Genomic DNA, 54735 nt, shown 5'->3' on the forward strand with positions numbered 1-54735 from the left:
CAACGTGACCGTCCAGGACGTCCACATCCCCGAGGACGACACCCAGGAGTCCGACCCGCGCGTCGTCTGACCCGTTCCCCCCGCACCGACGCCCCGGTGCCGTTCGGCCCGGGGCGTCGGTGCGGGGGGAACGGGTCAGACGACGCGCGGGTCGGACTCCTGGGTGTCGTCCTCGGGGATGTGGACGTCCTGGACGGTCACGTTGATCTCGGCGACCTCCATGCCGGCGATGTGCTGGATGGCGTCGGCGACGGCGGAGCGCACGTCCTCGGCGACCTTCTGCAGCGGCGCGGGGTACTCGGCGACGATGGTGATATCGGCGGCGACCTGGCGCTCGCCGACCTCGACCTTGACGCCCTGGCCGCGGTCGTCGTTGCCGATCGCACTGCGAATGGCGCCGATCGCTCGGGCCGCTCCTCCGCCGAGGGCGTGGACGCCCGGGACCTCGCGCGCGGCGATGCCGGCGACCTTGGCGATGACGCCGTCCTCGATCACGGTGCGTCCGGATCCGGTGCTGGTCTGACGGGTGGTGGTCGCGGTGGTCTCGGCCATGGTCTCCTCTTTTCGCTCGGGGCCCGATCGCTCGATCAGGCGGGGTATGCAGGTAGGACGCTCCGTCGACGCCGAACGTCACGGTCGGATCCGGCCCGCCCAGGCAACTGCCAGAGAGGCGGGCCGGGCCGGGCCGGTCCTCTCAGGAACGCGGTCGACGCCCGTCGATTCGCCCTCGGCCCGGTGCTGTGGTGGCATGGAGCCGTGACCGACGCGACCGCCCCGCAGGCGCCCCTCCCCGATCGGACGGCCGCGCGCATGCGCCCGCGCGCCCTGCTCGTCCTGGCCCTGATCGGCGCGGTCGGCGGGACCCTGTCGGGCGCGTTCGGCGTCGGCGGCGGGATCGTGATGGTGCCGATGCTGATCGCGTGGGCCGGGATGGACCAGCGCCGCGCCTCCGCCACCTCGCTGCTCGCGATCGCTCCGACCTCGGTCGCCGGAGCGTTCGGCTACGCCCTCGCCGGTCAGGTCGCCTGGGTCCCGGCGGCGGTGATCGCGGCTGCGGCGATGCTCGGGGCGGTGGCCGGATCCTGGCTGCTCGCGCGGCTGCCGCTCGGCGTGCTGCGCTGGATGTTCGTGGCGCTGCTCGTGGCCGCGGCGGTGCGGATGGCCGTGTTCGGCTCGAACGACACCGGCGACGTCGCCGAGGGCTGGGGCGTGTGGCCCGGATTCGCGGGGCTCGGCATCGGGATGGGCGTCGCCTCCGGCCTCTTCGGCATCGGCGGCGGAGCGATCGCCGTGCCGGTCCTGGTCGGCGCCTTCGGGCTCGCGGACCTCCTGGCCAAGGGCACCTCGCTCGCCGCGATGATCCCGACGGCGGTCACCGGCTCGATCGCGAACGCCCGGCGCGGCCTGCTCGACGTGCGGGCGGGCCTCGTGGTCGGGCTCACCGCCACGGCGTTCTCCTTCGCCGGAGTGGCGCTCTCCTTCCTCCTGCCGGCGCGCGTGTCCGGGATCCTCTTCGCGGTCCTCCTCCTGCTCGCGGCGGTGCAGCTCGCCCTTCGCGGGCGGCGCCGCTGAGCCCTGAACGACGCGGACCCCCGCCGTCAACGCCCTGTCCGATCCGTCGCAGACGCTCGTAGCGTCGTCGCGATCGGGCGCGGGCCCGGAGGGGCGGTTGCACGATGGACCAGCAGCAGCAGCGCGATCAGCAGCACCGGCAGCAGCGGCGAGGGGGCGGCGCGAGCCTGCACCGGGACGTCGCACCCGGGGTGCACCGGCTCGAGCACGCCTGGACGAACCTCTACCTGATCGAGGAGGCGGGCCGGTTGACCGTCGTCGACGCCGGTCTCCCGAGGACGTGGCCGTACCTGGTCCGCGCGCTGGAGGTGCTCGGCCGCTCGCTCGGCGACATCGACGCCCTCGTGCTGACCCACGCGCACGTCGACCACCTCGGCGTCGCCCGCAGCCTCGTCCGGCGGGGCGTCCCCGTGCACCTGCACGCGGCCGACCAGCCGCTCGCCGCGCAGCCCTACTCCTACCGCCGCCAGCGCACCCCGTTCGCGTACCCGCTGCTGCACCCCTCCGCGATCCCGGTGCTCGGCGCGATGGCCCGTGCCGGGGCGCTCGCGGTGCCGCCCGTGCACGGGACCCTGCCGCTGACCGCCGGAGCGGTGCTCGACGTGCCCGGATCGCCCCGCGTGCTCGCGACTCCGGGGCACACCGACGGGCACGTCTCGCTGCACCTGCCCGAGCGCGACGCGGTGATCGGCGGAGACGCCCTGGTCACGCTCGACCCCTACTCCGCGCGCACCGGCCCGCACCTGATCGCGCGCGCCGCCACCGCCGACACGGCGCAGTCCCTCGACTCGCTGCGGGTCCTCGCCGGGACCGGGGCGCGGACACTCCTGCCCGGCCACGGCGCGCCCTGGCGCCTGGGCGTCGCGGCGGCGGCCGAGCTCGCGGCGCGGACGCCGATCGCCTAGGGCAGGCTCCGCAGGCCGCTCAGAGGCCGGTGGCCTGCCTCCCCGGCCGACCCGGTCCCGCAGCCGTGACACCATCGGAGGTGATGTCGATCCCCGGTCCCGCATGAGCGCGGTCAGCTACCAGGCCGCGTCGATCCCCCTCCGCCTGGCCAGCGCCGGCATGGTCGTCGCCCTCCCCGTCCTCGCCGTCGAGCGTCTCGGCGACGTCGCGCTCGGCGGTGCCCTGACCGGAGCGGCGCTCTTCCCCGCCGTGATCGCCGCGCCGCTGGTCGGCACGGTGCTCGACCGGGTCCGCCGCCCCCGCCGGCTCCTGGTCGGCGCCGCGCTCACGACCGCCGTCGCCTTCGCGGTCGCCGCCTTCCTCGGCGAGGTGCCGACGCCGCTCATCGTGGTGCTGCTGCTCCTCGCGGGGCTCGCGACGCCCGTCTACATGGGCGGCATGTCGAGCTTCGTCACGAGCGCCATCCCGGAGCCGCGCCGCGCCTACGCGCAGGACTCGCTCTCGTACACGGTCGCCTCGATCAGCGGGCCGGCGATCGTGGGCCTCGCGGTCGGAGTCGGGGGAGCGCGGACCGCGATGCTCGCCATGGCGGTCCTCGCCCTCATCGGCGTCGTCGGGTCGCTCGGCCTCGCCATGGAGGCCCGTCCGGCGCCGACCGTCGGCGTGCTGCGGACGATCGTCGCGGGCGTCACCCACCTCGTGCGGCACCGTCCGATCGCGGTGGTCACCTCGGCGGGCACCCTCAGCCAGGTCGCGGGCGGAGCGGCGGGAGTCGCGGCGATCAGCCTCTCTGTGGAGCGGCTGGGCAGCACCGACGCCGCCGCGTGGATCCTGACCGCCTTCGCCGTGGGCGGCCTGCTCGGCGCCCTCGCCGTGGCGGCCCGCCGCTGGACCCGCCGTCCGCCGGCGTGGACCATGGGCGCCGCCTACATCGCGACCGGCGCCGTCCTCCTGGTCGCCGTTCCCGACCTGGGCGTCGTCGTGGCGATCGCCGCCTTCGCGGTCGCGGGCGTCTTCACGGCCCCCTCGAACGCGGCGATGCTGCTGCTGCGCGACGAGGAGAGCCCCGCCGCCGTCCGCTCGCAGGTGTTCACGATCGGCGCGGGGCTGCGCTCCGCCGCCGCGGCCGTCGGCGCCGTGCTGGCGGGAGCGGCGGCCGGCCTCGGAGCCTCCTGGCTCGTCGCGGGGATCGCCGTGGTCTGGATCGGCTCCGGCCTGCTGCTGCGGCTGTTCCCCGCGCGCGACCGCGACTGACCCGGGACGCGCGCGGAGCGCTCGGCGGGACCGGCACCGCCGCGCGCGGAGATCGCGATCAGGCCGCGACGCCCGCCAGCGTGCCCGTGCTCGGCCCGTTCGGGTCGGTGATCATGCAGTTGATCGTCCGGTCGCCCGTGCCCCAGCTCTCGGCGGTCGGGTAGTAGTAGCTGAAGTCGTACGCCGAGTCCTGGTAGCCGATCCCGGTGAACGACTCGAACGCCGTGACGCAGTCGGTCTCGGCCTGCTCCGTCGCGACGGACTCGCCCGGGTACTCGTCGGCGTCTGCCATCGTCAGGTTCTGGAACACCTCGTAGACGTGCGGGTCGGTGCAGGGCACGGTCGGCACGTCGGTGACCTCGGTCGCCTCCTCGCTGAGCTCGCCGTTCAGGCAGTCGCCCACGCGCAGCTGGAAGACGTCGGTCGTCCCGCCCTCGGTGATCTCCCCGGTCTCGTCGTCGCGGGTCTCGCCTCCCATCAGGCCGTTCAGGCCCGAGCAGCCGGTCAGGCCGAGGGCGAGGGCCGCGCCGGCGGCCAGGACGAGGGCGGTTCTGCGGCGGTTCATGGCGACTCCCGGGATCAGCGGTACGGAGGTGTTCCTGTGACGACTCCCAGGCTAGAGGTGCAGGGCATCCGTCCCGAGGGGGATGCACCCGATCCGGATCTCCACTTTCCGGAGTAGCGGACGCTCAGCCCCGTCCGGTCGAATGGGGTCATGGCTCAGAAGACGGTCGCAGACCAGCTCATCGCTCAGCTCATCGACGCCGGCGTCTCCCGCATCTACGGGATCGTCGGGGACTCGCTGAATCCGATCGTCGACGCGGTGCGCCGCAGCGGCGGCTCCGAGAAGGGAGGCATCGACTGGATCCACGTGCGCAACGAGGAGGCGGCCGCCTTCGCCGCCGGCGCGGAGGCGCAGCTCACCGGGCGCCTCGCCGTCTGCGCCGGCAGCTGCGGCCCCGGCAACCTGCACCTCATCAACGGCCTCTACGACGCGCACCGCTCCTCCGCCCCGGTGCTCGCCATCGCGAGCCACATCCCCAGCAACGAGATCGGCTCGTCCTACTTCCAGGAGACGCACCCGGACAGGCTCTTCGTCGAGTGCTCGAACTACCGCGAGCTGATCTCGACCGCCGCCCAGGCCCCGCGGGTCGTCAACGCCGCGATGCGCAGCGCGGTCGCCCTCCGCGGAGTCGCCGTGGTCACCCTCCCCGGCGACATCGCCGAGCTGGAGGCGGTGGACGGCTTCCCCGCGTTCGTGCTGCCGTCGACGCCCGTCCTGGTCCCCGCCGACGCCGACGTCCGCGCCCTCGCGGCCGCGATCGACCAAGCGCGGACCGTCGCGATCTTCGCGGGCGCCGGAGTGCAGAACGCGCACGACGAGGTCGTCGCCTTCGCCGAGCTGGTGGGCGCGCCCGTCGGGCACAGCCTGCGCGGCAAGGAGTGGATCCAGTACGACAACCCCTACGACGTCGGCATGACGGGCCTCCTCGGCTACGGAGCGGCGCACGCCGGCATGCACGACGCCGACCTGCTCCTCCTCCTCGGCACCGACTTCCCCTACGAGCAGTTCCTCCCTGACGCCTCGAAGGTGGTGATCGCTCAGGTCGACAGCGACGCCTCGAAGCTCGGTCGCCGCGTCAGCGTCGAGCACCCCGTCCACGGCGACGTGGCGGCGACCCTCACCGCGCTGACCCCGCTCGTGCAGCGGAAGGACCACCGCTTCCTCGAGAAGACGCTGAAGAAGCACGAGAAGCTGGTCACCGGAGTCGTCGGGAAGTACACCGAGGTCGGCACGCGCAGCCCGATCCACCCCGAGCTCGTCGCGTCCACGCTCGACGGCCTGCTCTCCGAGGACGCGATCGTCACCGCCGACACCGGCATGGGCAACGTCTGGCAGGCCCGCTACATCACCCCCAACGGGAAGCGGCGCCTGCTCGGCTCGTACATGCACGGCTCGATGGCGAACGCGCTGCCGCAGGCGGTCGGCGCGCAGCTCTCGCACCCGGGGCGCCAGGTCGTCTCGCTGAGCGGCGACGGCGGGCTCTCGATGCTGATGGGCGAGCTGGTCACGGTCGCCGCCTACCGGCTGCCCGTGACGATCGTCGTGTTCAACAACTCCACGCTCGGGCTGGTGAAGGTCGAGATGCTGGTCGACGGCTTCCCGGACTTCGCCGTCGACGTGCCGATGGTCGACTACGCGAAGGTGGCGGAGGCGATCGGCATCCGCGGGATCCGCGTCGAGGACCCGCGCGACGTGGAGGAGGCCCTCCGCTCGGCGCTCGCCGACGGCGGCCCGGTCCTCGTCGACGTGGTGACGGATCCGCTCGCCCTCTCGCTCCCGCCCACGATCACGGGCGCGCAGGTGAAGGGCTTCGCGCTGGCGGTCTCGAAGATCGTGATGAACGGAGGAGCGGGCGAGGCCGTCGCGCTGGCCCGCACCAACATCAAGCACGCTCTCCGATGATCGACGCCCGAGCGCTCGCGAGCGGCACCTGGTTCGTCCGGGGCTCCTCGCTGCCGCTCTGGCGCTCGCGGTCGGGGGTGGCGATCACGTACGCGCCGCTCCCGACCGGCGGGATCGGCGACGTCGTCAGCTGGCGCGGCCGCACGCGCTCGCACTACGTGGTCGGGATCGACACCCCCGACCCGCACGATCCGTCCGGCTTCCGCTGGCGCGGCGTCGAGCCGCTGACCCTCCTCGCCCGCAGCCGCTGGTCGTTCGTGGCCGCCGACGAGGAGGCGGGCTGGGCGCTCACCCGCTTCGCCCGGACGCCGTTCACGCCCGCCGGCGTCGACGTGTACGTCCGAGAGCCGCACCCGGCCCGCGGCGTCCTTGCGGCGGCGCTCGCCGCCTGCGCCGCCGACCCGCGCACGTCCGCGCTGCGCCCGCGCCTCTTCGAGGTCGCGCCCTGACTCCTGTGCGCGCGCCCTCCCGTGAGGCGTCACGAACGGCCGTCATCCCGCTCGGATGACGACCGTTCGCGACCCCTCGGCGGTCGTCGATACGGGGACCGTTCGGCGAGTGCTCGTCGCAGGCGCTCGACGGAGCGCTCGGGGTGCGGGACGAACTCGGCGCCGACGATGCGGACGACGCGGACCCCGATCGAGGCGAGGTCGTCGTAGCGGCCGAGGTCGCGCGCGAAGCGCCGGTTGCTGGTGCGGTGATCGTCGCCCTCGTACTCCCACGCGACCCGCTCCGCGGGGTACCAGCCGTCCGGCCGCCCGACGAAGACCCCGTCGGAGTCGAACAGCGGCTCCTGCAGCACCGGCTCCGGAAGGCCCGCCCGCACCGAGGCGAGCCGGAACCGCGACTCCTGCCGCGACTCCGCCCCGTCGCGCACCAGAGCGAGCGCGGCGCGGAGTCGCACCGAGCCCCGACCGCGGAAGGCCGACACGCGCTCCCGCAGGTCGGGCAGCGGCACCCAGGGCCGTTGATCCGCCGGATCGCCGACGACCGGCGTGCGCACCAGCGCGTCGCCCACCGCGACGAGGTCGTCCGGCTCGAGGAGCGCGGAGAGATGGCAGAAGAGCGAGGCCGGATCGGTGAGGGGGAGTCCGCGGCGGAGGACGCGGCGGACGTCGGGATCGGCGAGGGCGTGGCCGACGACGTTCCGGTGCCGGGGAGCGCGTCCCGGCCGGCGGACGCTGACGTGCACCGGCTCGTCCGCAGCGGCGGGCGGGAGGTCGAGCGGCCAGAGCCGCGCCGCCGTCACGTGGCTCAGGAGCGCCTCCGGACCGACCAGCGCGAGGAGCGCCTCCGCGCGCAGGCGCAGGTCGGGGTCGGGGTCGGCGGTGCGGACGCCGTGGAAGGGCCGGTGGAGGTCGGAGCTGCGGAGCCGCCCGCGGCTCAGACCGCTCGCGCGAGCGTCAGCGACGGTGAAGGCGCGGCCGCGGAGTCCGATCGGAAGCGGCGAGGGATCGTGCATCCGGCCACTGTCCCGCCTCCCGATCCTCGTGAACCGGTTCTCCACAGGTCGGATTCTGCGCCCACCCCGCTCGACCGCGTCCATGCGTCACGAACGGCCGTCATCCCGCTCGGATGACGACCATCCGCGACCCTTCAGCGAGCTGGCGCGCGCAGGTGCGGGCGCGTCACTCGCCGAGCGTGATCGCCTGCGCCTCGACGAGCTCGGGCTCGGGCTCGTGGGCGTCGGCGCGGGCCAGGGTGCGGCGTCCGAGCAGCACGATCAGCGCGGCGACGGCGACGGCTCCGGCCGCGGCGTACATCGGGAAGGCCGGCGAGATCGCGGCGGCCAGGGCGGAGGCGGCGGGCGGGGCGATCGCGCCGCCGAGGAAGCGGACGCCGGAGTAGGCGGACGACGCGACGGAGCGGGGCAGGTCGGTCGCCTCCATCACGCACTCGGTGAGCACCGTGTTGACGACTCCGAGCAGCAGGCCGCCGACGATGATGCAGACGATCAGGCCGACGCGCGACGAGATCACGAGGCCGCCGGCGATCAGGTCGAGCGCGAGCAGCAGCAGCACCGAGCGCAGCACGACGGTGCGCGGGAGGCGCCGGGTGAGCAGCGGAGCGACGAACACGGAGGTGACCGCCACGCCCAGGCCCCAGCCGAAGAACGTGAAGCCGAGGCCCATCTCGTCCAGGCCGAGCGGGTAGGGCGTGTAGGCGAGCAGCACGAAGAAGCCGATGTTGTAGAACAGGGCGGCGCCCGCCAGCGTGCGGATGGCCGGGACCTTGAGGGCCGCGAAGGGCGCCGAGAGCGGAGTCGGAGCGGGCTTGGGGCCGTCCTCCCGCAGGAGCGTCGCGATGGCGATGAAGCCGACGGCCATCAGCACGGCGGTCCCGAAGAACGGGCCGCGCCACGAGACGCTGCCGAGGAGCCCGCCGAGCAGCGGGCCGATGGCGATGCCGATGCCCAGCGCGGCCTCGTAGAGCACGATCGCCGCGGAGGAGCCTCCGCTCGCCGCGCCGACGATGGTCGACAGGGCGGTCGAGATGAACAGCGCGTTGCCGAAGCCCCAGCCCGCGCGGAAGCCGATGACGCCCTCGACGCTGCCCGCCGTGCCGGCGAGCGCGGCGAACACCACGATCAGCACCAGGCCGATCATGAGGGTCTTCTTGGCGCCGATGCGGCTGGAGAGCCAGCTGGTGAAGAACATCACGACGCCGGTGATGACGAGGTAGCTCGTGAAGAGCAGCGAGGTCTCGGTCGGAGTCGCCTGCAGGCTCTCGGCGATGGCCGGGAGGATCGGGTCGACCAGGCCGATCCCCATGAAGGCGATCACCGCGGCGAAGGCGACGGCCCAGACGGCCAGCGGCTGCTTCAGGATCGAGCCCTGGGCGGGCGAGTGGGGGGAGGTGGTCACGGCGTGGAGCCTTTCTCGGGGGAGGAGGGGACGGGGGTGCCGGCGATCCGGGCGACGCGGGCCTCGACGAGGGTCGCGGCGCGCTCGAGGGCGAGGCGGTCGTCCTCGTCGAGGTCCTCGAACAGCGGGGCCAGGGCGGCCTCGAGGCGGAGCCGGTGCTCGGCGAGGGCGTCGAAGCCGGCGGGAGTGCCCTCGATCAGCCAGGCGCGGCCGTCGCCGGCGTCGTGGACGCGGCGGATCCAGCCGGCCTCGTCGAGCCGGGCGATGATCCCGGTCATCGTCGGCTGGGTGACGCGGGCCCGCTCGGCGAGCTCGCCGAGGCGGGAGGGGGAGGCGGTGCGCAGCTCGGCGAGCGTCGACCAGACGGCTCCGGACTGCGCGCCGAGCCCGGTCGCGCCGCTCGCCCGGCCCGCGAACCGCGTGAGGGCGGTGGCGGCGGAGGCGAGACGCACGGGGGCGCTGGGATCGGGCACGAGAAACAATATAGCATGCCTATGTAGTGCGGTGGAGGGCGCTCCGAGTCCACCCTCCATCGGGCGCACTCACTGACGTTCTCCTCCGCTTCTGTGACAGGATCATCCGTATTCGCGCGTCCACTCCCGCGATCACCGACGGAAAGAGAAGTCATGTCCCCGAGCGAGCACGACGTCGTCGTGATCGGAGCCGGTGCCACCGGACTCACCGCGGCGCTCCGGCTGCAGCAGCACGGACTCGACGTCGTCGTCGTCGAGGCGCGCGAGCGCGTGGGCGGGCGGCTCGAGACCCGCGTGGTCGACGGGCAGCTCCTCGAGCTCGGCGGCCAGTGGGTCTCGCCGGACCAGACGGCGCTCCTCGAGACCCTCGACGAGCTCGGCCTCGGCACCTACTCCCGCTACCGCGAGGGCGAGAGCGTCTACATCGGCGCCGACGGCTCCGCTCGCCGCTTCACCGGCGACATCTTCCCGGGGAGCGAGCGCACCGAGTCCGAGATCTCCCGCCTGATCGAGGTGCTCGACCGCCTCGTCGCCGAGACGGACCCGGCGGCGCCGTGGACGCATCCGCTCGCCCGCGACTACGACCGCGTCACCTTCGCCGCCTGGCTGGAGCAGCAGAGCGACGACGAGGAGGCGCGGGCCAACATCGCCCTCTTCCTCGCCGACGCCATGCTCACCAAGCCGGCGCACGCCTTCTCCCTCCTCCAGGCGCTCCTCATGGCCGCGAGCGCGGGGAGCTTCAGCAACCTGGTCGACGCCGACTTCATCCTCGACAAGCGCGTGATCGGCGGCCTCCAGCAGGTCCCGGAGCGGCTCGCCGAGCGCCTCGGCGCCGAGCGCGTCCTGCTCGGGCACCCGGTCCGCTTTGTCCGCCACGGTGACGACGGGGTCGAGGTGCGCGCCGACGGCGTCGTCCTCCGCGCCCGCCGCGCGATCGTCGCCGTGCCGCCGAACCTCGTCGGCCGCATCTCGTTCGACCCGCCGCTCCCGCGACTGCGGCAGCAGGCCCTGCAGCACCAGTCGCTCGGCCTCGTGATCAAGGTGCACGCCACCTACGCCACGCCCTTCTGGCGCGCCGACGGCCTCTCCGGCACCGCGTTCAGCCCGCACTCGCTCGTGCACGAGGCCTACGACAACTCGAACCACGGGGAGGAGCGCGGCACCCTGGTCGGCTTCGTCTCGGACGAGAAGGCCGACCGCCTGCTCGCGCTCGACGAGGCGGTGCGGAAGGCCGCGATCCTCGACTCGCTCGCCGCCTACTTCGGCCCGGCCGCGCTCGATCCGGTCGTCTACTACGAGAGCGACTGGGCGTCCGAGGAGTGGACGCAGGGCGCGTACGCCGCGAGCTTCGACCTGGGCGGGCTGACCCGGTACGGCGCGCTGCAGCTGGAGCCGGTGGGTCCGCTCCGCTTCGGCACGAGCGACCTCGCCGCCGAGGGCTACCAGCACGTCGACGGCGCCATCCGCGTCGGCAGGCGCCTGGCACAGGAGATCATCGACGAGGACGGCGCGACCGCACCGGCCCCCCAGCGCGAAGGAGCACAGCCCGCATGAGCACCCACTACGCCGTGATCGACCCGGCCACGGGAGAGACCCTCCGCGAGTACCCGACCCTCGGCGACGCCGAGCTGACCGCGGCGATCGGCTCGGCGCAGGACGCGTACTCCTCGTGGTCGCGGACCGTGCCCGTCGCGACCCGCGCGGCGCTGATCGCCCGCGTGGCAGAGCTGCACGTCGAGCGCGCCGACGAGCTCGCGGCGATCATCGTCCGCGAGATGGGCAAGCCGCTCGACCAGGCGCAGGGCGAGGTCGGCTTCGCCGCCGACATCTACCGCTACTACGCCGAGAACGGCGAGGCCTTCCTCGCCGACGAGCCGATCGAGCTCGCCGAGGGCACCGGCTCCGCGCTGATCCGCCGCGCCGGGCTGGGCGTGCTGCTGGGCATCATGCCGTGGAACTTCCCCTACTACCAGGTGGCCCGCTTCGCCGGCCCGAACGTGGTCGCGGGCAACACGATCCTGCTCAAGCACGCACCGCAGTGCCCGGAGTCGGCCGCCGCCATCGCCGACATCTTCCATACCGCGGCCGAGGAGCTGGGCGCGCCCGCCGGCGTCTACGTGAACCTCTACGCCACGAACGAGCAGGCCGCGACCGTCATCGCCGACCCTCGGGTCCAGGGCGTCTCCGTCACCGGTTCCGAGCGGGCCGGCGCGGCCGTCGCGGAGCTCGCGGGCCGATACCTGAAGAAGGTCGTGCTCGAGCTCGGCGGCTCCGACCCGTTCGTGCTCCTGTCGACCGACGACCTCGACAAGGCGGTCGAGGACGCGGTCGCCGCGCGCCTGGACAACAACGGCCAGTCCTGCAACGCCGCGAAGCGCTTCATCGTGATCGACGAGCTGTACGACGCGTTCGCCGAGAAGTTCACGGAGGCGTTCACCCGCGCCCAGCCGGCCGATCCGTTCGCGGAGGGCACCCTCCTCGGCCCGCTCTCCTCCTCCGCCGCGACGGAGCGCCTCGAGGCGCAGCTGGCGGCCGCGCGCGAGCAGGGGGCCACCGTCCGCGCCAGCGGCGAGGTGACCGGCAACTTCTTCCCGCCCGCCGTGCTCGAGGGCGTCACGCCCGCGATGGACGCCTACCGCGAGGAGTTCTTCGGCCCCGTCGCCGCGCTCTACCGCGTCCGCGACGAGGACGAGGCGATCGCCCTCGCGAACGACACCCCCTACGGCCTCGGCTCCTACCTCTACACGACCGACCAGGAGCAGGCCCTGCGCCTGGCGGACCGGATCGACGCGGGCATGGTCTGGATCAACCTCGTCCTCGGCGACGCGGCCGAGCTGCCCTTCGGCGGCGTGAAGCGCTCGGGCACCGGCCGCGAGATGGGCCGCCCCGCCCTCGAGGAGTTCGTGAACAAGAAGCTCATCCGCATCGCGTGAGACGGGTGCGGGCCGGGCCCCGGAGTCGATCCGGAGCTCGGCCCGCAGCCGCTCGGCGTGCGCCCGCTCACTTCTTCGTCAGCGACGACTCCTTGTGCGCGGCCTTCGCGTCGGTCTTGTCGCTCTGCACGATCCAGTAGGGCTCGTCGTCCGAGGCGTTGAACTTCTGCCCCTCGAACTGGAACTCCTTCGTCTTCTTCTCGACCAGCTCGCCGTGGGTCTCGCCCTGCGAGGTGTTCCAGCTGATCTTGTCGCCCTTCTTCACGAGGCGGCTCCTCTCTCTCGGTCGCGCCGGAGCGCGGTGGTCCCCTCGCGCGGAAGCGCGATGGTGGTGGTGACGTCGACGATCGCCGGAGCGGCGGGCGCCGACGAGAAGCCGAACCGCACGGGCGGCGAGAGCGGGCGCAGCGGGCCGAGGTCCTCCTCCGCCAGCACCGCGTGGACGCCCTCGACGCGGCGGATCGCCCGCACGCCGTAGTACTCGCGGCGTCCGTGCCCTGCCGACCCGGCCGTGCTCACTCCGCGGACGAGCAGCGAGGCGACCGGTGAGATCGCGGTCAGCCATGCCGGGTGCTCGGCGAGCGGCCGCGGCACGATCCGCAGCAGCCGGCCGAGCGGAGTGAGACCGCCGAGCTCCAGGCGCACCGCGAGCGGTCCGGCCGCGACGGACAGGCCGCCCGCGATCCTCCGCCACGACACCGACGCGATCCGCACCTCGTCGAACGCGTACGTCGACCCGATGAAGTCCGCGACCTCGCGGGTCGGTGCGATCAGGAGGCGGTGGCCGTCGCCGTCCTCGACCATCGCGTCGGCGAACGGGCCGAAGGGGGTGTCCTCCCAGAGGCCCAGCACGATCCTCGTGCCCGAGGACGTGCCGAACCCCGCGATGCGCCCGCCGAAGCGGAGGAGCCGCGGGGTCCGGCCGGTCATCAGGAGGCCGAGCGCAGCAGCGTGAACGAGCCGTCGCGGACGATCAGCGTGGTGACCTCGCCCTCGACGACCTGCTCCGGGTCGCTGGAGGCGGCCAGCGTCCACTCGGCGCCGGGCGCCTCGGGAACGGTGAACTCGACGCCGTTCTCCGCCGCGTTCAGCAGCAGGGCGAAGCTCGCGCTGCCCTCGTGCTCGAACACGAAGGTGATCGAGCGGGCGTCGGGGTTGTCCCAGTCCTCGTCGGCGAAGCCCTGCGCGTCGGAGCGGAGGATGTCGACCGTGTCGGGGCCGCCGTCGCCGGGGGCGCGGCGGAACCACTTCGGGCGCAGCGCCGGCTCCGCGGCGCGGAGGGCGATCAGCTCGCGGGTGAAGGCGAGCAGCTCGCGGTCCGCGTTCTCCCAGTCGAACCACGAGATCTCGTCGTCCTGGCAGTAGGCGTTGTTGTTGCCGCCCTGCGTGCGGGCGATCTCGTCGCCGCCCAGGATCATCGGCACGCCGGCCGAGAGCAGCAGCGTCGCGAGGAAGTTGCGGCGCATGCGGTCGCGGCGCTCGTTGACCGCCTCGTTCTCGGTCGGGCCCTCGGCGCCGTTGTTGGAGGAGCGGTTGTCGCTCTCGCCGTCGTTGTTGTCCTCGCCGTTGGCCGCGTTGTGCTTGCGCGAGTAGGCGGTGAGGTCGGCGAGGGTGAAGCCGTCGTGCGCGGTGACGAAGTTGATGCTGGAGACCGGCGAGCGGCGGTCGGCCTCGTACACGTCGGGGGAGCCGAGGACGCGCTGCGCGGTCGTGCCGAGCACCGAGTCGGCGCCGTTCCAGAAGTCGCGCACGTCGTCGCGGAACTTCCCGTTCCACTCCGACCAGTCCGCGGGGAAGCCGCCGACCTGGTAGCCGGCGGTGTCCCACGGCTCGGCGATCATCTTGACGGGCGCGAGCACCGGGTCCTGCGCGATCAGGTCGAGGAAGGCGCTGTGCACCTCGGCCTCACCGGTCTGGCGGGTGAGGGTGGTGGCGAGGTCGAAGCGGAAGCCGTCGATGTGCATCTCGGTCACCCAGTAGCGCAGCGAGTCCATGATCAGGCCGAGCGCGGCCGGGTGCGCGACGTTGAGGCTGTTGCCGGTGCCGGTGGTGTCGAAGTAGTTCGCGCGGTCCTCCTCCACCAGGCGGTAGTAGGAGCCGTTGTCGATGCCCTTGAACGAGAGGGTGGGGCCCTTGTCGTTGCCCTCGGCGGTGTGGTTGTAGACCACGTCGAGGATGACCTCGAGGCCGGCCTCGTGGAACGCCTTGACCATGGCCTTGAACTCGTCGACCTGCGAGCCGTCGTCGCCGGCGTGGGAGTACTCGTTGTGCGGCGCGAAGAAGCCGAGGGAGTTGTAGCCCCAGTAGTTGCGCAGGCCCTTCTCCTCGAGGTGCGAGTCCTGCACGAACTGGTGCACGGGGAGCAGCTCGACCGAGGTCACGCCCAGGTCGGTGAAGTGCTTGATCGCGGCGGGGTGCGCGAGGCCGCGGTAGGTGCCGCGGATGTCCTCGGGCACGTCGGGGTGCAGCTTCGTGAAGCCCTTCACGTGCACCTCGTAGACGACGGTCTCCTCGAGCGGGATGCGCGGCGCGGTGTCGCCGCTCCAGTCGAAGGAGTCGGGGTCGGTGACGACGCAGCGGGGGACCGCGTGCGCGGAGTCGGCGTCGTTGCGGGTGTCGGCGTCCTCGTAGAACTGGCCGAAGACGTCCTCGGACCAGGTGTACGAGCCCTCGATCGCGGTGGCGTGCGGGTCGAGGAGGAGCTTGGCGGCGTTGTGGCGGAGGCCGTTGGCGGGGTCCCAGGGGCCGTCGACGCGCAGTCCGTAGCGGGTGCCGATGCCCATCTCGGGGACGAGGCCGTGGAAGACGTGGCCGGTCCGCTCGGTGAGGGCGACGCGGGTCTCTGCTCCGGACTCGTCGAAGAGGCAGACCTCGACGCTGTCCGCGGTCTCGGAGTAGACGGCGACGTCGGCGCCGGCGTCGCCGCGGAGGGAGACGCCGAGGGGATACGGGAAGGAACGGGGGGATGCGGGCATGCGTCCATCCTGACCGGGCGGCTCCGGGAGCTTCGCGCCCTTGTCGCCGCGCCCGCCTCCCGCTAATCTTCCAGGCTCTCCCTTCGACACGGCGCCCTCCGCGGGCATATAGTCAGCTGGCTTACTAAATCGTCGGAGGAGAGCGTCGTGCGCAACCGCAAGTGGATCGGGCTGGTCGTCATCAGCCTCGGAGTGGCGACGATCATCGTCGACTCGACCATCGTCAACGTCGCCATCCCGTCGATCGTCGCCGATCTCGGGATCACCTCGACCCAGGTGCAGTGGGTGCAGGAGTCGTACACGCTCGTGTTCGCCGCGCTCCTGCTGGTCTTCGGCACCCTCGCCGACCGCTGGGGCCGGCGCCGCATGCTGATCGTCGGCGTCTCGCTCTTCGCGCTCTCCTCCGTCGCGGCGGCCCTCGCTCCGACCGGCGACCTGCTGATCCTCTCCCGGGTCGTGCAGGGCGTCGGAGGAGCGATGGTGCTGCCGACGACCCTCTCGCTGATCAACGCCACCTTCCGCGGGCGCGAGCGCGCCATCGCCTTCGCCGTCTGGGGCTCGACCATCGGCGGCATGACCGCGGTCGGTCCGCTGCTCGGCGGCTGGCTCACCACCGACTTCTCCTGGCGCTGGGCGTTCGGCATCAACATCCCGCTCGGCGTGATCATCGTGGTCGGAGCGCTGCTGTTCGTCGACGAGTCGCGGCAGCCCGACGGGCGGCGAGTCGACCTCGTCGGCGCCGCGCTCTCGATCATCGCCTCCGCCTCCCTGGTGTTCGCCCTCATCGAGGGGCGCACCCTCGGCTGGTGGGGTGTCGACGAGCGCCTGAGCGTCGGCGGATGGAGCTGGCCGCTCGGTCTCTCGCCGGTTCCGATCGCGTTCGCCGTCGCGGTGCTCGCCGGGGTCGCCTTCGTCCTCTGGGCGCGGGCCCGCGAGCGCGCCGGGCGCTCCGCGATGCTCGCGATCGGGCTCTTCCGCCTCGCCTCGTTCCGCAACGGCAACCTCGCCGCGATGATCGTCTCGCTCGGCGAGTTCGGGATCATCCTGGCGCTGCCGATCTGGCTCCAGAGCGTCCTCGGCTACACGGCCGTGCAGACCGGCCTGGTGCTCCTCGCGCTCGCGCTCGGCTCCTTCGTCGCCTCGGGCTTCGCCGGCGCCTTCGGCAACAGGGTCGCGCCGGTGCTGATCGTGCGGGTGGGCCTCGCGGCCGAGATCGTCGGAGTCGCGGGCATCGGCCTGGTCGTCTCCGACTCCACCCCGTGGTGGGCCCTCGTCCCGTTCCTCGCCGTCTACGGCTTCGGCGTCGGCCTCGCGACGGCGCAGCTGACCGGGGTCGTGCTCCGGGACGTTCCCGTCGAGCTCAGCGGGCAGGGCTCGGGCACGCAGTCGACCGCGCGGCAGATCGGCTCGGCGCTGGGCATCGCCGTGCTCGGGACGATCCTCTACACCTCGACCGCGGGGGTCCTCACGACCTCGCTCGAGCAGCAGGGCCTCCCCGCGGAGCAGGTGGCGACCACCGTCGACGCGGTGGTCGACTCCTCCGGCGCCGCGATCGCCGGGCTGGCCGCCTCACCGGACACCGCCGACGCGGCCCGGGCGGCGGGCGAGGCGTTCTCGGACGGCACCCGCTACGCGGCCTTCGCCGCCGCCGGGTTCCTCGCCGTCGGCTTCCTGGCCACGCTCTCGCTCGGCCGACCGGCCGAGGAGGAGGAGCCGGAGGTCAGCTCAGCGGAGCCGAGTCGTCGGCGGTGAAGACGATCTTGCCGATCGTGCGGTCGGCTCCGGTCGCTCGGCGCGACAGCACGTCGACGACGTAGCCCAGCGGTTGCACGGCGCCCGGCCGGGGCCGCAGCTCGCCGGAGGCGGCGAGCGAGACCGCGCGCCCGATCCGCTCCGCCGTCGCCACCACGATCATGTTGCGCACCCGCGGGCGGTCGCGGCGGACGAGGCCCGACGCCTGCGAGACCAGCGCCGGACCGCTCGGCACCAGCGTCGCGATGCGCCCGCCCTCGGCCAGGAGGATCGCCGCGTCGTCGACCGGCAGGTGGCCGGAGACGTCGACGACCACGTCGAAGCGGCCGCCCAGCACCCCGAGGTCGAGCGCGCGGTAGTCGTGCGGCTCGGCGCCGAGCGAGCGGAGGAGGTCGGCGGAGGCGGCCGAGCCGGTGGCCGCGACCGTGCAGCCCGCCCGCACCAGCAGCTGGATCGTCGGATCGCCGATGGCTCCCGAGCCGCCGCTCACGAGGACGCGCTCGCCGGAGCGCACGTGCAGTGCGTCGACCAGGCCCACCGCGGTGCCGCCAGACATGGCGAGCGTGACGGCCTCGACGAAGCCGAGGGAGTCGGGCATCGGGACGAGCGAGCGGCTGCGGGCGATGGACGCGTCGGCGAAGGCGTCGCCGTCGCGGGTCATCCCCACCACGCGGTCGCCGATCGCGACCGAGTGCGACCCCGGGCCGAGCGCCTCGACGGTGCCGGCGATGTCGAGGCCGAACCCGTAGGGACGGGAGCGGCCGACGGCCATGATCCGCGCGGAGCCGGACAGGATCTTCTCGTCGGTCGCGTTGATGCTCGCCGCGCGCGTGCGCACCAGGACCTCGCCGCGACCCGGCATGGGCACCGGCGCTTCCCGCCACGAGAGCAGATCGGGCCCGCCGAACCTGTCGTACCCGAGTCGTCGCATGTCGCTCCCGTCGTCCGTGCCAGCCCCCCGAGCCTAGGGCGTGGCCGCTGAGCGGAGGCGTCGCGGGAGCCCGGCGGAACCCCCTCCGGTGCCCGCGGGCCCGGTGCTACCGTGGCGGCCATGAGCGCAGACGACAGCCCCGAGTTCGCAGGCTTCGAGGCCACCCCCTCCACCGATGCGGAGAAGGCCGACGACGTCCGTCCCGCCGACGCCGAGGTCGAGGAGAACACGACGGCCGACGAGAGCCGCGACCCGGACCACGGCTACGACCCGATGAGCGAGAGCGGCTCCGAGAACGCCCCCGAGGACGAGGTCGGCCCCCGCGAGGACGAGGAGGGCCTGCTTCCCCCCGGCAGCACCGCCGAGGGAGCCGGCACCGCGCTCGGCGCCGACGCCGTCGAGGGCGGCGAGCCCCTGGGCGAGAACGCGAGCGCCGGCACCCCCGGCCAGCTCGCCGACGAGCGCTGGCGCACCAACGGCATCAACCCGCTGGGTTGAGCCTCCTTCCGCGGCGGGCGGGGACCGCCGCGGGAACGAACACCGCCTGAGGCGAACCGTCGAAACGCGTTCCAGCGTTTCGGCGTAGCCGGTCGCGACACGCTCCACCTGCCAGGCCGTCTGCGGGAGCCGACCGCGCCGCGGCGGGCGGGGACCGCCGCGGGAGTGAACACCGCCTGAGGCGAACCGACGAAACGCGTTCCAGCGTTTCGGCGTAGCCGGACGCGACACGCTCCACCTGCCCGGCCTTTCCTGGGAGCCGACCGCGCCGCGGCGGGCGGGGACCGCCGCGCAACAAACACAGCTGGCGTTCCGGTTGTTCGGAGGAGGAGCAGGGGTGGGCGCCGTAGCGTTCCGGGAGCGCGGCACGCCACTCGCGCGGACGGGGAGTCCCATGTCGTTGTTCCTGAACCGCACTCGTGAGGTCCGATGGACCGAGGACGAGAGGCGGGCGCTGGCCGAGGCGGTGGCGGAGGACCGGGCCGACGCCTGGCGCGGAGTGGGTGCGCTCGATCGCACCGTCGTCGTCTCGACCGAGGATCCCGGCGTCCGCGGCGGCGCGCGCTGGCCCACCGATCACCGTGCGTTCCTGCGCGTCGACCGCGGCACCTCCGTGGTGCTCGCTACCGACGGGCTGAGCGATCCCTTCGACCGGCTCGCGCATCCCGGCACCGGTCTCGGCCTCGAGCTGTGCCTCGAGACGTCCGCCGTCCGCGGCGTCCCCACCGCCGAGCTCTGGAACCACTGGCACTTCCGCCTGCTGTACGAGGCCGCCCGACGGGCCGCCCTGCAGGGGGTGTGCTGCCGCAGCTCCCTCGACACGGCGCGGCTCGCGAACGTCGCGGCGCCGCCCGCCTGGACCGACGAGCAGGGCACCGTCGGTGTCCTCCTGGGCCTGCGCAGCCCCGGCCTGCCCGAGCGGCTCGACCTGGCGACCGGTCACGCCGACCTGGTCACCCTCACGCCACTGCGGCCGCAGGAGCACGCCCGGGCGTCGGTCGACGCGGGCGCCCGTGCCGAGATCGCCGAGCGCCTCGGGGCCCTGCCGCACGAGGAGCTCGTGCACACGGCCCGGCCGCTCGTGGTCTGAGGAGCGTCGCGGGTCAGGAGCCCTCGGCCGGCTCCGGCACCACGGTCATCTCGCCGGTGTTGTTCGCGCTCGCGATGAACTGCTCGATCCACAGGCGGTTCAGCGACGGCCGCTTGCTGCCGTGGAACCGGAAGTGCAGCGGAGTCGTCGGGTGCACCCAGACGGAGCTGCGGCCGTAGCCGGACGACTCCGGCTCGCTCCAGGAGAGGCTGAACGACTCGTTCCGCCGCATCTTGGTGAACATCGCGACCTTGAGGTGCGCGAGGAGCCGGTCCTCGAAGTCGATCTCGAGTGATTGCGGTCCGTAGATCAGTCGTCCCATTGTCTCCGCCGTGAAGTCGTGCCGACGCGCCGGAGTCCCGGACGGCGTCGCGGGCTCCGTGAGCTCGGGAGCCGCCACGGAGAGGATACCGATCCTGCGACCCGGAGGGGTGACACGGGTTTCGCCTCCGCCGGCCGGGGGCGGGATCACCCCGTCAACGACGGACGCCCCGCCGACCGGATCCGGGGATCCTGGTCGACGGGGCGTCGAAAGTCGGAGATTACTCGCCGACGCCGCGGATGTTCGCGGCCTGCGGGCCCTTGCGGCCCTGCTCGACGTCGTACTCGACGTGCTGGTTCTCGACGAGCTCGCGGTAGCCCTGCTTCGCGATGGCGGAGAAGTGCGCGAACACGTCGGCGCCTCCGTCGTCGGGAGCGATGAAGCCGAAGCCCTTTTCGGAGTTGAACCACTTAACGGTGCCAGTAGGCATTTCTTTTCCTTATGTGTTAATGACGCCGACCGGGGCCGGCGTCGTCAGAGTCCGCACGAGTGTGCGGTACCCGCTCGACTCGGCCTCCGCGGGTGAAACACGCGTCTGCCGGAGTCGTCCGGGTCGTCTAGGGGCTGAGCTCGCGCCTCCGGGGGAGGGCGGCTCTGCGGGGGAGAACGTCCCGCGGACCGGGCGAGCCGGTGGAGCGGGGGTCGAACGAGGAACGGCGCGGCTTCCGCGGCGTCCTGTGAAAGGCGGTACCCGCGTGCGAGGCGGGCGTTCGAACCGGACGACCGAGGACGATGCTCTCGGTCGGTGCGGTCTCTATCAGGGGCTGAGTCTCTTCGTCGTCGTGCGACTTCTCAGCCGTGGAATTCGGGCGATCGCCCAGGAGATGTCTCGACTCTACGGGATCACGGCCCCCGAGCGCGACCGCCCGCGTCATACGGCGCGCCGATCCGCGTGCGCGAGGCGGCCGGAACCGCTGTCCGGGCGGGTCGCGTTGTGCCACGATACGACTCGGATCGCGCCGTTCCCCGCCGCCGAACTCCGCCACAGCCTCCCCGCCACAGCCTCCCCGCCACCGTCGCCCCGGAACGAGCCCGGAGCCCGTCCTCCCGAGGTCACCGTGCCCCTGCCTCCCCGGCCCGCCGACGCCGCGGTGCTGCTGCGCGAGCAGCGCGAGGTCGGCGTGCTCTGCGCCCGGCGGGCGGGCGGGGTGCTGACCGCCGCCTCCGCGCTGCACCTGCTCGCCCTGACGCCCGCGCAGCTGATCACGGTGCTGCCGAGCCTGGCGCTGCTGGTCGTCTCGGCGCTCGTGCAGCTCGCGCCCGGCCGATCGGTCGCGACCGGGACGAGGGCCGTGATCCTGGGATCCGCGCTGGACGTCGCGGCACTCGCCGCCTTCCTCTCGCCGGGCGTCGACGCCTCCCTCCGCGCCGTTCTGGGCGGGATCACGATGCTCGCCTCGATGGCGCTGCCGTGCGCGCTGCTCGCCGTCGGCTCCTGGCGGGGTCTGCCGTGGGCCGCGGTCCTCGCGCTGCTCCCGGTCCTCGCCCTCGGCGCGGCGGCGACGGGCGCGTCCGGGCGCGCTCCCTTCGTCCTGATCTCGGTCGTCGTCTGCTGGGCGCTACTGCTGACCGCCGCGCGGTGGCTCGCGGGCAGCGTCGCGCGTGCGCACGTCGGCACCGCCCGCCTCCGGACCGCCCACGACGCCGAGCGCCGCTCGAGCGAGAGCGAGTCCCGGCACCGCGCCGACGCGCGGCTGATGCACGACACGATCCTGGCGACGCTGACGCTGGTGGCGCACCGGGGGGAGGGCGTGCCCGCTCCCGTGCTGCGCGACCGGGCCGCCGCCGACCTGGCCCTCCTGCGCGGTCTGGAGACGGTGGAGGAGCCGGACCCGGACGGGGCGGCCGGGGTGCCGGAGGCGCTCCTCGCGCTCGGTCGGCGGTCGGCGGCGGTGGGCGTGGAGGTGCGCTGGCACGGCGGTGCGCAGCCGCGGATCCGACCGGAGGTGCTCGACGCCGTGGTGCGCGCGACCGGGGAGTGCCTCGAGAACGTGCGGCGCCACTCCGGAGCGGCCCTGGCCCACGTGAGCGTGGCGGAGGAGGCGGGCACGCTCCGCGTCGTCGTCTCGGACGAGGGGCGCGGTTTCGACCCGGCCGCGGTGGCGGCCGGACGCCTCGGCCTCGCGGAGTCGGTCGTCGGCCGGATCGAGGCGGTGGGCGGCACGGTCCGGGTCTTCTCGGCGCCCGGGTCCGGCGCGACCGTGCTGCTGAGCGTGCCGCTGTGAGCGGGTCGCGGCAGGAGGAGGGGACGCTCCTCGAGCTGGTCCGGGCGGCGGACAGGAGCCCGGGCGCGCTGTGGAGCATCCGCGAGCGCCTCACCCGGCCGAACCGCCTGAGCGGGAGCTACCTCGGGCTGGGCTTCCTCACGATGGCGGTGCTGCTCGACATCCGCGGAGTGATCTCGTACCTCTGGTCCCTCGACGCGCGGTCCGCGACCTGGCTGAGCGGACTCTCCTGGCTGCTGGTCGTCGCCGCGAGCGCGGTGGGGGTCTCGATCGCCCTCCGCCGCCACGGCGAGCTGCCGCGCCGGGCCTTCGCGGGCGTCCTCGCTGTGGACGTGGCCGCGCTGCTGCTCGAGTTCGCCGACCACGCCCTGCCGACACCGGCTCCGATGTACTACCCGTCGGTCTGCGTGGGAGTGGGCGCGGGCGTGATCGCGCTGATCACCTTCCAGCCGCTCTCGCGCTCGTTCCTCGCTCTGGTGATCCTGGTCGGGCTCACGGCGCTCGGCCTCGTCGGCCAGGCGCTCCTCGGCGACGGAGGCGCCGCCCTCGCGGTGAGCAACGTCCTCCTCGCCGTCGCGCCCGCGGCCGTGTGCGTCGTCGTGCTCACCTCGCTCGACCAGTACGTGCGGCGCGCGCTCGACCGCAGCCTGGCCGACGGCACCGTCCACGCCGCGGATGACGAGTTCTCGCAGGTGGACGCCCGCATCGAGGAGCTCCTCGAGCGGGTCCGGATGCCGGTGCCGCTGGACGAGGAGCTGGGCGAGCGGGCGCGGGTGCTCGGAGACGAGCTCCGCGAGGCGCTCGCCCGCAGCCACGACCGCACCTGGCTGAGGATCGCGGTGGAGGAGTCGGCGCTGCTGTCCTCCGCTGTCGCGCTCGACGATCCGAGCGGGGCCGCGGCGCTGCTGGCCCCGCTCGACCGCTCGCGGCTGCTCTCGGTGCTCTGGCTGCTCACCGCCCCCGCGGGGAGGACTCCGCTCGCCGTCCGCCTGGAGCCGGGCCAGGGCGGCGGGGTGGAGCTCGCCCTGGTCGCCGCGGGCATCCGCACCCGCGACCTCGACCGCTCGGTCTGGGGCATCCTCAGCGAGCTCGGCGAGCACCGCACGACGACCGACCACGGCGCGACGAGGATCCTCGTCGCCCACCGGCCCCGGAGGAGGACGGCGACATGAGCGACGAGCCCGCGATCACGCTGGCCATCCTCGACGACCACCCGATCCTGCTGGCGGCGCTGGCGGAGTGGATCCGCCGCTCGGGCACGGACATCCGCGTGGCGGCGACGGTCGGCACCTGGACGGACCTGCTCGCGCATCCGGCCTTCCCGACCGACGTGGTGCTGCTCGACATCGACCTCGGCGACGAGCTCGACCTCGCCATGAAGATCCGCATCATCGCGGCCGCCGGCGCCGCCACGATCATCATCAGCACGCACTCCGAGCCGGGGACGATCAGCCGGGCGCTCGAGGCCGGGGCGCACGGCTACGTGGTCAAGAGCGAGCGGACCGAGACGATCCTCGCGGCGATCCGGGCGGCGGCGCGCGACGAGCGCTTCCTGACGGCGCAGACGCGGGAGCTGCTCGGGGCCGACCGCCCGGGCACCCTGACGCACCGCGAGCGGGAGATCGTCCGCCTCTTCGTCGACGGGATGCCGCTGAAGCAGGTCGCCACGCTCCTCGGCATCACCCAGGACGCCGCACGGAGCTCGCTGCGCAGCGCCCGGGGCAAGTACCGGGCGGAGGGGCTGGCCGTCGGCACGAAGATCTCGCTCCGCCGGCAGGCGCTGCGCGACGGGATCGTCGAGCGCTAGGCCCGCGCTCGACGGTCCCGGGGGCCTAGACCGTCTCGGCGCGCTTCTGCCGCGCGGGCTCGGCGGGGTCGGAGGGCCCGTTCCAGATCGAGACGATGCCCCAGACGACGGCCGCGATCGGCACGGCCAGCACGGCGCCGACGATGCCGGCGAGGACGGTGCCCACGGTCAGGGCGATCAGGACGATCAGCGGGTGCAGCTTCAGCGAGCGCGCCATCACGACCGGCTGGAGGAAGTTGCCCTCGAGCTGGTTGACCCCGATGACGACCAGGATCACGATCAGCGCGGCGACCGGGCCGTTGGCCACCAGCGCGACGAGAGCGGCGAGGATGCCGGCGGCCGTGGCTCCGACGATCGGGATGAACGCGGTGAGGAAGACGATGACGGCCAGCGGGATCGCCAGCGGCACCTGGATGATCGCCAGTGCGACTCCGATGCCGATCGCGTCGACCGCCGCGACGGTCGCCGTTCCGCGGACGTAGCCGCCCAGCACGTCGACTGTCTTGTGCCCGACGCGCTTGGCGCGCTCGTAGCCCGAGCCGGTGAAGGGGCGCAGGAGGAACTCCCAGATCTTCGGGCCGTCCTTCATGAAGAAGAAGAGCACCACGATCATCAGCACGAGGCCGGTGATGAAGTTCGCCGCCGCGGAGACGCCCGCGAGCGCGCCGTTGCCGAACGAGCTGGAGGTGAGGAAGTCGACGACCGACTGGCGGGCGGACTCGATCTGCTCGTCGGTGATCTGGAACGGCAGGTGCTGCACGTAGTCCTGCAGCGAGGTGATGCCGTCGGAGGCGCTGCTGACCAGCTCGTCCCACTGGTTGCGGACCGCGACCGTGATCAGCCAGCCGACCGCGCCGAGGACCGCGAGCAGCCCGATCAGCGCCAGCCAGGTCGCGAGGATCGACGGCACGCCCTTGCGCCGCATCCACGCCAGGACCGGGTGGATCGCCGCGGCGAGGATGAGCGCGATCATCACGGGGATGAGCACCAGCGTGAGCTGCGTCATCGCGAAGACGAGCACCGAGGCCAGCAGGAGGACGATGACCACCTGGAGGCAGCGGGTGGCGAACCGGCCGAGGCCGTCGCTCCAGACCCGCCGCTGCGGATCGGGTGCGCTCGGCTGCGGCGCGGCGACGCTGGTCGAGGAGTCGTTGCGGTCGAAGAAGCCCATGGAGGGACGGTATCGGCTCGGACCGACCTGCCGTCCCTCCTTGACACCCCGGCCGCGCCGCGAAGATCCGGGGGTCAGAGACCGGCGGGCTTCTCCGGCGTGCGCAGCCAGGTGTCGAAGAAGTCCGCCAGGTCGGAGCCGGAGACGTTCTCGGCCAGGGCCTGGAAGTCGGCGGTCGTCGCGTTCGAGTAGCGGTTCTCGGAGGCCCAGCGCTTCAGCAGCACGCCGAACGCGTCCGCGCCGATCCGGTCGCGGAGGGCGACGAGCGTCAGGCCGCCGCGGGCGTAGACGGGCGCGTCGAAGAGGCCTGCGGCTCCGGGGTCGGCGACGGCGGTCGACCAGAACGGGTCGTCGGCGGGAGCGGCTGCGACCCGGGCGGCGGACTCGGTGACGCTCGCGCCGCCGGTGTGCTCCTCCCAGAGCCACTCGGCGTAGGTCGCGAAGCCCTCGTTCAGCCAGATGTCGGACCAGGTCTCCGGAGTGACGCTGTCGCCGTACCACTGGTGCGCGGTCTCGTGCGCGACGGTCGACTCGTCCGCGCCGCCGGAGTAGAACGAGCGGCCCTGGGTCTCGAGGGCGTAGCCGATCCGCTCGTCGTCGACCACGGCTCCGGCCGAGCGGAACGGGTACGGGCCGAAGACGGAGGAGAAGTAGTCGATGATCGCGCCCTGCTTCGCGAGCGCCGCCTCGGTGCGGGCGCGGGTGTCGCCGGTGATGTCCCGGTCGATCGCGTCGATGGTCGTCACGCCGCCCTGGGTGGAGCGGACCAGGTCGTAGTCGCCGATGTTCACCATGGCGAGGTAGCTCGCCATCGGGCTGGTCTCGACCCAGCGGGAGGTCGTCCACCCCTTCGACGTGGTGGGGGAGCCGACCGGCAGGCCGTTCGCGACCACCGTCCGGCCCTCCGGGACCGTGATGCTGAAGGTGTAGCGCGCCTTGTCGGCGGGCGAGTCGTTGACGGGGTACCAGGTCGAGGCGCCGTCCGGCTCGCTGGCGACCAGGGCGCCGTCGTCCGTCGACCACCAGCCGAAGGGGGCCCCGGTGCCGTCGACGGGGTTCCCGGTGGTCCCGGCGTAGTCGATGCTCACCAGTGCGGGCAGGCCCTTCCGGAGGGTCCGGGCGGGCGTGACGGTCAGCTCGTCCCCCGACTGCGAGAACCGGGCGCCCCCGGCGTTGACGGTGACCTTCGAGACGGTGAGGCCGGTCAGGTCGAAGGAGAGCGAGCGCAGGTCCTTCTGGGGCGCGAGGGTGACCACGGCCCTGCCGCCGAGGGCCCGGGTCGCCGGATCGTACTTCAGGACGAGGCTGTAGGTGAGGGCGTCGAAGCCGCTGCTGCCGAGGCCGGGGAAGTAGGGATCGCCGGCGCTGGTGCCCCCGTCGACGGCGCCCGCGCGGGCGGCGGGGGAGGCGATGGCGGCGGGTGCGAGGAGGAGGGAGGAGGCCACAAGCGCGCTGAGCGCGGCTGACGCACGGAATGTCATGTCCGCACGCTAGCGGGCGGGCGTTTCGTGCGCGTGTCGGCACCGTGCCGAGGAGAAGCCCCGTCGATCGACGGACGGGCGATCACGCTCCTGCCGGGGCGAGTCAGCTGCGGAATCCGTCGCGGCCACGGAGCATCGCACGGTGGAATTACCCATTCGAGCCGCCGGAGCCCCGCGGATCGTTGCGTCGGCGACGGATTCCGCACTACAGTCGCCGTGTTCATGCAGGTGCATGGGGTGCGGTACCCGAAGCCGCACTGCACCGCCCTGCTCGGAGCAGACGCCTCCGCCGGGAGGGATGACGATCCTCTCTCCCGGCGGGAGGCGGACCGGGCGGATCCGCCCGGCCGCCGCCGGCGCTACGCCGGGACGCGCACCGTCAGCCCGCCGGGCTCGATCCAGGTGCGGAACGCCGAGGTCGAGCCGAACGGGTCGCCGTCGAGCTCGATCTCCTGCGCGTGCTCGAGGCGGACCGTGAGGTCGCGGCCCTTCACGTACCGCAGGGCCGACACCTCCTTGGTCAGGCCCATCAGCTTCTTGCCGACGACGCCGCTGCGGCGGAGCACGCCGTTCTCCCACACCACCTTGAAGATGATCTGCACCCAGCCGAAGAAGCCCTCGGGGCGCAGCAGGACGATGTCGAACTCGCCGTCGTCGACGGCCGCGTCCGGCAGCAGGAGGATGTTCGCCGGCAGGGCGCCGCAGTTGCCCACGATGATCGTGTGCGCGCGCACCTTGCGGGTCCTCGAGCCGTCGAGGCGGTAGCGGAACTCGAGCTGGTTCTTGTCGAGCAGGGCCTTCCGCAGCGCGTCCACGTAGGCGAGCCAGCCGGCCCGCTTCTTGAGGTCGTCGTCGGTGTTGGCGAGCATCTTCGCGTCGATCCCGAGGCCCGCCATCACGACGTAGGCGTGGCGGTCGCGGCCCGTGGAGGTCTCGATGTCGATCATCCCGAGGTCGATCGCCCGGTCCTGTCCGGAGAACGCGACGGTCAGGGAGTTGTCGATGTCGTCGAGCGTGAGGTTCAGGTTGCGGGCGAGCAGGTTGCCGGTGCCGGAGGGCAGCAGCGCGAGCGAGGCGTCGGAGCCGCGGAGGGCCTCCGCCACGACGCGGACCGTCCCGTCGCCGCCGGCCGCGATCACGACGTCGGCGCCCGCGGCGAGGGCCTCCTTCGTCTGACCGGCTCCGGGGTCCTCGACGGAGGTCTCGTACCAGAGCGTCTCCTCCCAGCCGGCGGCCTCCTCGGCGCGCTTCACAGCGGCCTTCACGGACTCCAGGTCGACCTTGACGGGGTTGTAGACGAGGGCGGCGCGGCGGCGCTCAGGCATCGTCGCGGCTCTCGTCGAGCTCGTCGCCGTTCTCGTCGACACGGCCCGGACGCACGGCGGCGTCCTCGCGGATGTCGATGCGGGTGTCGCCGGCCTCGGTGGTGGAGACCTCGATGCGCGGGGCCGCGTCGGCCTCCGTCGCCTTCGGGGCGCTGGTCAGCTGGTCGTAGCGGTCGTCCGCGCTCTGGTCGGTCATGCCTGGACGGTAGCAGCGGGCGATCCGCGCCCGCGCGGGCTTGCGTCAGCGGCTGCGTGCCGCCTGAAGACCCCAGAGCACGAGCGGGATCTGGAGCGGGAGGCGCAGCAGCGTGATCACCCGGGTCCGAGGCCGACGGGCGTCCCGCGCCATCTGCACGTTGCCGGGGAGGACGGCGGCCATCAGGGCGGCGGAGGCGAGACCGCCGGCCGCGCGGGTCCGCGGGTGCAGCGTCGCGGCCGCGCAGACCAGCTCCGCCGCTCCCGAGACGAGGACCCAGCCGCGCGCCGAGCCGGGCATCCCGCGCGGGACCACCGCGTCGAAGGTCCGCGGGTGCACCAGGTGGACGACTCCCGAGACCGCCATCGCCGACACGAGCACGAGCGGGCCCGCGCCCAGGCCGCTCATCGGCCCTCCGCCCCGCGCTCGAGCGGAGCGACGTGGTCGAGGATCCGGCGCCACTCACGCACCAGCGCCAGCCGGCCGGCTCCGTCGACGGTCACTGTGCGCGCCCGCGCGAGGCGGCCGCGGTACCAGCGGCCGTCCTCGGCGCTCGCCACCGGGTCCGCGTCGCCGTGGACCAGGAGCGTCTCGGCGGTCACCCGGTCGAGGTCGTCGGCCCAGGAGCCGTCGCGGAGGGCCGCGAGGTCGGTCGCGGCGCCGCTCGGGCCCTGCCGCCAGCCCTCGGCGAGCATCCGCTCCAGCCGGTTGCGCAGTCCGCCGTGGGTGGCGAGCACCGGGTCGTCGGAGTCGATCCCGAGCGCGTCCAGGCCCGGCTGCGTCTGCGGGAGGGCGGCGGCGATCGCGTCGGCGTCCTCCCCGCGGAGGGTCTCGCGCCGCTCCCACGCGCTCGTGGGGTGCACGATCGCGCCGGCCTGCGGGGGCGTGGGGGTGCCGACCAGCGCGAGGCGGTCCACGAGGTCGGGGTGCCGGGCCGCGAGCGAGAGCGCGAACGCGCCGCCGGAGCCCCAGCCGACCACGCCGACGCTGCCGAAGCGGGCGCCCTCGACCATGCGGGCGGTGCGCTCGGAGCGGCGCAGGTACTCGGCGAGGTCGTCCGCGCGGTCCTCGACGCGGCCGTGAGCGGCGTCGACCGGGTCCGAGGCGCCGTAGCCGGGGCGGTCGAGGATCAGCAGGTGCAGACCCCACGGACCGGTGACGGTCGGGTCGGGGTCGAAGCCGCCCGCTCCGGGAGTGGGGTGGCAGAACACCACCAGCCGGTCGGCGACGGGATCGCCCGCCGCCGAGACGCCCATCCCGCGGCCGGACCGCAGCTCGAAACGGTGGTTCGCCATGTCGCCTCCCGGGTGCGCCGAGGGTCGGCGCGTCGCCCCCAGTCAAGCGGAGACGGCGGCCCGCGCGCTGGGCCTTGTGCCGGAGCGGGAGCAGTCGGACGCGTCCGGAGCGGGCGTGCTCGCGGTCGCCTTCGTCGCCGAGCGCGGCGACCTCCCGCCCCTCGTCGTCGAGTCGATGGACGGGCTCCTCGCGCTCGTCTCGGGACTGCGCCGGTAACCCCTGCCCCCCGCGGAGGTAGACCCCCGTGGCAGGCGGCCGGCCGCCGCCCAGCGTGCTGGGAGCGGGCCGGCACCGGCTCCGCTCCGTGCTGCCGCGGATGATCGAGCAGGGGCGGGGCAGCGTGATCACCACCTCCTCCGTCGCCGGGCTCGACGGCGCCCCGGGCCTCAGCCCCTCCGTCGCCTCGAAGCGCGGGGTCGCCGGGCTCACCAGGAGCGCGGCCCTCGAGGTCGCGGGCACCGGCGTCCGGGTCGACTCGGTCCACCCGTCGCCCGTGAACACCCGGATGATGCGCTCGATCGAGGCGGGAGCCGTCGACGCCGGCGCACCGTCCGTTCACCCGATGTCCACGTGACGCCGCGGAGGAGGGGAGCGAGGATGGGGGCGTGTCCCGTCGCCTCCTCCTCCCCGTCGCCGGCGTCCTCGCCGCGGCCCTCGCCGCCGGCGGGCTGACGCTCCTCGTCTGGACGATCGACGAGACGCCGTTCGCACGGCCCGACGCCGGCTTCGACCGTCTGACGAGCGAGGTCGCCGCGGTGCCCGGAGTCTCCCTCGACGGCGCCGAGCGCTGGGTCGAGGCGCCGGCGTTCGGCCCGCCGACCTCCTGGGTCGGGGTCGCGGTCGAGGAGCCGGCGCTCGCCGACGCCCTCGCGACGGCCTGTGCGACCGAGTACGCGGATCCGGTGCTGTGGTCGTTCCGGGCGACGTCCGCAGGCGGGAACACCCTCTCCTTCGCGGGCGCGGAGGAGCCGACCGCCGCGTGCCCCGCTCCCGCCGTCGACGCGTCGGCCCTGCTCGAGCGGATCGACGGGCTCGGCCGCGACCTGGAGCTGCACGCGTCGCTCCGCGAGGGGTCCTTCGCCCTCGACTCCTTCGAGGACGTCTCCGGCGGACTGCCAGCGCTGCTCCCGATCGTCCGGGCGGCGGAGGACCTGCGGGACGCTGCGGGCGCGGAGCGGGGCGCCCCGGTCGAGATCTCCGGCCCGTGGGCCGCGATCACTGTCGGTCCCGGCGAGCAGGAGCGGACCGCCGCGCTGCTCACGACCCTCGTCGAGGAGCACGGCGTCACCGCCTACTGGGCGACCGAGGACGGCCTGCGGATCGTCGCGCCGGACGGCGGGCACGCCGCGATCGAGGCCGCCGTGCGCGGCTCCGGGCTGCCGGTGGCCGACCGGCCCCTGCGGTTCGAGGCCGACGAGTCCTGACGCCGGGCGGCCGTGAACGGGTGCGGCCTGGCTCAGACCTCGGTGGCGGGTGCTCGACGGGCTCCCCGGCTCACGACGGGAGGCACCTCCAAGACGGGGACTGCACGCTTCATGAACCGGTCGAAGTCCGGAACAGTGAACGCGGCGTACCCGTGCTCGGGAGTGAACAGGAGCCCCATCCCGATCAGCTCCGCGCGGACCGATCCGAGCTGAGTGGACGCGCGCTCCAGAAGCGCCGCGACGTCGCCCGCTTTCTGGGGCTCTGGTCCGAGCTCCGCCATGGCTCGCATGTACGCGGTCTGAAGTGGACTCGCCCGATCGAGTCGCACGCGGAAGAAGGAGCTGTCCAGCTTCGCCTCGTAGGCCTCCCTCGCCGGTTCGACGTCCTCCCGGTGGATGCGATCGTTCTCAGCCACCGTCCAGACCTGGTAGCCCAGTTCCTGGATGAAAGAGGGGTATCCGGTCGTGATCTCGACTACGAGTTCAACAGCGTCGTCGTCGTAGACCGCGCCCTCGGCCGCTGCCGGCTCTCGGAGAGCCGCTACCGCTTCGTCGTGATCGAGCGAGTCGATCCGCGGAAAGGTGAAGAGCCGCTCGGCGTACGATCTCGCATAGCCCACCAGCTCGGCGATCTGCGGAAGACCGGCACCGACGAACGTGACGGGGAGGCTCCGCTGCACGGTCTTGTGGATGGCTTGGATGAGCGCTTCGAGCTGCGGTGAGTCGAGGAACTGGACCTCGTTGATGAGCAGGACGATCCCCTCGCCCTGCTCGGCCGCCGCTTCACCCACGGCGACGAGGACGTCCGTCAGGTCCAGTCCGAGATCCCGATGATCGGCCACTCCTTCTGCCGGCGGTACATCCCATCCGATGGACCACTCGCCGTCCGCTCCGACAGACACCGCGAAGGCGCTCAAGACCGCGGCGGCGTGCCTCCCGCGGTCGGTCCATCTCGCGCGGGGGGACAGGCGGAGGAGTGCCGCCTTGAGCTGGGATGCCAGCACCTGGCGGAACCGGCCCTCGTCGTGCTTGACCGCCTCGAACTCGATCACTTCCCCGTTCTCCTCCTGGGCGATCGTCCGGAAGCCGTTGAGAAGGACCGTCTTTCCGACGCCCCGCAGCCCCGTGATGATCATCGACTGGTTCGTGCGGCCCCGTCGCAGGCGCGTCAGCAGGGTGCGGAACGCCTGGGTCTGCTCGTCTCTGCCGATGAGGATCTCCGGTCGCGCTCCCGCGTTCGGCGTGTAGGGATTGTCGACGGCATCCATACGGGCCGGTTCAGGAGTCTTACTGTGCTTCATCCAGATCGAGTGAAGCGCAGTAAAGCCATCGAACGGCGCCCGTCACGCGCGCCAGGCCGCCAGCTCCTCCGCAGCCGCCAGGACGCGGTGGGTCGGCGAGAGGTCGAGGACGCACGCGCCTGAGCGCCTGCGAGGCCCGGATCCCGCCTCCTGGACCCGCGACCCAGGGAACGCTGGCAGGATGTACGGGACGGTCGGTGCGCGAGAGCGCGCCGCACGGACGGCACCGCCCGCTGAGAGCGGCCCCGCCCGGCCCCGTCCCGCACACCTCCACCCGCTCCCGACAGCGCTCACAGCGCCGGAGCGACACATCACCGCGGCCCGACCGGGCGCGCGGTCGGACCCTGCGCCGCGCGCCCGCGTCCAGCCACTCCCTCCCGGAAGAACCGCATGAGAAACGCCAGAACCGCCAAGCCCGCTCGCCACCACCTCGAGCTCCCCAAGCCCAAGCCCCTCGAGAAGGGCGCCATGCGGATCACCCCGCTCGGCGGCCTCGGCGAGATCGGCCGCAACATGACCGTCTTCGAGCACAAGGGCAAGCTGCTCATCGTCGACTGCGGCGTCCTCTTCCCCGAGGAGAACCAGCCCGGCATCGACGTGATCCTCCCCGACTTCGCCGCGATCCGCTCGCGCCTGAAGGACATCGAGGCCATCGTCCTCACCCACGGCCACGAGGACCACATCGGCGGCGTGCCGTACCTCCTCAAGGAGCGCGGCGACATCCCGATCATCGCCTCGACCTTCACCCTCGCGCTGATCAGCGCGAAGCTGCAGGAGCACCGCATCACGCCGCGCACGCGCCCGGTGAAGGAGGGCGACCGGATCGACGCCGGCGTCTTCGACCTCGAGTTCCTCGCCGTGAACCACTCCATCCCGGACGGGCTCGCCGTCGCGATCCGCACCGAGGCCGGCCTCGTGCTGCACACGGGCGACTTCAAGATGGATCAGTTCCCGCTCGACGGGCGCACCACCGACCTCCCCGGCTTCGCGCGCCTCGGCGACGAGGGAGTCGACCTGTTCCTGGTCGACTCCACGAACGCCGACGTCCCCGGCTTCGCGATCTCGGAGGGCGACCTCGCCCCCGCGATCGACCAGGTGTTCCGCACCGCGCCGCGCCGCATCGTCGTGTCCAGCTTCGCGAGCCACGTGCACCGCATCCAGCAGGTCCTCGACGCCGCGCAGCGCCACGGCCGCAAGGTCGCCTTCGTCGGCCGCTCGATGGTCCGCAACATGGGCATCGCCGCCGACCTGGGCTACCTCAAGATCCCGGCCGGCCTCGTCGTCGACATGAAGGTGCTCGAGAAGCTCCCCGCGACCGAGATCGTGATGATCTGCACCGGTTCGCAGGGCGAGCCGATGGCGGCGCTCTCGCGCATGGCCAACAAGGACCACATCATCGACATCGGCCCCGGCGACACCGTGCTGCTGGCCAGCTCGCTGATCCCCGGCAACGAGAACGCGATCTACCGGATCATCAACGCCTTCACCCGCTGGGGCGCCACCGTCGTGCACAAGGGCAACGCCAAGGTGCACGTCTCGGGCCACGCCAGCGCGGGCGAGCTCGCCTACTGCTACAACATCCTGCGCCCCACCGCGGTGCTCCCCGTGCACGGCGAGTGGCGCCACCTCACCGCGAACGCGGCGATCGCGACCCGCACCGGGATCGACGAGAAGGACGTCTTCGTCATCGAGGACGGCGTCTCGATCGACCTGGTGAAGGGCCGCTCGCGCATCAGCGGGCGCATCCCGGCCGACCAGATCCTGGTCGACGGCACCACGATGGGCGTCGCCACCGAGGACGCGATGAACGACCGCATCGTCCTCGCCGAGGAGGGGGCCATCACGGTCCTCGCCATCGCCGACCTCGACCGCGGCACGCTCGGCGAGCCGGTCGAGTTCTTCACCCGCGGCTTCGTCGAGGAGCCGGGCTGGAAGGCCAACGCGAGCAAGGCGATCGACGACGCCGTCCTGCAGGCCGCGGGCAAGCCGGTCGAGCTCGAGGCCATGGAGGCGCTGATCACGCGCACCCTCGGCCGCTGGCTGACCCGCCGCCACCGCCGGAACCCGGTCATCACCACCATCGTCGTCGAGGAGTAGGCGCCTTCCACGCCGCCCTCCGCCTCCGCTACCCCCTGCCCCGCGAGGCGCGGGCGGAGCAGAGTGGGAGGGTCGGCAGGTCGCCGACGCGAAGGGAGAGCGCCATGAGCACCGACCGCACCACGGGTGAGGACACCGAGAAGACCGAGGACCTCCCCGACGGCACCGGGACGGACACCTCCTCCGGTGGCGGCGACACCGACACCGTCTCCGGCGGAGAGCCGGACGAGCCCGCCGAGTAGGGCCGTGAACGACGAAGGGCGGGACCGCGAGGTCCCGCCCTTCGTCGTTCCGCCGATCAGATCAGCGGGCCGTCGCTCTCGCTCGAGCGGCGGGTGACCTGCTCGCCGCTGGCCGGGTCGACGGCCGAGCGCGTGGTCGAGACGGCCTGGCGGCGGCGCGTCAGCAGGACCAGCCCGAGGATCAGGCCGACCGCTCCGGCCGCCATCAGGATGTAGCCGACCAGCTTCAGGTCGATCCCGGACACCTGCACGTCCACCGCGAAGGCGAGGACCGCGCCGACGACGAGGAGGAAGATCCCTGCTCCGATGCTCATTGCGTGCTCCTTCTGACTGCCGCCGGAGCGCGCGCGGGAAGCGCGCAGGGGCACCGGCGATCGCCCCACGGTAGACCTCGGGTCCGGCGGCCCCCAGGCCTTCCGGCGGGAGCCTCCGGGGGTGTAGGGCGGTGCCGGGTCAGCGGTCGGAGACGCGGAGCATCACGCGGGTGCGGTCGGCGCGGGTGACCAGGCCCTCGATCAGGAGGAACACGCGGTACTCGAGCCGGTACTTCGCCAGGAACACGCGGCCCAGGCGATCGACCTCGCCGGGGTCGGCGTCGATCTCCGCGGCGGCCTCGACCGGCACCGCGTAGTCGGAGACGCGGCCGCGGCGGTCGCAGGGGACGAGGGTCACCCGCGCGTCGTTGCGGAGGCGCTTCACCTTGCCGCTGCGGCGGGGAGTGGTGACGATCAGCTCGTCGCCGTCGCGGGCGATCCAGACCGGGGTCGAGACGGCGTCCCCGGACTTCCGGAACGTGGTGAGCGAGACGAAGCGCTCGTCAGCGAGAGCGGTGAGGTCCTGGGAGAGGGGCATGTCCGAAGTAGAGCGGCCGGGAGCGGTCACCGCAAGCCTCCGTGGCACCTCGATCCGCCCCCGTAGGGTGGAGGGATGACCGACGCGACGCCTCTGATCGGCCCGACCGAGGCGCCCGATCTGCACGTGATGACCTACAACATCCGCCGGCGGATGCCGCGCCTCACCTCCCGCGCCGTCGACCAGTGGGACCGGCGGCGCCCGCTCGTCCAGCGGGTGCTGGAGCAGGAGCGCCCCTCGATCCTCGCCGTGCAGGAGGCGCTGCCGGACCAGTCGGCCGCCGTGCACGAGGCGCTGGGCTCCTCCTTCGAGGCGATGGGCTTCGGCCGGGACGCGGACCGCGGCGGCGAGCGCGTGATGCTCTTCGTCGACCGCAGCCGCTACGCCGTCCGGCACTGGACCCAGATCGCCCTCTCGGACACCCCGGACGTCGCCGGCTCGCGCAGCTGGGGCAACCGCATCCCGCGCACCGCCGTGATCGCGGAGCTGACCGATCACGCGACCAGCCGCGAGCTCACCGTGATCTCGACCCACTTCGACCACATCTCGCGGCGCTCGCGCCAGCGCTCCGCCGAGCTGATCGCCCGCCGCGTCCTCGAGCTCGGACGCCCCGCGATCGTGATGGGCGACACCAACACCGACGTCGACACCGTCCCCTACCGGACGATCCTCGAGGAGGGCCGCCTCGCGGACGCGTGGGAGACGGCGGAGAAGCACCTCACCCACTCGTGGAGCACCTTCTCGAACTACCGCGCGCCGGCGCCGGGCAAGCGGATCGACTGGCTGCTCGTCAGCGAGGGCGCCTTCGAGGTCGTCTCCGCGGGGATCAACGCCGTCCGCTACGGGGGAGCGGCGCCCTCCGATCACGAGCCGGTCCAGGCCGTGCTGCGCTTCACGAACCCGTGAGCGGCTCCGCCCTCGTCGAGACCTTCCTCGAGCCCCCGCGCACCCGCGGGGAGTGGACGGCCGACGGCATCCGCGCGATCGGGGCGGCGAGCATCGTGGCGGCCGCGATCGGCTGGGAGCTGGTCGACGTGGCGGTGCTCGCGCTCGCGGCGATCGGGCTGGTGCTGCCGCGCTTCCTCGGCATCCGTCCGGCGCTCGACGCCCTCTTCGGGCTCGCGCTGCTCGTGGCGTCCTGGAGCAGCGTCCTCGGCCTCTACGAGGCCTGGCCGCAGTGGGACCTGGTCGTGCACTGCGTGCTCAACGGGCTGATCGCCGCGGTGGCCTACATCGTCGCCGCGCGGGCCGGAGTCGTGCCGGCCGTCGCGGGCGATCGCGGGCCGCTGCTCCCGGCGGTCGTGCTCTGCGCCTGCTTCGGGACGACGGCGGGCGTCCTGTGGGAGTGGGGCGAGTGGGCGGGGCACCGCTTCATCGACTCCTCGATCTTCGTCGGCTACGAGGACACGCTCGGGGATCTCGCCGCCGGTGCGCTGGGCTCGATCCTCGCCGGCGCGCTGATGCGCTTCTGGTCCGCGAAGTCCCGGGTGGTCGGACCGGGCGCCTCGCGCGGCGTCGGAGGTGCGGCGTAGCCTGTCCCGCATGTGCGGCCGCTTCGCGATGGACTCCGAGACCGATGAGCTGATCCGCGAGTTCGTCGCCGCGGGCGGGCGCGCCGAGGACTGGGCGCCCGACTACAGCGTCGCTCCCACCGACGTCGCGCCGATCGTGCGCGAGCGGCTCCACGACGGCGAGCGGGAGCGCGAGCTCGAGCTCGCGTCCTGGGGCTTCACCCCGTCCTGGTCGAAGGGCAGGGGGCCCTCGCCGATCAACGCGCGCCTCGAGTCGGTCGCGACGAACGGCCTGTTCCGCGGGGCGTTCGCCAAGCAGCGCGCGATCGTGCCGATGCGCGGGTACTACGAGTGGGAGGCCCGCGCCGACGGCAAGCAGCCCTGGTTCCTGCAGGGCGAGGAGTCGATCCTCGCCGCGGCCGGCCTCTACACGGCCCGGAAGGAGGGCGACGACTGGCGCGTCTCCTTCACGATCATCACCCGCGAGGCGCGCGACGCCTCCGGCGAGGTGCATGACCGGATGCCCGTGTTCCTCACGCCCGACGTGCGCGACGCCTGGCTCGACCCGGCTCCGCTCGCCTCTGCCGAGGAGATGCTCGCCACCCTCGACCGGGCGTCCGTCGCGATGGCCTCGACCGTCACGGCCCACCCGGTCGACCGCCGCGTGAACAACTCCCGCACCGTCGACCGCCGCGACCCGGGCCTGCTGACGCCGGTCGCCTGACGCCGCTCGCCCGGTAGGCGCGGGACGCTCCGCGCGGTCTGCGGAACCTCGGGGCGAGGGCGGACGACCGGTGGTGGGTGGACCGGAGAGCACGGGAGGGGCGGAGCCGCGGCCCCGCCCCTCCCGGGCGTCCTACTTCGTGCCCGCGTGACCCGGGAACGGCTTGCCGTTCAGCGAGACCTCGTCGGGGTCGACCTCGACGTCGCCCACGTCGTCCGGGCCGCCCGTGCCGGGCACGGCCTTCACCTCAGCCGAGCCGGAGACTTCGGTGCGGCTCTCCGCCGGATCCGAGTCCTGCTTGGCCTCGGTCTCGCGCTCGCTGCCGGGCGACTCCGAGATGTCCTTCTCGATGGTCTCGCTCTCGGAGGAGGTGGCGGGCGCCGCCCCGTCCGGCTTGCCGATGGTCGAGCCCTGGTCGTCCTGCTCCGTGCGGTCCTGGTCCATGTCGTCGCCTTTCGTCGGGACCTCCGACGCTACGTCGGGGCGCGCGCGGGGGCACCCGCTTGACAGCCCGGCCGGGGGAGGGCGGCGTGCAGGGTCGACGTACTACCCTGGGTCGACGGTCGCACCGGGGGGCGCGGCACACCCGCCGCCGACCGCGAGGAGGACCCGTGGCATCCCACCGGACAGGCGACACCCGCATCGTCGGGACGACGGTCGACGGCCGGTACACGATCGAGGAGCTCATCGGCCGCGGCGGCATGGCCACGGTCTACCGGGCGCGAGACGGCGTCCTCGGCCGCTCCGTCGCGCTGAAGATGTTCGCCCCCGGCATCGACGACGCGCAGGACCTGCAGCGCAAGGCGTCCGAGATCCGGCTGCTCGCGGCGCTCAACCACCCCGCCCTCGTCACCCTCTACGACGCGCACGACGGCGGCGACGACACCAACGGCCAGGCCTACATGGTGATGGAGCTCGCCGAGGGCCCGAGCCTGTCCGAGCGGCTCGCCGAGGGCCCGGTCGCGCCGAACGACGTCGCCTCGATGGCGGGCGACCTCGGCGAGGCCCTGCACACGGTCCACGCGGCCGGAGTCGTGCACCGCGACGTGAAGCCGTCGAACGTGCTGCTCGTCCCGAGCCCGCTGACCAGCCGCGAGTTCCGCCCGAAGCTGGCCGACTTCGGCATCGCCTCCCTCATCGACGCGACGCGGATCACCGCGCCCGGCACCCTCATCGGCACCGCCGCCTACCTCAGCCCCGAGCAGGCGCACGGCGACCCGGTCACCTCGGCGAGCGACATCTACTCCCTCGGCCTGGTGCTCCTGGAGTCGCTGACCGGCCGCCGCCCGTTCACGGGCTCGGCGATCGAGGTCACGCTCGCCCGCCTGCTCCGCGACCCCGAGGTCTCGGAGTCGCTCGGCAGCGGCTGGACCTCGCTCCTGACCTCGATGACGCGGCGCGAGCCCGGCGAGCGTCCCGCCGCGCTCCAGGTGGCGGAGTCGGCACGCCGCCTGATCGATCCGCGGCGCGACTCCCCGCCGGCGGCCATCGTCGTCCCTGACGTCCCCGCCACCCGGGTGATGTCGACGGAGCCGCTCGCCGAGACCGAGCCGATCACGCGGACGGAGGCGCTCGACCCGACCCGCCGGCTCGCGGCCGACGCGTACCCGGCCACGGAGGCGATCGCTCCGACGCAGCGCTTCACCGCGACCGAGCGGATCGCTCCGGCACCGCAGACCGCTCCGGCGCCGCGCACGGCTCCGCTCCGCTCCGCGGCCGCCCCTCCGCAGCGCCGCGGCCCGAGCCCGTGGCTGATCGTGCTGGTGCTCGCGCTGGTCGCGGTCGCCGTCGGGCTCGCGATCATCCTGATCGACGGTCCCCAGTCGCCTCTGCCGCAGGTGGACGGCGAGCTGGGCGACCACCTCCGTCAGCTGCGCGAGAGCATCCGCTCGTGAGGGGCCTCCGACTGCGCGCCGCCGGCGCCGTGCTCGCCTCGGTCCTGCTGCTGAGCGGATGCTCCTCCGCGCCGCAGGGCATCGACGAGGGCACCGCCCAGACCCTCGACGACGCGGTGGTGGCCGTCGCCGAGAAGGCCTCGGCCGACGACTACCAGGGCGCTCTCACCGAGCTCGCCTCGCTGCAGTCGGCGCTCGACGCCGCGCTCGCCGAGGGCTCCGTCAGCTCCGACCGCGCAGCGACGGTGCAGGCGCAGGTCGACGTCGTCCGCGCCGACCTCGAGGCCCTGATCGCGGGAGCCCCGGAGCCGGCGCCGGCCGAGACGACCGCCCCGGCTCCCGAGGAGACGACCCCGGTCGAGGAGGAGCCGGAGGACACGCCCGCTCCGGTCGAGACCGAGGACGACCCCGCCCCCTCGCCCGAGGAGTCGGAGCCGGAGGAGACGCCGACCGAGCCGGAGGAGCCCGCGGAGGAGACCCCGGCCGCTCCCGGCGAGGACGCTCCGGGAAACAGCGGGGACGCTCCGGGGAACAGCGGCGACGCACCCGGGAACAGCGGGAACGCTCCCGGCAACGGCAACGGCAACGGCAACGGCAACGGCCCCGGCGCTCGCGGTGCGGCGACCGGCGTCGGCGCCCCCGCGGGCAGCGGTGCCGCGCCCGGGGCCGCGAAGGGCCCCGGCGGCCGCTAGAGCGCTACTCCTGCGTCGAGAGCACGGCGAACGCCGCGTCGAGCTCGACGTCCACGTCCGTGCCGTCCTCGCGGGTGACCTCCACCTCGAAGGCGTGGCCGGCGTCGTCGCTGCGCTCGGCCTCGGTGACGGTCCCGGAGCCGACGGCGCCCAGCGCCGCCTCGCTCGCGCGGGCGAGGTCGTCGCCGGTGAGGTCGTCCGGGTCCACGGCGGCCGCGGTCGGGTCGCCGGCAGGCACGCCGTCGTCGTCGGAGCCGGCCTGGAGGGCGCGGTCGTCGGGGTCCACGGACACGACGGCGAAGGAGTCGTCGAGGCGCACCTCGTACTCGAGGCCGGCGCGGTCGGTCAGGTCCAGCTCGTAGCCGGTGGCGCCGTCGTCGTCGCGCTCGGCCGAGGTGACGGTCCCGCCGCCGATCTCGGCGAGCGCTGCCTCGCTCGCGCGGTCCAGGTCGCTGCCGGTGAGGGAGTCGGACCCCTCGAAGCCGTCGGTCGCGGCGTAGGCGATGCCCGTCCCGGCTCCGATCAGCACGACCGCTCCGGCGATCCCGGCGATGATCTTCGTCTTCTTCTGCACGATGGCTCCGTCCCGGCGCCGCTCGTCGACGCCTCCAGCACTCTCGCGGTCGGGCGCTGAAGCAGGCCTGAAGCGCCCGCTCAGCGGACGAGCGGCACCCGTACCTCGACCCGGGCGCCGCCCAGCGCCGAGTCGCCGACGACGACCCGTCCGCCGTGCGCCCGGGCGATCCCGGCGACGATCGCCAGGCCGAGGCCCGACCCTCCGGCGTCGCGCGCCCGGCCCTCGTCGAGGCGGACGAAGCGCTCGAGCACCCGCTCGCGCTCCGCCGCCGGGATCCCCGGCCCGTCGTCGTCCACCGCGAGCACCGCCTCCGCTCCGTCGATCCGGGTCGAGAGCGCCAGCTGCGAGGAGCGGTGCCGCACCGCGTTGTCGACCAGGTTCCGCAGCGCCCGCGAGAGCAGGGCCTCGTCGGCCACCGCCTGCACGGGCGAGATCCCGCTCGCGTCGACCCGGGCTCCGGAGTCGCGCAGGCGCCGCACCTCGCCGAGGGCGAGATCGTCGAGGTCCACGGGAGCCGCCGCCACGGCCAGGCGCGCCTCGTCCGCCCGGGCGAGCAGCAGCAGGCCCTCGATCAGCCCGCCGAGCCGCACCGACTCCTCCGCGACCGTCCTCGCCAGCCGGGCGGAGTCGAGCCGGTCCGGGTGCGCGAGCGCCACCTCCGCGGTCTGACGCAGCGCCGCGACGGGGGAGCGCAGCTCGTGCGAGGCGTCCGAGACGAAGCGCCGCTGCCGCTCCTGCCCGCTCTGCAGCCGATCGAGCATCCGGTTGAGGGTGTGCGCCAGCCGGTCGACCTCGTCGCCGGAGCCGGGAGCGGCGATCCGGCGGTCCAGGGCGGAGGAGGTGACCGCCTCGGCCTCCTCGCGCATCCGCTCCACGGGGCGCAGCGCCCGGCCGACGACGACGGCGCACACCACCGCCACCAGCGCGATCAGCAGCGGGACGGCGACCGCGAGCAGCCCGATCGTCGTGGACACCGCCTCCTCGCGGCCCTCGTCGGGCACGCCGACCACGACGAGGGAGTCGTCGTCGAGCTCGCGGGCGGCGACCACCACCGGCCCCTCGTCGTCCACGTCGACCGTGACCGGGTCGTCGCTCTCGGCCAGCGCGAGCGGAGGGAGGTCCTCCGCGTCCTCGCCCGCGGCGGCGACCCGCCCGTCGACCACGAGCTGGACCAGTCCCTCCGAGCCGCGGACGGCCTCCGGGCCGCCCTGCTCGACCAGCGCAGCGACCCGCTCCGCCTCGGCGTCGGCGGCGGAGGCGGCGCTCGAGGCGAGCACGGAGGAGAGGACCAGGACGAAGAGCACGCTCCCGAGGAGCGCGGCGGCGGCCACCACGGCGGTCGCGGCCGCGGTGATGCGGGTCCGCAGGCTCCGGCGGCTCACCCGGCCACCAGCGTGTAGCCCGCCCCGCGCCGGGTGCGGAGGGTATCGCGGCCGAAGGGCCGATCGATCTTGTTGCGCAGGGTGCGGACGTAGACCTCGACGATGTTCGGGTCGCCGTCGTAGTCGAAGTCCCAGACGGCTCCGAGGACGTCGCGTTTGGAGACGACCTCGCCCGCCCGTGAGACGAAGTACTCGAGGACGCTGAACTCGCGCGCGGTCAGCGGCACGGCGACTCCGCCCCGCTCGACGGTCCGGGACGCCGGATCCAGCACGAGATCGCCGACGACGCGCACCGTGGGCCGCTCGGCGGCTCCACGGCGGATGAGGGCGCGCAGCCGCGCGACGAGCACCGGGAACGAGAACGGCTTGGTGAGGTAGTCGTCGGCGCCGGTGTCGAGGGCCTCGACCTGGTCGAGGTCGCCGTCCTTCGCGGTGAGCATCAGGATCGGGGTCCAGTCCTCTTCGGCGCGCAGCCGCTCGCAGACGCGGAAGCCGCTGACGTCCGGGAGCATCAGGTCGAGGACGATGGCGGCGTAGTCGGCCTCCTGCGCGTACCAGAGGGCGTCGGTGCCGGTGGTGGCGGTGTCCACGGCGAAGCCCTCGGCCTCCAGGCCCGTCTCGAGGGCACGGAGCAGGTTGATCTCGTCGTCGACGACCAGGATGCGGATGGCGGCCTCCCCGGGCTCGGCGCGCGGGGGTCCGCGCGAGCCCAGGCTAGCCGCGGCCCCGCTGAAGCCCGCCTGAAGCGCCGGCGGACCACCGCGTCCCGCCGAGGCGCCGGCTCCCCGCCGGGACACCGGCGGGAGCGCGGTGTCCCGGCGGGACGCGCGGCGCCCGGGCGCGGGTCACTCGTCGCGGTCGGTGTACTCGCCCTCGCCCTCGGCGGAGGTGCCCGCGGCGCTGGTGTCGACGTAGCTGCCCTTGTCGGCGGTGCTCTGCTCGTTCACCGAGGTGTCGACGTAGCTGCCCTCGGCCTCGCCGGCGGTGTGCGAGACGCCCTCCGTCGAGGTGTACTCGCCGCCCTCGGTGTCCTCCGTGCTCGTGCCCTCGGCGACGTGACGGCCGTGGCCGGCGGTGTGCTCGTCGTGACCCTCGTGGTGGTCGTGGTGCTCGTGACCCTCGTGGTGCTCGTTGTCGTGGTCGTGGTGGGCCATGGCGGCCTCCTCGCTTCGTCGCGTCGGTGCGCGGTCGGATCGGCCGCGCTCGCTCCGAGACTTCTGCATCGGGGGCGGGGGTGCAAGACGTGGCGGCTGCACATCCGTGCCGCGCAACTCCTACCGGCGCCGGATCCGTCCGCCTAGCCTCCGAGGATGAGCAGACCCCCTCGCACCCGCTGGAGCGTCATCGGCCAGCTCGGACCGGCCTTCGACGACGGCGGTCCGATGCTGCTGGTCGAGGCCCGATCGGCGTTCGGGCGCCGCCCGATGCACCGCGCCAAGGCGCAGCTGCTGCTGTCGGCGCTCCGCCACCGCGCCCGCGAGCTCGGGGACCGCGCCGAGTACGTCCGCTCCGAGACCTTCGGCGAGGCCCTCGCCGGGCGCGACGACCTCGAGGTGATCGACCCGCCGACCCGCGGCGGCCGCCGCCTCGCCCGCAGGCTCGGCATGAGCGTCCTGCCCAGCCGCGGCTTCATCACGGCCGAGGAGGACTTCCGCGAGTGGGCGCTCTCCCGGACGGGCAAGCGCCTGCTGCTGGAGGACTTCTACCGGTGGAGCCGCGAGCGCACCGGCGTGCTGATGCGCGGGGACCAGCCCGAGGGCGGCCGCTGGAACTACGACCACGACAACCGCCAGCCTCCGCCCAAGGGCGCCTCCCGGCTCGGCCTGCCCGACCCGTGGTGGCCGGAGGAGGACGACATCGACGAGGAGGTGCGCGCCGACCTCGCGCGCTGGGAGGCCGAGGGGGCGGTCCGCCTGGTCGGCGCCGACGGTCCGCGCCGCTTCGCCGCGACGCCCGCCGAGGCCGAAGCGGCGCTCGCCGACTTCGTGTCGTCGCGCCTGGGCGACTTCGGGACCTACGAGGACGCGATGCTCTCGGGCGACTGGACGATGGCGCACTCGTTGCTCAGCGCCCCGATGAACCTCGGCGTGCTCGATCCGCGGACGGTCGTCGAGGCGGCCGAGGCGGAGTACGCCGCCGGGGGCGCGCCCATCGCGGCGACGGAGGGGTTCATCCGCCAGATCCTCGGCTGGCGCGACTACGTCTGGAACCTGTTCTGGCACCTCGGGCCGGAGTACCGGAACCGCAGCCGCGCGCTCGGCGCCTCCACGCCGCTGCCCGCCGAGCTGCTCGCTCTCGACCCGAGCGGCATCGAGGCGAACTGCCTGCACGAGACGCTCGACGACGTGCACCGGCACGGCTGGGCGCACCACATCCAGCGCCTGATGGTGCTCGGCAACTGGGGGCTGCAGCGGGGGTGGGATCCGGCGGAGCTCAACGACTGGTTCGTGGACGTCTTCGTCGACGGCACGGAGTGGGTGATGCCGGCGAACGTGATCGGGATGTCCCAGCACGCCGACGGCGGCGTCGTCGCGACGAAGCCGTACGCCTCGGGCGGCGCCTACATCAACCGGATGTCCGACTACTGCGGCGGCTGCCGCTTCGACCCGAAGGTGCGCCTGGGCGAGAACGCCTGCCCGGTGACCGCCGGGTACTGGGCCTTCCTCGACCGGGCCGAGCCGGTCCTCCGCGGCAACCACCGGATGGCCCAGCCCCTCGCGGGCCTGCGCCGCCTCGCGGACCGCGAAGCGGTGGTCGACCAGGAGCGCCTGCGCGAGACGTACTGACGCGGGGCCGGCGGCGCGCCCGCCGCTACTCCGCGCGCACGAAGCGCGACACGGTGACCGCGACCGTCACCGCGGTCGTCCCCTCCACCGCCGCGAGCCGAGCGTCCAGCGCCTCGGGATCCACGTGGTGGGCACTCGGCCCCATCAGCACCTCGGCGCGCAGCTCGTCGACGCTCATCAGCACCGTCGTGTCGAGCTCGATGCGCTCCTCGAGCGCGAACCCCGCCAGCTGCTCGTCGAGCCGCTCCGCCTTGCCGGCGTCGATGCCGAGCATCCCGAACCGCTCGCGGATCTCGTGCAGGTGCCTCTCGCGCGGAGTGACGACGACGGCGACGCCGCCCGGACGGAGCACCCGCCGCATCTCCGGGGCGTTCCGCGGCGCGAAGACGGTGAGCAGCGCGTCGGCGGAGGCGTCGGCCAGCGGGAGGGGCTGCCAGAGGTCCGCGGTCGCGATCGCCGCCCGGGGGTGCGCGCGGGCGGCGCGGCGGGCGGCCGGGGCCGAGAGGTCCAGGCCCAGCCCGTCCGCCGCCGGATGCGCCTCGAGCGCGGCCGCGAGGTACGCCCCGGTGCCGCAGCCGAGGTCGACCACGAGCCGCGCGCCGGCGGGGACGGCCGCGGCGACCGCGTCCTGGATCACCCGGTAGTGGCCGGAGCCGAGCAGGTCGGCGCGGGCCTGCACCATCGCCGCGGTGTCGCCCGAGGTCGCGTGCCTCCCGCGCAGCAGCGAGGCGTAGCCCTGGCGCGCGAGGTCGGCGCTGTGCCCGAGGGGGCAGCGGAGCGAGGAGGGGCGGGGGAGCGCGTCGGGGGCGAGCGCGCCGCCGCAGACCGGGCAGGCGAGGGCGGGCAGCACCGTCGATCCGGGTCGGGCGGCCGGATCGAACGCGCTCACTCCGCTCCGGGCGTGCGCGCCCGCATGGCGGTGACCGCCGCGTTCAGCGTCGCGATGGTCGGCACCGCGAACAGCGCCCCGGCGAGCCCGGCCACCTCGAGCCCGGTCGCGACTCCGAGCACCACGGCGAGCGGATGCACCTTCACGGCGGTCCCGAGGATGAGCGGCTGCAGCACGTGCCCCTCGAGCAGGTGCACCAGGATCACGACGCCGACCATCACCAGCGCGGCGACGGGCCCGCTGAACAGCAGCGCGACCAGTGCGGCGAGCGCACCGGTCACGATCGCGCCGAGGATAGGGACGAACGAGCCGAGGAACACCACGATCGCGATCGGCACGACGAGCGGCAGCTGCAGCGCGAGCGCGCCGATGCCGATGCCGACGGCGTTGATCCCGGCGACGCCGAGCTGCGCGATCACGAACTGGCTGAGGGTCCGCCAGCCGGCGGCGCCGCCGCGCTCCATCGCCGGGCGGGCGCGGCGGGGGAGGAGGCGGAGGAACCAGTGCCAGATGCGGCGGCCGTCGAGGAGCAGGAAGATCAGCGAGAACAGGGTGAGGAGGGTTCCGGCGAAGACCTCGGCCAGCTGGGAGCCGACGGCGAGGGCCCCGGACGCGATCGTCGACGCCTGCGCGTCGGCCCAGTCGACCGCGCGCTGCGCCCAGTCCGAGAGCTGGACGTCCGAGAACGACAGCGGCGGGCTCCGCAGCCACGCCTCGACGCCGTCGACCGCGTCGAGAGCGCGCTGCCCCACTCCGCTGAAGCCGGAGCGCGACTGCACGATCACCAGCCCGACGAGGCCGGTCAGCAGGAGGAGCATCAGGACGATCGAGACCAGGACCGCGAGCGGGCGGGGGAGCCGCAGGCGCTCGAGCCGGTTCCGCAGCGGGGTGAGGAGCGCGGTGAGCAGCAGCGCGATCAGCACCGGCACGACGATCACGGGCAGCAGCGAGACGAGGCGCACGAGGAGGTAGAGGAGCCCGGCGACGGCGAGGAAGCGCCACGACCAGGCGGCGGCGATCCGCATCCCGGTCGAGACGTCGCTCGAGGCGTCGTCCGGCGAGTCCGCGAGGGCCGGAGCCGGGACCGCTGCCGGGGGAGCGGCGTCCGCAGGCGGGGTCGTCGCCGTGCCGTGCCGCTCGTCGCGCGCTCGCCGTCCCCGCATGACCCCTCCGATCCTCTCGCAGTGTACGGCTGAGCGGCCGTCCGGGACCGGGAGAGAGCCCGGGGGCGCCGCGCCTGGCCGGATCGGGGCACCGGATGCACCGGCAACGGCTCGTCCGGAGGGCGGAACGCGCCGGATCGCGCCGTCTCCGCCCCGTTCCCCGCCTCGGCCGCGGGAGGCCGGTCCGCGCCGGTAGCGTCGCGCGGGTCGATGCCGAGCGAGGAGGGCGACGGATGCTGGAGGCGGTTCTCGCGATCGCCGGGTGGTGCGCGGGCGCGGTGCTCGTCGTCAGCGGTGCCCTGAAGCTCGGCCGCGCGGAGCGGTTCCGGGCGACCCTCGAGGCGCTCGGGGTCCCCCTCCTCCTCCGGCGCCGCGGCTGGTTCGCGGCCGCCTTCCCCGTCGTCGAGATCGCGCTGGGCGCCGCGGTGGTGCTGGCGCCCGCTCCGGCGCACCGTACCGCCCTCGTGCCGGTGGCGCTCCTCGACGCCGTGTTCCTCGTCGTCGCCGTCCGCGCGGTCCGCGCGGCGGAGGACGTCGACTGCGAGTGCTTCGGCGGTCTGGGCTCGGCGCGGATGACCGGACGCACCGTCGCGAGGAACGCGGTGCTGCTCGCGCTGGCGGTCGCCGGGGCGCTCGGCGGGCTCGCTCCGGCCGCGCTGCTCGGCGGCGGCGGTGCCTCGGCGGCGGCGTCCGGGCTCGCCGCCGCTCTCGCCGCGGTCTCGCTCGTGCTGGTGCGCGACCGCCGTGCGGCGTCGACGGCCGCTCGCGTCCGGGCGGCCGCCCGCCTGTCCGCAGCCGACAGGGAGTCCGCGCCGGGGCCCGCGCATGAGGGCGACCTCTCGGCCGCCGACCTCGCGTTCGTCACGGTGGCCGGCGAGCTCCTGACGCTCGAGGAGCTGTCCCGCCCGGCGACGCACCTCGTCTTCTTCTCGCCTTCGTGCGCCGCCTGCCACGAGCTCGTCGAGCGCTTCCGCTGGTGGCCCCACGGCCTGCGCCCGGGCGAGGAGCTGCTGCCCGTCCTTCTCGGCAGCCGCGAGGACTTCGCGGTGCACGCCGTCTACGGGCCGCTCGTCGACCACGCCCTCTACGATCCGGAGGGCCGCGTCGCCGCCGTCCTCGGCCGAGCAGGGACGCCGGGCCACGTGCTCCTCACGCCCGAGCGTCCGCTCGGCGACGGCTGGACCTCGGGAGCCGCGTCGATCGAGGCGCGCGTGCTCCGGCCCGGGTTCCTCGCCGAGCTGCAGGCGGGCGGCCCGGACCCGGCTCCGGCGGCGGGCGGCGCGGTACCGGCGGGGTGACGACGGCCGGAGGGCGGAGCAGGGCCGACGACGACCGACCGAGGGCGGCCGGGCTCAGCGGCGCTCGAACTCGCCGGACATCGAGCCGTGCACGGGGTGGGCGGGATCGTCACCGACGGCGCGGGAGGGATCGTCGATCTCGACGGCGCGGGACGGGGCCTCCTCGTCGCTCGCGTCGAGGCCGAAGCCGTCCTCGAGCAGCTCCTGGGCGATGCGGCTCGAGAGGCCGCTCCTCTCGCCCGGTCCGGGGTCGCTCTCCGGGTCGACGGGGGCGGCGAACGCCTGCTCGAGTCCGGACGCCGGCATCCCGGCGTCGTCGATCGAGTCGGCTCGTCCGTCGGAGGGTCCTCGTGCAGGTCTCGGCATGCGCCCGAGCGTAGAGGACAGGCCCCTGAAGGTCGACGCTCCGTCGCGCACTGCCGGGCCGCCCGCGCGCCGGGTCAGTCGTGCAGCGACCAGGAGTGGGGAGCGACCTGGACGCCGCCGATGGTCGCCGTCTGGTCGCCGATGTTCAGCGCGAGCCGCGCGGTGCGTCCCTCCGGGCCCTCCGCCACGAGCAGCACGGCGGTGTTGGAGAGGTCGACCGTGCGGGTGCTCGCGCCGACCAGCCACGGGTTCCGTCGGCGGAACGCGACGACCTCCTGGTGGGCGCGGTAGGCCTCTCCGCCCGGCCACTCGGCGGGATCGGCCGGGAACTCCGGGCGGATCGCGTCGTCGCCGCCGATCCGCTCCTCCTTGACGCCGCGCAGGCCCCGCTCGTCGCCGGAGTAGATGCTCGGCACGCCGGCGACGAAGCCGAGGATCGCCGTGGCGTGGCCGTGGTGGCGCTCGTCGCTGACGGCGCTGGCGATCCGGGTCACGTCGTGGTTGCCGACGAAGGTCAGGGGCAGGAACTCGCGGACGAAGTCGTCGTGGCGCTTCACGGACCAGGCCAGCTCGAAGAGGTTCACCTCCTCGAGGGAGTTGCGGACGGCCTTCCAGAGCTCGTACTGCGTGACCGAGTCGAGCCCGGACTCCCGCACGTAGCCGGTGTAGTCGCCGTGGATGACCTCGCCGACGAACCACGCGTCGGGGAAGCGCTGCCGCACCGGGTCGATCGCCGCGTGCCAGGCCGCCGGCGCGACCGCGTACGCCGCGTCGAGCCGCCAGCCGTCGATGCCCCGCTCGAGCCAGTGCGCGAGCACGGACGACACGTGCTCCGCGACCTCGGGGTTCCCGTTGTCGAGCTCGACCAGGGCGTCGTGCCCCTCGAACACGTCGACGCGGAGGCCGTCGACCTCCTGCGACCGCTCGCTGCGGGAGAAGCGCGCCGCCTCGGGGGAGCCCTCGCCGGCCGCGACCGCGGCACGCCACCAGGGGTGCTCCCGTCCCACGTGGTTGAAGACCCCGTCGAGCAGCACCCGGATCCCGCGCTCGCGGCACGCGGCGATCAGCGCGTCGAGGTCTGCCTCGTCGCCGAGGCGGGGATCGACCCGGAAGTGGTCGACCGTGTCGTAGCCGTGGGTGGAGGAGGCGAAGACCGGCCCGAGCAGCAGCCCGTTGCAGCCCAGCGCCAGCAGGTCGTCGAGCCAGGGGAGCAGGGCGCGGAGGCGGTGCTGCGGCTCGTCGTCCGGACCCGGACCCTCCGAGGCGCTCGCCTCGGCGCCCGTGAAGCCGAGCGGGTAGACGTGCCACCAGATCGCCGTCGAGATCCAACCGTCCGTCTGAGCCATCGTGGCCGTCCTCCCGGCCCGCTCGGGCGCGGGCCGCCGTCACTGTAGCGAGGCGGGCTGGACCGGAGCCGCGCCCGCTCACGGGCCGGGCCGCAGGGCGGTGATCCAGGCCAGCACGGCCAGGCCCGCCCGCACGGAGGCGGGTGCCGTGACGGAGCAGACGAGCAGTGCGAGAGCCGCGCAGGCGAGCCCGGCCACCGCGCTCCTCCGCTCGCCCGCCCACCGCAGCGCCCGCACGGACGCGATCACCGCGGCGACCGCCACGGCGACGGCGGGGAGGGCCCAGAGCGGATGCACGGAGGACGCGAGCGCGAGCAGGCCCAGCGCGAGCGCGGCGAGACCGGGCTCGTACTGCCGGCTAGCGGGAGGGTGCCGCCGGGGCGGCCGGGGGAGGGCCGCGTCGGCCGGAGCGGATGGAGGGAGGAGTGCCGTCGTCGTCATGAGCCGATCCTCGTCAGGCGGCGGACTCTGCGGAGAGGCGATCGGCGGATCGGTGGACGAGAGGCGCCGAGCGCCTCCTGTGGAGGGACCGACCGGCGCGATCGGCGTCGTTCCGGGCGTCTCGAGGCCGGAATCGCCGGAGATCCGGGGCGGGGCTGGTAGGTTACCGACGGTCCGACCGGTTGAGGACGTCCGTCCCCGGCCGAGGACGATCCATCGAAACCAGCTGTTCCGACAGCGAGAACGTCCTGGGAGGACACTCCATGGCTGACAAGTCGCTCAACCGCACCGAGCTCGTCGCGAAGATCGCCGCCGACTCCGGCCAGAGCCAGGCCGCCGTCAACGGCGTCCTCGACTCGCTCTTCACCACCCTCGCCGACTCCGTGTCGAACGACGTGAAGGTCACCATCCCCGGCTGGATCGCCGTCGAGCGCACCTCCCGCGCCGCGCGCACCGGCCGCAACCCGCAGACCGGCGAGACCATCCAGATCGCCGCCGGCCACTCGGTCAAGGTCTCCGCGGGCACCAAGCTCAAGGCCGCCGCGAAGTAGTCGCGCCCTCCGACACGGCCCCGGCACTGCGCCGGGGCCGTCGTCGTCCGCGGACGCGGCCGCCGATCGTCCGCGGACGCGGCTGCCGATCAGCCGCGGAACGTAGGCTGGACCGGTGAATCGAACCGTCCGGATCGTCGGCCCTGCCCTCGTGCTCGTCGCCGCAGCGCTCGTCGCCCTCCTCGCGGCCCTGGCCTTCGGAGGGGGAGCCGCGGCTCCGCTGCTGAACGATCCCGGCCCCGTGGTCCGCTACGGCCTCCCGATCGCCAAGCTGGCCGTCAATCTCGGCGCCGCGGGGATGATCGGCTCGCTCGTGCTGACGCTGTTCGCGCTGAGCCCCCGCGCCGCCGCCGCCCGCGACGCCCGGTCCTCGTCCCGATCTTCGACCGCTCACGCCTCCTCGCGCGGCGGCCAGTCCTCGCGCGGCGGCCAGTCCTCCTCCCGCGCCGGATCGACGCGCACCGCGGTCGCCCCCGCGCGCCCCGCGCCCGCCGAGGCCGCGCCCGAGCCGCGCACCGAGTTCTCGATCGCCCTCGACGTCGCCGCCGCCAGCGCCGCCTTCTTCGCGGCGGCCAGCGCGGTGACCGGGTTCCTCACCTTCCTCAACGTCACGCAGACGCCCCTGAGCCTCGACCGCGACTTCGGCACCAAGCTCAGCTACTTCATCGGCAGCATCGAGGTCGGCCAGGCCTGGCTCATCACGACGCTGCTCGCGGCCGTCGTCACCGTCCTCTGCTTCGCCGTCCGCAACCAGACCGCGCTCGTCTTCGTCACGGGCCTGGCCCTGCTCACGCTGCTGCCGATGGCGCAGCAGGGGCACGCGGCGGGAGCGAGCGGGCACGACGCCGCCGTCACGGCGCTGGGCCTGCACCTCGTCTTCGCGGCGATCTGGCTGGGCGGCCTCATCACCGTCATCGCCCTGCGGCCCCTGCTCGGCGGCTCCCGCCTGCTGCCCGTGATCGAGCGCTACTCCAGCCTCGCGCTCGTGAGCTTCGTCGTGGTCGCGGCGTCCGGGTACGTCAGCGCCGAGCTCCGGCTCGCCACTCTCGACAACCTGCTGACCGGCTACGGGATCCTCGTGCTGGTCAAGGTCGCGGCGCTGGTCGCGCTGGGCCTGTTCGGCGTTCTGCAGCGCCGCTACCTCATCGAGCGGATGCGGAAGGCCGGCGGTGTCGGCGGCCGCAGCTTCTGGTGGCTCGTCGGCGCCGAGATCGCCTTCATGGGGATCGCGTCCGGAGTCGCCGCGGCTCTCGCGCGCACCGCGACCCCGGTCGACCAGATCGCCGCGAGCCAGCTCACGGATCCGACCCCGGCCCAGCTGCTGACGGGCGAGCCCCTGCCGCCGCCCGCGAGCGCGATGAACTTCCTCACGCTCTGGAACATCGACCTGGTCTGGCTCCTGGTCTGCTCCTTCGCCATCGCGTTCTACGTCGCCGGAGTGGTGCGCCTGCACCGCCGCGGCGACCGCTGGCCCCTGCACCGCACGATCCTCTGGATCGCGGGCATGCTCCTCCTGGCCTACATCACGAACGGCGGGGTGAACGCGTACGAGAAGTACCTGTTCAGCGCCCACATGCTCTCGCACATGGTCCTCACCATGGCGGTGCCGCTGCTGCTCGTCCCGGCGGCACCGGTCACGCTCATCGCCCGCGCCGCCGCCCGCCGCACCGACGGCTCCCGCGGTGCCCGCGAGTGGGTGCTGCTCGCCGTGCACTCGCGCTTCGCCACCGCGATCTCGCACCCGATCGTCGCCGCGCTGCTGTTCGTCGGGTCGCTCTGGGGCTTCTACTACTCCCCGCTGTTCCGCTGGGCCACCACGGACCACATCGGCCACGAGTGGATGATCGTCCACTTCCTGATCACCGGCTACCTCTTCGTCAGCGTCCTGATCGGAGTGGACCCGAGCGTGCACCGCGTGCCCTACGCGATGCGCCTGCTGCTGCTGCTGGGCACCATGGCGTTCCACGCCTTCTTCGGCCTCGCACTGATGACGGGGGAGGGGCTGCTCCTCGCCGACTGGTACGGAGCGATGGGCTGGGGCACCTCCGCGCTCGCCGATCAGCAGGCGGCCGGCGGCATCGCGTGGAGCATCGGCGAGATCCCCACCCTCGCGCTCGCGATCGTCGTCGCGATGATGTGGAGCCGCTCCGACGCCCGCGAGACCAAGCGCCGCGACCGCCAGGCCGACCGCACCGGAGAGGCCGAGCTCACGGCCTACAACGACCGCCTGGCCGCCCTCCAGAAGCGCGGCTGATCCGCGCCCGGGCCCCGGGGTCCCGGCGGCCCGCGGGTACAGTGGAGCGGTGACTCAGCCGACCCTCTCCGACGAGCAGCAGCGGGTCTTCGACCTCATCGAGAACACGCGCGAGCACCTGTTCGTCACGGGTCGCGCGGGCACGGGCAAGTCCACCCTGCTCAACCACCTGAGCTGGAACACCGACAAGCAGATCGTCATCTGCGCCCCCACCGGCGTCGCGGCGCTGAACGTCGGCGGCCAGACCATCCACTCGCTCTTCCGACTGCCGATCGGCGTCATCGCCGACTCCGACCTCGACCAGCCGCCCGAGCTGCGCAAGCTCCTCAACACCATCGACACGCTCGTCATCGACGAGATCTCCATGGTCAACGCCGACCTGCTCGACGGGATCGACCGCAGCCTCCGGCAGGCGCGGCAGCGGCGCTCCGAGCCGTTCGGGGGCGTGCAGGTCGTCCTCTTCGGCGACCCGTTCCAGCTCGCACCCGTTCCCGGCGATCCGGAGGAGCGCGCCTACTTCGCCGACCGCTACCGCTCGCTGTGGTTCTTCGACGCCCTCGTCTGGCAGGAGGCGCCGCTGCGGATCGTCGAGCTCGGCCGGATCCACCGGCAGAGCGACGAGCGCTTCAAGTGGATGCTCAACGCGGTCCGCTTCGGCATGGTGACGAAGGAGATCGCCGACGTGCTGAACGCCGCGGGCGCGCGGACGCCTCCGGCGGACGACGCGATCACGCTCGCGACCCGCAACGACACGGTCAACCGCATCAACCAGGCGGCGCTCGCGCGGCTGAAGGGCCCCCTGAAGACCGCCTCGGCCGAGATCAGCGGCGACTTCGGCGGGCGCGCCTATCCGGCGGACCAGAACCTCGAGCTCAAGATCGGCGCGCACGTGATGTTCCTGCGCAACGACTCCGAGCAGCGTTGGGTGAACGGCACGATCGGCCGGGTGACGAAGGTCGCGGGGACGGTGTGGGTCGAGGTGGACGGCGAGGTCCACGAGGTCGAGCCCGCGACCTGGGAGCGCTACCGCTACTCCTACTCCGCCGCGACGAAGAAGCTCACCCGCGAGATCGTCGCCGAGTTCGCGCAGTTCCCGCTCCGCCTGGCGTGGGCGGTCACGATCCACAAGTCGCAGGGCAAGACCTACGACTCCGCCGTGGTCGACCTCGGGCAGCGCGCCTTCGCCCCCGGGCAGACCTACGTGGCGCTCAGCCGCATCACGAGCCTCGAGGGGCTCTACCTGACGCGGCCGCTCCGGCCGAGCGACATCATCGTCGACAAGGACGTGCTGCGCTTCATGTCCGAACGGCGAGCCGAGCCGGCCGCCGTCGCGGAGGCGTCCGCGGACTGACGCCCCGCGGAGGACGTGGGAGCAGGGGCCTCAGGCCGCCGCGCAGGTCCGGGCG

At 73.6% G+C, this 54735-nt stretch carries 59 protein-coding genes (1 of these 59 only partly in view); 28 read left to right on the forward strand and 31 right to left on the reverse strand.

Annotated features, from left to right (window positions below):
* Positions 1-135: 135 nt before the first annotated feature.
* A complete protein-coding gene (locus C5B93_RS13380; RefSeq protein WP_104225148.1) occupies positions 136-552 on the reverse strand; it encodes an Asp23/Gls24 family envelope stress response protein in 417 nt (138 codons plus the stop codon).
* A gap of 204 nt (positions 553-756) precedes the next feature.
* On the opposite strand from C5B93_RS13380, the gene C5B93_RS13385 reads away from it, so the two are divergent.
* The 3 genes from C5B93_RS13385 to C5B93_RS13395 all read left to right on the forward strand — a co-directional run bounded on the left by C5B93_RS13385 (position 757) and on the right by C5B93_RS13395 (position 3732).
* Positions 757-1572 carry a sulfite exporter TauE/SafE family protein gene (locus C5B93_RS13385; RefSeq protein WP_104233037.1) on the forward strand — a complete coding sequence of 272 codons (816 nt, stop codon included), beginning with the start codon at positions 757-759 and terminating at the stop codon, positions 1570-1572.
* A 104-nt stretch (positions 1573-1676) separates the two neighbouring features.
* Positions 1677-2477 carry an MBL fold metallo-hydrolase gene (locus tag C5B93_RS13390; protein WP_104292668.1) on the forward strand — a complete coding sequence of 267 codons (801 nt, stop codon included), beginning with the start codon at positions 1677-1679 and terminating at the stop codon, positions 2475-2477.
* Between the two features lie 103 nt (positions 2478-2580).
* A complete protein-coding gene (locus C5B93_RS13395) occupies positions 2581-3732 on the forward strand; it encodes an MFS transporter (RefSeq protein ID WP_104269735.1) in 1152 nt (383 codons plus the stop codon).
* Positions 3733-3790: 58 nt separating this feature from the next.
* Here C5B93_RS13395 and C5B93_RS13400 read toward each other — a convergent pair whose 3' ends face one another.
* A complete protein-coding gene (locus tag C5B93_RS13400) occupies positions 3791-4297 on the reverse strand; it encodes a septum formation family protein (RefSeq protein WP_104226088.1) in 507 nt (168 codons plus the stop codon).
* A 150-nt stretch (positions 4298-4447) separates the two neighbouring features.
* Between C5B93_RS13400 and C5B93_RS13405 the strand changes: the two genes are divergently transcribed.
* Complete coding sequence (locus C5B93_RS13405; RefSeq protein WP_104292669.1) at positions 4448-6199, forward strand: pyruvate dehydrogenase; 1752 nt, start codon at positions 4448-4450, stop codon at positions 6197-6199.
* Entirely contained in the window at positions 6196-6648 is a 453-nt protein-coding gene (locus C5B93_RS13410) for a hypothetical protein (RefSeq protein WP_104225142.1), read from the forward strand. Before C5B93_RS13405 ends, C5B93_RS13410 begins: the two co-directional genes overlap by 4 nt.
* A 29-nt stretch (positions 6649-6677) precedes the next feature.
* Here C5B93_RS13410 and C5B93_RS17320 read toward each other — a convergent pair whose 3' ends face one another.
* From C5B93_RS17320 to C5B93_RS13425, 3 genes are all read right to left on the reverse strand, one after another.
* Entirely contained in the window at positions 6678-7661 is a 984-nt protein-coding gene (locus C5B93_RS17320; protein WP_104292670.1) for a hypothetical protein, read from the reverse strand.
* A 166-nt stretch (positions 7662-7827) separates the two neighbouring features.
* Positions 7828-9063: an MFS transporter gene (locus C5B93_RS13420; protein WP_104273861.1), complete on the reverse strand. Its 1236-nt coding sequence runs from the start codon at positions 9061-9063 to the stop codon at positions 7828-7830.
* Positions 9060-9536, reverse strand: a complete 477-nt coding sequence (locus C5B93_RS13425) for a MarR family winged helix-turn-helix transcriptional regulator (RefSeq protein ID WP_181068404.1) — start codon at positions 9534-9536, stop codon at positions 9060-9062. The genes C5B93_RS13420 and C5B93_RS13425 overlap by 4 nt, the downstream gene beginning before the upstream one ends.
* A 153-nt stretch (positions 9537-9689) precedes the next feature.
* On the opposite strand from C5B93_RS13425, the gene C5B93_RS13430 reads away from it, so the two are divergent.
* Together C5B93_RS13430 and C5B93_RS13435 are read left to right on the forward strand one after the other, a co-directional pair.
* Positions 9690-11090 carry an NAD(P)/FAD-dependent oxidoreductase gene (locus C5B93_RS13430; protein WP_104292672.1) on the forward strand — a complete coding sequence of 467 codons (1401 nt, stop codon included), beginning with the start codon at positions 9690-9692 and terminating at the stop codon, positions 11088-11090.
* Positions 11087-12469 (forward strand): NAD-dependent succinate-semialdehyde dehydrogenase, encoded by a 1383-nt coding sequence (locus tag C5B93_RS13435; RefSeq protein ID WP_104292673.1) that lies wholly within the window; start codon positions 11087-11089, stop codon positions 12467-12469. Before C5B93_RS13430 ends, C5B93_RS13435 begins: the two co-directional genes overlap by 4 nt.
* Positions 12470-12536: 67 nt before the next feature.
* On the opposite strand, the gene C5B93_RS13440 is transcribed toward C5B93_RS13435, so the two are convergent.
* Genes C5B93_RS13440 through glgX form a run of 3 tightly spaced genes read right to left on the reverse strand, consistent with a single transcriptional unit; the run spans position 12537 to position 15444 of the window.
* Positions 12537-12734: a DUF2945 domain-containing protein gene (locus C5B93_RS13440; protein ID WP_056866275.1), complete on the reverse strand. Its 198-nt coding sequence runs from the start codon at positions 12732-12734 to the stop codon at positions 12537-12539.
* Positions 12731-13399 carry a hypothetical protein gene (locus tag C5B93_RS13445; RefSeq protein WP_104292674.1) on the reverse strand — a complete coding sequence of 223 codons (669 nt, stop codon included), beginning with the start codon at positions 13397-13399 and terminating at the stop codon, positions 12731-12733. Before C5B93_RS13445 ends, C5B93_RS13440 begins: the two co-directional genes overlap by 4 nt.
* Positions 13399-15444 (reverse strand): glycogen debranching protein GlgX, encoded by a 2046-nt coding sequence (gene glgX, locus C5B93_RS13450; protein WP_104246955.1) that lies wholly within the window; start codon positions 15442-15444, stop codon positions 13399-13401. The genes C5B93_RS13445 and glgX overlap by 1 nt, the downstream gene beginning before the upstream one ends.
* Positions 15445-15591: 147 nt before the next feature.
* Here glgX and C5B93_RS13455 point away from each other — a divergent pair, with 147 nt between their 5' ends.
* Positions 15592-17196 carry a DHA2 family efflux MFS transporter permease subunit gene (locus C5B93_RS13455; RefSeq protein ID WP_104292675.1) on the forward strand — a complete coding sequence of 535 codons (1605 nt, stop codon included), beginning with the start codon at positions 15592-15594 and terminating at the stop codon, positions 17194-17196.
* Here C5B93_RS13455 and C5B93_RS13460 read toward each other — a convergent pair.
* Positions 17165-18127, reverse strand: a complete 963-nt coding sequence (locus tag C5B93_RS13460; protein ID WP_104292676.1) for an NADP-dependent oxidoreductase — start codon at positions 18125-18127, stop codon at positions 17165-17167. The two genes, C5B93_RS13455 and C5B93_RS13460, sit on opposite strands and share 32 nt — an antisense overlap.
* A 120-nt stretch (positions 18128-18247) precedes the next feature.
* Here C5B93_RS13460 and C5B93_RS13465 point away from each other — a divergent pair, with 120 nt between their 5' ends.
* The gene (locus C5B93_RS13465; RefSeq protein WP_104314845.1) at positions 18248-18625 is read left to right on the forward strand and encodes a hypothetical protein; all 378 of its coding nucleotides are present in this window, start codon (positions 18248-18250) and stop codon (positions 18623-18625) included.
* Positions 18626-19019: 394 nt separating this feature from the next.
* A complete protein-coding gene (locus tag C5B93_RS13470) occupies positions 19020-19715 on the forward strand; it encodes a hypothetical protein (protein ID WP_104292677.1) in 696 nt (231 codons plus the stop codon).
* Between the two features lie 13 nt (positions 19716-19728).
* Here the strand turns inward: C5B93_RS13470 and C5B93_RS13475 are convergent, their stop codons facing one another.
* The gene (locus C5B93_RS13475) at positions 19729-20037 is read right to left on the reverse strand and encodes a hypothetical protein (RefSeq protein WP_104226101.1); all 309 of its coding nucleotides are present in this window, start codon (positions 20035-20037) and stop codon (positions 19729-19731) included.
* Between the two features lie 220 nt (positions 20038-20257).
* The gene (locus tag C5B93_RS13480; protein ID WP_055786246.1) at positions 20258-20467 is read right to left on the reverse strand and encodes a cold-shock protein; all 210 of its coding nucleotides are present in this window, start codon (positions 20465-20467) and stop codon (positions 20258-20260) included.
* A gap of 628 nt (positions 20468-21095) precedes the next feature.
* On the opposite strand from C5B93_RS13480, the gene C5B93_RS13485 reads away from it, so the two are divergent.
* From C5B93_RS13485 to C5B93_RS13495, 3 genes are read left to right on the forward strand one after another with little or no spacing between them, the layout of a single operon-like run.
* Complete coding sequence (locus C5B93_RS13485; RefSeq protein ID WP_104292678.1) at positions 21096-22262, forward strand: sensor histidine kinase; 1167 nt, start codon at positions 21096-21098, stop codon at positions 22260-22262.
* Entirely contained in the window at positions 22259-23434 is a 1176-nt protein-coding gene (locus C5B93_RS13490) for a hypothetical protein (protein WP_104292679.1), read from the forward strand. The genes C5B93_RS13485 and C5B93_RS13490 overlap by 4 nt, the downstream gene beginning before the upstream one ends.
* Positions 23431-24069 carry a response regulator gene (locus C5B93_RS13495; RefSeq protein ID WP_104257995.1) on the forward strand — a complete coding sequence of 213 codons (639 nt, stop codon included), beginning with the start codon at positions 23431-23433 and terminating at the stop codon, positions 24067-24069. Before C5B93_RS13490 ends, C5B93_RS13495 begins: the two co-directional genes overlap by 4 nt.
* Before the next feature lie 25 nt (positions 24070-24094).
* Here the strand turns inward: C5B93_RS13495 and C5B93_RS13500 are convergent, their stop codons facing one another.
* From C5B93_RS13500 to C5B93_RS13525, 6 genes are all read right to left on the reverse strand, one after another.
* Positions 24095-25240, reverse strand: a complete 1146-nt coding sequence (locus tag C5B93_RS13500; protein WP_104292680.1) for an AI-2E family transporter — start codon at positions 25238-25240, stop codon at positions 24095-24097.
* A gap of 74 nt (positions 25241-25314) precedes the next feature.
* Positions 25315-26721 (reverse strand): M1 family metallopeptidase, encoded by a 1407-nt coding sequence (locus tag C5B93_RS17325; protein ID WP_104257996.1) that lies wholly within the window; start codon positions 26719-26721, stop codon positions 25315-25317.
* Positions 26722-27080: 359 nt separating this feature from the next.
* Positions 27081-28046, reverse strand: coding sequence for a diacylglycerol kinase family protein (locus C5B93_RS13510; protein ID WP_104233056.1), 966 nt, complete (start codon positions 28044-28046; stop codon positions 27081-27083).
* Positions 28039-28242 carry a multidrug transporter gene (locus C5B93_RS13515; protein ID WP_104292681.1) on the reverse strand — a complete coding sequence of 68 codons (204 nt, stop codon included), beginning with the start codon at positions 28240-28242 and terminating at the stop codon, positions 28039-28041. Before C5B93_RS13515 ends, C5B93_RS13510 begins: the two co-directional genes overlap by 8 nt.
* A gap of 45 nt (positions 28243-28287) precedes the next feature.
* Positions 28288-28650 (reverse strand): hypothetical protein, encoded by a 363-nt coding sequence (locus C5B93_RS13520; RefSeq protein ID WP_181068405.1) that lies wholly within the window; start codon positions 28648-28650, stop codon positions 28288-28290.
* Positions 28647-29537: an alpha/beta fold hydrolase gene (locus C5B93_RS13525; protein ID WP_104292682.1), complete on the reverse strand. Its 891-nt coding sequence runs from the start codon at positions 29535-29537 to the stop codon at positions 28647-28649. Before C5B93_RS13525 ends, C5B93_RS13520 begins: the two co-directional genes overlap by 4 nt.
* Between C5B93_RS13525 and C5B93_RS16980 the strand changes: the two genes are divergently transcribed.
* Genes C5B93_RS16980 through C5B93_RS13535 form a run of 3 tightly spaced genes read left to right on the forward strand, consistent with a single transcriptional unit; the run spans position 29536 to position 30962 of the window.
* On the forward strand, positions 29536-29754 hold the full coding sequence (locus C5B93_RS16980; RefSeq protein ID WP_146078495.1) for a hypothetical protein: 219 nt from the start codon (positions 29536-29538) through the stop codon (positions 29752-29754). The genes C5B93_RS13525 and C5B93_RS16980 overlap by 2 nt on opposite strands.
* A 28-nt stretch (positions 29755-29782) precedes the next feature.
* A complete protein-coding gene (locus C5B93_RS13530; protein ID WP_219814045.1) occupies positions 29783-30112 on the forward strand; it encodes an SDR family NAD(P)-dependent oxidoreductase in 330 nt (109 codons plus the stop codon).
* 31 nt (positions 30113-30143) lie between these two features.
* Positions 30144-30962 carry a hypothetical protein gene (locus C5B93_RS13535; protein WP_104292683.1) on the forward strand — a complete coding sequence of 273 codons (819 nt, stop codon included), beginning with the start codon at positions 30144-30146 and terminating at the stop codon, positions 30960-30962.
* A 32-nt stretch (positions 30963-30994) separates the two neighbouring features.
* Here C5B93_RS13535 and C5B93_RS13540 read toward each other — a convergent pair whose 3' ends face one another.
* Positions 30995-32263: an ATP-binding protein gene (locus tag C5B93_RS13540; RefSeq protein ID WP_258068228.1), complete on the reverse strand. Its 1269-nt coding sequence runs from the start codon at positions 32261-32263 to the stop codon at positions 30995-30997.
* A 390-nt stretch (positions 32264-32653) separates the two neighbouring features.
* Here C5B93_RS13540 and C5B93_RS13545 point away from each other — a divergent pair, with 390 nt between their 5' ends.
* Complete coding sequence (locus C5B93_RS13545) at positions 32654-34360, forward strand: ribonuclease J (RefSeq protein ID WP_104222925.1); 1707 nt, start codon at positions 32654-32656, stop codon at positions 34358-34360.
* Positions 34361-34464: 104 nt separating this feature from the next.
* On the forward strand, positions 34465-34602 hold the full coding sequence (locus tag C5B93_RS17330) for a hypothetical protein (protein ID WP_159940924.1): 138 nt from the start codon (positions 34465-34467) through the stop codon (positions 34600-34602).
* A 56-nt stretch (positions 34603-34658) separates the two neighbouring features.
* On the opposite strand, the gene C5B93_RS13550 is transcribed toward C5B93_RS17330, so the two are convergent.
* Both C5B93_RS13550 and C5B93_RS13555 read right to left on the reverse strand, forming a co-directional pair.
* Entirely contained in the window at positions 34659-34916 is a 258-nt protein-coding gene (locus C5B93_RS13550) for a DUF6458 family protein (RefSeq protein ID WP_104222924.1), read from the reverse strand.
* A gap of 139 nt (positions 34917-35055) precedes the next feature.
* Positions 35056-35454, reverse strand: coding sequence for a PPOX class F420-dependent oxidoreductase (locus C5B93_RS13555; protein ID WP_104222923.1), 399 nt, complete (start codon positions 35452-35454; stop codon positions 35056-35058).
* A 75-nt stretch (positions 35455-35529) separates the two neighbouring features.
* On the opposite strand from C5B93_RS13555, the gene C5B93_RS13560 reads away from it, so the two are divergent.
* Genes C5B93_RS13560 through C5B93_RS13570 form a run of 3 tightly spaced genes read left to right on the forward strand, consistent with a single transcriptional unit; the run spans position 35530 to position 37689 of the window.
* Positions 35530-36360: an endonuclease/exonuclease/phosphatase family protein gene (locus C5B93_RS13560; protein ID WP_104261535.1), complete on the forward strand. Its 831-nt coding sequence runs from the start codon at positions 35530-35532 to the stop codon at positions 36358-36360.
* Complete coding sequence (locus tag C5B93_RS13565) at positions 36357-36986, forward strand: hypothetical protein (RefSeq protein WP_104292685.1); 630 nt, start codon at positions 36357-36359, stop codon at positions 36984-36986. Before C5B93_RS13560 ends, C5B93_RS13565 begins: the two co-directional genes overlap by 4 nt.
* A 10-nt stretch (positions 36987-36996) precedes the next feature.
* Positions 36997-37689, forward strand: coding sequence for an SOS response-associated peptidase (locus C5B93_RS13570; RefSeq protein ID WP_104292686.1), 693 nt, complete (start codon positions 36997-36999; stop codon positions 37687-37689).
* Positions 37690-37821: 132 nt separating this feature from the next.
* Here the strand turns inward: C5B93_RS13570 and C5B93_RS13575 are convergent, their stop codons facing one another.
* Positions 37822-38133: a hypothetical protein gene (locus tag C5B93_RS13575; protein ID WP_104222919.1), complete on the reverse strand. Its 312-nt coding sequence runs from the start codon at positions 38131-38133 to the stop codon at positions 37822-37824.
* Between the two features lie 167 nt (positions 38134-38300).
* Here C5B93_RS13575 and C5B93_RS13580 point away from each other — a divergent pair, with 167 nt between their 5' ends.
* Positions 38301-39584: a serine/threonine-protein kinase gene (locus tag C5B93_RS13580; protein WP_104292687.1), complete on the forward strand. Its 1284-nt coding sequence runs from the start codon at positions 38301-38303 to the stop codon at positions 39582-39584.
* Positions 39581-40276, forward strand: a complete 696-nt coding sequence (locus C5B93_RS13585) for a hypothetical protein (RefSeq protein WP_104292688.1) — start codon at positions 39581-39583, stop codon at positions 40274-40276. Before C5B93_RS13580 ends, C5B93_RS13585 begins: the two co-directional genes overlap by 4 nt.
* 4 nt (positions 40277-40280) lie before the next feature.
* Here C5B93_RS13585 and C5B93_RS13590 read toward each other — a convergent pair whose 3' ends face one another.
* From C5B93_RS13590 to C5B93_RS13605, 4 genes are all read right to left on the reverse strand, one after another.
* Positions 40281-40850 carry a PepSY domain-containing protein gene (locus C5B93_RS13590; protein WP_104292689.1) on the reverse strand — a complete coding sequence of 190 codons (570 nt, stop codon included), beginning with the start codon at positions 40848-40850 and terminating at the stop codon, positions 40281-40283.
* Positions 40851-40930: 80 nt separating this feature from the next.
* On the reverse strand, positions 40931-42235 hold the full coding sequence (locus C5B93_RS13595; protein ID WP_258065387.1) for an ATP-binding protein: 1305 nt from the start codon (positions 42233-42235) through the stop codon (positions 40931-40933).
* Positions 42232-42903: a response regulator transcription factor gene (locus tag C5B93_RS13600; RefSeq protein WP_104233165.1), complete on the reverse strand. Its 672-nt coding sequence runs from the start codon at positions 42901-42903 to the stop codon at positions 42232-42234. Before C5B93_RS13600 ends, C5B93_RS13595 begins: the two co-directional genes overlap by 4 nt.
* 177 nt (positions 42904-43080) lie before the next feature.
* Positions 43081-43389, reverse strand: a complete 309-nt coding sequence (locus C5B93_RS13605) for a hypothetical protein (RefSeq protein ID WP_181027115.1) — start codon at positions 43387-43389, stop codon at positions 43081-43083.
* A 156-nt stretch (positions 43390-43545) separates the two neighbouring features.
* Here C5B93_RS13605 and C5B93_RS13610 point away from each other — a divergent pair, with 156 nt between their 5' ends.
* The gene (locus tag C5B93_RS13610; protein WP_104292691.1) at positions 43546-45021 is read left to right on the forward strand and encodes a cryptochrome/photolyase family protein; all 1476 of its coding nucleotides are present in this window, start codon (positions 43546-43548) and stop codon (positions 45019-45021) included.
* Between the two features lie 25 nt (positions 45022-45046).
* Here the strand turns inward: C5B93_RS13610 and C5B93_RS13615 are convergent, their stop codons facing one another.
* On the reverse strand, positions 45047-45910 hold the full coding sequence (locus C5B93_RS13615; RefSeq protein ID WP_104233067.1) for a methyltransferase domain-containing protein: 864 nt from the start codon (positions 45908-45910) through the stop codon (positions 45047-45049).
* A complete protein-coding gene (locus C5B93_RS13620; protein ID WP_104292692.1) occupies positions 45907-47073 on the reverse strand; it encodes an AI-2E family transporter in 1167 nt (388 codons plus the stop codon). The genes C5B93_RS13615 and C5B93_RS13620 overlap by 4 nt, the downstream gene beginning before the upstream one ends.
* Before the next feature lie 233 nt (positions 47074-47306).
* Between C5B93_RS13620 and C5B93_RS13625 the strand changes: the two genes are divergently transcribed.
* Positions 47307-48371 (forward strand): MauE/DoxX family redox-associated membrane protein, encoded by a 1065-nt coding sequence (locus tag C5B93_RS13625; protein WP_104233069.1) that lies wholly within the window; start codon positions 47307-47309, stop codon positions 48369-48371.
* Between the two features lie 54 nt (positions 48372-48425).
* Here the strand turns inward: C5B93_RS13625 and C5B93_RS13630 are convergent, their stop codons facing one another.
* The 3 genes from C5B93_RS13630 to C5B93_RS13640 form a co-directional block, all read right to left on the reverse strand.
* Positions 48426-48737 carry a hypothetical protein gene (locus C5B93_RS13630; protein ID WP_146078496.1) on the reverse strand — a complete coding sequence of 104 codons (312 nt, stop codon included), beginning with the start codon at positions 48735-48737 and terminating at the stop codon, positions 48426-48428.
* 74 nt (positions 48738-48811) lie between these two features.
* The gene (locus C5B93_RS13635) at positions 48812-50083 is read right to left on the reverse strand and encodes an alpha-amylase family glycosyl hydrolase (protein ID WP_104292693.1); all 1272 of its coding nucleotides are present in this window, start codon (positions 50081-50083) and stop codon (positions 48812-48814) included.
* Positions 50084-50161: 78 nt separating this feature from the next.
* Complete coding sequence (locus tag C5B93_RS13640) at positions 50162-50524, reverse strand: hypothetical protein (protein ID WP_104292694.1); 363 nt, start codon at positions 50522-50524, stop codon at positions 50162-50164.
* Between the two features lie 263 nt (positions 50525-50787).
* Between C5B93_RS13640 and C5B93_RS13645 the strand changes: the two genes are divergently transcribed.
* The 3 genes from C5B93_RS13645 (at position 50788) to C5B93_RS13655 (ending at position 54680) form a co-directional block, all read left to right on the forward strand.
* On the forward strand, positions 50788-51075 hold the full coding sequence (locus tag C5B93_RS13645; protein ID WP_056037903.1) for an HU family DNA-binding protein: 288 nt from the start codon (positions 50788-50790) through the stop codon (positions 51073-51075).
* Between the two features lie 115 nt (positions 51076-51190).
* Positions 51191-53329, forward strand: coding sequence for a bifunctional copper resistance protein CopD/cytochrome c oxidase assembly protein (locus C5B93_RS13650; protein ID WP_258060447.1), 2139 nt, complete (start codon positions 51191-51193; stop codon positions 53327-53329).
* A gap of 49 nt (positions 53330-53378) precedes the next feature.
* Complete coding sequence (locus tag C5B93_RS13655) at positions 53379-54680, forward strand: ATP-dependent RecD-like DNA helicase (protein ID WP_104222908.1); 1302 nt, start codon at positions 53379-53381, stop codon at positions 54678-54680.
* Between the two features lie 30 nt (positions 54681-54710).
* On the opposite strand, the gene C5B93_RS13660 is transcribed toward C5B93_RS13655, so the two are convergent.
* Positions 54711-54735, reverse strand: partial view of a heme oxygenase (biliverdin-producing) gene (locus C5B93_RS13660; protein WP_104226125.1) — the 3' portion only. 623 nt of this gene lie beyond the right edge of the window; only the last 25 of its 648 coding nucleotides appear in the window; its start codon lies off the right edge, out of view — the gene reads right to left on this strand; its stop codon occupies positions 54711-54713.

Origin of the sequence: Rathayibacter sp. AY1A2, from assembly GCF_002930935.1 — a bacterium.
In the GTDB taxonomy this organism is placed as follows: domain Bacteria; phylum Actinomycetota; class Actinomycetes; order Actinomycetales; family Microbacteriaceae; genus Rathayibacter.

Coding starts and splice junctions, on each gene's coding strand:
- C5B93_RS13380 (WP_104225148.1), bottom strand. CDS start 552: ATGGCCGAGACCACCGCGACCACCACCCGTCAGACCAGCACCGGATCC.
- C5B93_RS13390 (WP_104292668.1), top strand. CDS start 1,677: ATGGACCAGCAGCAGCAGCGCGATCAGCAGCACCGGCAGCAGCGGCGA.
- C5B93_RS13395 (WP_104269735.1), top strand. CDS start 2,581: ATGAGCGCGGTCAGCTACCAGGCCGCGTCGATCCCCCTCCGCCTGGCC.
- C5B93_RS13400 (WP_104226088.1), bottom strand. CDS start 4,297: ATGAACCGCCGCAGAACCGCCCTCGTCCTGGCCGCCGGCGCGGCCCTC.
- C5B93_RS13405 (WP_104292669.1), top strand. CDS start 4,448: ATGGCTCAGAAGACGGTCGCAGACCAGCTCATCGCTCAGCTCATCGAC.
- C5B93_RS13410 (WP_104225142.1), top strand. CDS start 6,196: ATGATCGACGCCCGAGCGCTCGCGAGCGGCACCTGGTTCGTCCGGGGC.
- C5B93_RS17320 (WP_104292670.1), bottom strand. CDS start 7,661: ATGCACGATCCCTCGCCGCTTCCGATCGGACTCCGCGGCCGCGCCTTC.
- C5B93_RS13430 (WP_104292672.1), top strand. CDS start 9,690: ATGTCCCCGAGCGAGCACGACGTCGTCGTGATCGGAGCCGGTGCCACC.
- C5B93_RS13435 (WP_104292673.1), top strand. CDS start 11,087: ATGAGCACCCACTACGCCGTGATCGACCCGGCCACGGGAGAGACCCTC.
- C5B93_RS13445 (WP_104292674.1), bottom strand. CDS start 13,399: ATGACCGGCCGGACCCCGCGGCTCCTCCGCTTCGGCGGGCGCATCGCG.
- glgX (WP_104246955.1), bottom strand. CDS start 15,444: ATGCCCGCATCCCCCCGTTCCTTCCCGTATCCCCTCGGCGTCTCCCTC.
- C5B93_RS13460 (WP_104292676.1), bottom strand. CDS start 18,127: ATGCGACGACTCGGGTACGACAGGTTCGGCGGGCCCGATCTGCTCTCG.
- C5B93_RS13465 (WP_104314845.1), top strand. CDS start 18,248: ATGAGCGCAGACGACAGCCCCGAGTTCGCAGGCTTCGAGGCCACCCCC.
- C5B93_RS13470 (WP_104292677.1), top strand. CDS start 19,020: ATGTCGTTGTTCCTGAACCGCACTCGTGAGGTCCGATGGACCGAGGAC.
- C5B93_RS13475 (WP_104226101.1), bottom strand. CDS start 20,037: ATGGGACGACTGATCTACGGACCGCAATCACTCGAGATCGACTTCGAG.
- C5B93_RS13480 (WP_055786246.1), bottom strand. CDS start 20,467: ATGCCTACTGGCACCGTTAAGTGGTTCAACTCCGAAAAGGGCTTCGGC.
- C5B93_RS13495 (WP_104257995.1), top strand. CDS start 23,431: ATGAGCGACGAGCCCGCGATCACGCTGGCCATCCTCGACGACCACCCG.
- C5B93_RS13500 (WP_104292680.1), bottom strand. CDS start 25,240: ATGGGCTTCTTCGACCGCAACGACTCCTCGACCAGCGTCGCCGCGCCG.
- C5B93_RS17325 (WP_104257996.1), bottom strand. CDS start 26,721: ATGACATTCCGTGCGTCAGCCGCGCTCAGCGCGCTTGTGGCCTCCTCC.
- C5B93_RS13510 (WP_104233056.1), bottom strand. CDS start 28,046: ATGCCTGAGCGCCGCCGCGCCGCCCTCGTCTACAACCCCGTCAAGGTC.
- C5B93_RS13515 (WP_104292681.1), bottom strand. CDS start 28,242: ATGACCGACCAGAGCGCGGACGACCGCTACGACCAGCTGACCAGCGCC.
- C5B93_RS13520 (WP_181068405.1), bottom strand. CDS start 28,650: ATGAGCGGCCTGGGCGCGGGCCCGCTCGTGCTCGTGTCGGCGATGGCG.
- C5B93_RS16980 (WP_146078495.1), top strand. CDS start 29,536: ATGTCGCCTCCCGGGTGCGCCGAGGGTCGGCGCGTCGCCCCCAGTCAA.
- C5B93_RS13525 (WP_104292682.1), bottom strand. CDS start 29,537: ATGGCGAACCACCGTTTCGAGCTGCGGTCCGGCCGCGGGATGGGCGTC.
- C5B93_RS13540 (WP_258068228.1), bottom strand. CDS start 32,263: ATGAAGCACAGTAAGACTCCTGAACCGGCCCGTATGGATGCCGTCGAC.
- C5B93_RS13545 (WP_104222925.1), top strand. CDS start 32,654: ATGAGAAACGCCAGAACCGCCAAGCCCGCTCGCCACCACCTCGAGCTC.
- C5B93_RS17330 (WP_159940924.1), top strand. CDS start 34,465: ATGAGCACCGACCGCACCACGGGTGAGGACACCGAGAAGACCGAGGAC.
- C5B93_RS13550 (WP_104222924.1), bottom strand. CDS start 34,916: ATGAGCATCGGAGCAGGGATCTTCCTCCTCGTCGTCGGCGCGGTCCTC.
- C5B93_RS13555 (WP_104222923.1), bottom strand. CDS start 35,454: ATGCCCCTCTCCCAGGACCTCACCGCTCTCGCTGACGAGCGCTTCGTC.
- C5B93_RS13560 (WP_104261535.1), top strand. CDS start 35,530: ATGACCGACGCGACGCCTCTGATCGGCCCGACCGAGGCGCCCGATCTG.
- C5B93_RS13570 (WP_104292686.1), top strand. CDS start 36,997: ATGTGCGGCCGCTTCGCGATGGACTCCGAGACCGATGAGCTGATCCGC.
- C5B93_RS13575 (WP_104222919.1), bottom strand. CDS start 38,133: ATGGACCAGGACCGCACGGAGCAGGACGACCAGGGCTCGACCATCGGC.
- C5B93_RS13605 (WP_181027115.1), bottom strand. CDS start 43,389: ATGGCCCACCACGACCACGACAACGAGCACCACGAGGGTCACGAGCAC.
- C5B93_RS13610 (WP_104292691.1), top strand. CDS start 43,546: ATGAGCAGACCCCCTCGCACCCGCTGGAGCGTCATCGGCCAGCTCGGA.
- C5B93_RS13620 (WP_104292692.1), bottom strand. CDS start 47,073: ATGCGGGGACGGCGAGCGCGCGACGAGCGGCACGGCACGGCGACGACC.
- C5B93_RS13625 (WP_104233069.1), top strand. CDS start 47,307: ATGCTGGAGGCGGTTCTCGCGATCGCCGGGTGGTGCGCGGGCGCGGTG.
- C5B93_RS13630 (WP_146078496.1), bottom strand. CDS start 48,737: ATGCCGAGACCTGCACGAGGACCCTCCGACGGACGAGCCGACTCGATC.
- C5B93_RS13635 (WP_104292693.1), bottom strand. CDS start 50,083: ATGGCTCAGACGGACGGTTGGATCTCGACGGCGATCTGGTGGCACGTC.
- C5B93_RS13640 (WP_104292694.1), bottom strand. CDS start 50,524: ATGACGACGACGGCACTCCTCCCTCCATCCGCTCCGGCCGACGCGGCC.
- C5B93_RS13645 (WP_056037903.1), top strand. CDS start 50,788: ATGGCTGACAAGTCGCTCAACCGCACCGAGCTCGTCGCGAAGATCGCC.